General features: G+C 69.3%; 42 protein-coding genes and 6 pseudogenes (2 of these 48 only partly in view). 11 read left to right on the top strand and 37 right to left on the bottom strand.

The features are described 5' to 3' along the window. On the bottom strand, positions 1 to 1,825 hold the 5' portion of the coding sequence (locus tag ACZ4Z2_RS25370) for an nSTAND1 domain-containing NTPase (protein WP_468078944.1). It extends 1,892 nt beyond the left edge of the window; only the first 1,825 of its 3,717 coding nucleotides appear in the window; it begins with the start codon at positions 1,823 to 1,825; its stop codon lies beyond the left edge, outside the window. Positions 1,826 to 2,355: 530 nt separating this feature from the next. Here ACZ4Z2_RS25370 and ACZ4Z2_RS25365 point away from each other — a divergent pair. The 4 genes and pseudogenes from ACZ4Z2_RS25365 to ACZ4Z2_RS25350 all read left to right on the top strand — a co-directional run bounded on the left by ACZ4Z2_RS25365 (position 2,356) and on the right by ACZ4Z2_RS25350 (position 4,753). Continuing rightward, positions 2,356 to 2,973, top strand: coding sequence for a hypothetical protein (locus ACZ4Z2_RS25365; RefSeq protein WP_468078943.1), 618 nt, complete (start codon positions 2,356 to 2,358; stop codon positions 2,971 to 2,973). Between the two features lie 317 nt (positions 2,974 to 3,290). Beyond that, positions 3,291 to 3,616: pseudogene (locus ACZ4Z2_RS25360) on the top strand (transposase); the annotation flags it as partial. Positions 3,617 to 3,697: 81 nt separating this feature from the next. Further along, complete coding sequence (locus ACZ4Z2_RS25355) at positions 3,698 to 4,099, top strand: peptidoglycan-binding domain-containing protein (RefSeq protein ID WP_468078942.1); 402 nt, start codon at positions 3,698 to 3,700, stop codon at positions 4,097 to 4,099. Positions 4,100 to 4,330: 231 nt separating this feature from the next. Continuing rightward, entirely contained in the window at positions 4,331 to 4,753 is a 423-nt protein-coding gene (locus ACZ4Z2_RS25350; RefSeq protein ID WP_468078941.1) for a peptidoglycan-binding domain-containing protein, read from the top strand. A 353-nt stretch (positions 4,754 to 5,106) separates the two neighbouring features. Here ACZ4Z2_RS25350 and ACZ4Z2_RS25345 read toward each other — a convergent pair whose 3' ends face one another. From ACZ4Z2_RS25345 to ACZ4Z2_RS25285, 13 genes and pseudogenes are all read right to left on the bottom strand, one after another. After that, positions 5,107 to 6,456 carry a class I SAM-dependent methyltransferase gene (locus ACZ4Z2_RS25345; RefSeq protein ID WP_468078940.1) on the bottom strand — a complete coding sequence of 450 codons (1,350 nt, stop codon included), beginning with the start codon at positions 6,454 to 6,456 and terminating at the stop codon, positions 5,107 to 5,109. Between the two features lie 10 nt (positions 6,457 to 6,466). Then, entirely contained in the window at positions 6,467 to 6,673 is a 207-nt protein-coding gene (locus ACZ4Z2_RS25340; RefSeq protein ID WP_468078939.1) for a hypothetical protein, read from the bottom strand. A gap of 14 nt (positions 6,674 to 6,687) precedes the next feature. Next, complete coding sequence (locus ACZ4Z2_RS25335) at positions 6,688 to 7,815, bottom strand: SGNH/GDSL hydrolase family protein (protein WP_468078938.1); 1,128 nt, start codon at positions 7,813 to 7,815, stop codon at positions 6,688 to 6,690. A gap of 895 nt (positions 7,816 to 8,710) precedes the next feature. Continuing rightward, a complete protein-coding gene (locus tag ACZ4Z2_RS25330) occupies positions 8,711 to 9,598 on the bottom strand; it encodes a nuclear transport factor 2 family protein (protein WP_468078937.1) in 888 nt (295 codons plus the stop codon). Between the two features lie 574 nt (positions 9,599 to 10,172). Further along, positions 10,173 to 11,075 (bottom strand): TIGR03619 family F420-dependent LLM class oxidoreductase, encoded by a 903-nt coding sequence (locus ACZ4Z2_RS25325; RefSeq protein ID WP_468078936.1) that lies wholly within the window; start codon positions 11,073 to 11,075, stop codon positions 10,173 to 10,175. 960 nt (positions 11,076 to 12,035) lie between these two features. Continuing rightward, positions 12,036 to 12,297, bottom strand: a pseudogene (locus tag ACZ4Z2_RS25320) (MobF family relaxase); the annotation flags it as partial. Between the two features lie 176 nt (positions 12,298 to 12,473). Then, positions 12,474 to 14,336: an RICIN domain-containing protein gene (locus ACZ4Z2_RS25315; protein ID WP_468078935.1), complete on the bottom strand. Its 1,863-nt coding sequence runs from the start codon at positions 14,334 to 14,336 to the stop codon at positions 12,474 to 12,476. 184 nt (positions 14,337 to 14,520) lie between these two features. Next, positions 14,521 to 16,401: an RICIN domain-containing protein gene (locus ACZ4Z2_RS25310; RefSeq protein ID WP_468078934.1), complete on the bottom strand. Its 1,881-nt coding sequence runs from the start codon at positions 16,399 to 16,401 to the stop codon at positions 14,521 to 14,523. Positions 16,402 to 16,456: 55 nt separating this feature from the next. After that, a complete protein-coding gene (locus ACZ4Z2_RS25305; RefSeq protein WP_468078933.1) occupies positions 16,457 to 18,220 on the bottom strand; it encodes an amylo-alpha-1,6-glucosidase in 1,764 nt (587 codons plus the stop codon). A 63-nt stretch (positions 18,221 to 18,283) separates the two neighbouring features. Next, a complete protein-coding gene (locus tag ACZ4Z2_RS25300; RefSeq protein WP_468078932.1) occupies positions 18,284 to 19,126 on the bottom strand; it encodes a carbohydrate ABC transporter permease in 843 nt (280 codons plus the stop codon). Next, positions 19,123 to 20,109, bottom strand: coding sequence for a carbohydrate ABC transporter permease (locus ACZ4Z2_RS25295; RefSeq protein ID WP_468078931.1), 987 nt, complete (start codon positions 20,107 to 20,109; stop codon positions 19,123 to 19,125). The genes ACZ4Z2_RS25300 and ACZ4Z2_RS25295 overlap by 4 nt, the downstream gene beginning before the upstream one ends. Before the next feature lie 21 nt (positions 20,110 to 20,130). Next, complete coding sequence (locus ACZ4Z2_RS25290) at positions 20,131 to 21,375, bottom strand: sugar ABC transporter substrate-binding protein (RefSeq protein ID WP_468078930.1); 1,245 nt, start codon at positions 21,373 to 21,375, stop codon at positions 20,131 to 20,133. Between the two features lie 226 nt (positions 21,376 to 21,601). After that, the gene (locus tag ACZ4Z2_RS25285; RefSeq protein WP_468078929.1) at positions 21,602 to 22,651 is read right to left on the bottom strand and encodes a LacI family DNA-binding transcriptional regulator; all 1,050 of its coding nucleotides are present in this window, start codon (positions 22,649 to 22,651) and stop codon (positions 21,602 to 21,604) included. Positions 22,652 to 23,309: 658 nt separating this feature from the next. Here ACZ4Z2_RS25285 and ACZ4Z2_RS25280 point away from each other — a divergent pair. Together ACZ4Z2_RS25280 and ACZ4Z2_RS25275 are read left to right on the top strand one after the other, a co-directional pair. Next, the gene (locus tag ACZ4Z2_RS25280) at positions 23,310 to 24,731 is read left to right on the top strand and encodes a non-reducing end alpha-L-arabinofuranosidase family hydrolase (protein WP_468078928.1); all 1,422 of its coding nucleotides are present in this window, start codon (positions 23,310 to 23,312) and stop codon (positions 24,729 to 24,731) included. A gap of 235 nt (positions 24,732 to 24,966) precedes the next feature. Continuing rightward, positions 24,967 to 25,378: pseudogene (locus ACZ4Z2_RS25275) on the top strand (transposase); the annotation flags it as partial. A gap of 8 nt (positions 25,379 to 25,386) precedes the next feature. On the opposite strand, the pseudogene ACZ4Z2_RS25270 reads toward ACZ4Z2_RS25275, so the two are convergent. The 16 genes and pseudogenes from ACZ4Z2_RS25270 to ACZ4Z2_RS25195 form a co-directional block, all read right to left on the bottom strand. After that, positions 25,387 to 25,915, bottom strand: a pseudogene (locus ACZ4Z2_RS25270) (S66 peptidase family protein); the annotation flags it as partial. Between the two features lie 32 nt (positions 25,916 to 25,947). Further along, positions 25,948 to 26,832, bottom strand: a complete 885-nt coding sequence (locus ACZ4Z2_RS25265) for an amidohydrolase family protein (protein WP_468078927.1) — start codon at positions 26,830 to 26,832, stop codon at positions 25,948 to 25,950. 100 nt (positions 26,833 to 26,932) lie between these two features. Beyond that, positions 26,933 to 28,135, bottom strand: coding sequence for a cytochrome P450 (locus ACZ4Z2_RS25260; protein WP_468078926.1), 1,203 nt, complete (start codon positions 28,133 to 28,135; stop codon positions 26,933 to 26,935). A gap of 37 nt (positions 28,136 to 28,172) precedes the next feature. Beyond that, entirely contained in the window at positions 28,173 to 29,114 is a 942-nt protein-coding gene (locus ACZ4Z2_RS25255; RefSeq protein ID WP_468078925.1) for a PDR/VanB family oxidoreductase, read from the bottom strand. Positions 29,115 to 29,210: 96 nt separating this feature from the next. Next, positions 29,211 to 29,930: an IclR family transcriptional regulator gene (locus tag ACZ4Z2_RS25250; RefSeq protein WP_468078924.1), complete on the bottom strand. Its 720-nt coding sequence runs from the start codon at positions 29,928 to 29,930 to the stop codon at positions 29,211 to 29,213. Between the two features lie 541 nt (positions 29,931 to 30,471). Further along, a complete protein-coding gene (locus tag ACZ4Z2_RS25245) occupies positions 30,472 to 30,804 on the bottom strand; it encodes a cupin domain-containing protein (RefSeq protein WP_468078923.1) in 333 nt (110 codons plus the stop codon). A 136-nt stretch (positions 30,805 to 30,940) separates the two neighbouring features. Beyond that, positions 30,941 to 31,063: pseudogene (locus tag ACZ4Z2_RS25240) on the bottom strand (2Fe-2S iron-sulfur cluster-binding protein); the annotation flags it as partial. A 699-nt stretch (positions 31,064 to 31,762) separates the two neighbouring features. Further along, positions 31,763 to 33,442, bottom strand: a complete 1,680-nt coding sequence (locus ACZ4Z2_RS25235) for a CocE/NonD family hydrolase (protein WP_468078922.1) — start codon at positions 33,440 to 33,442, stop codon at positions 31,763 to 31,765. Positions 33,443 to 33,457: 15 nt separating this feature from the next. Continuing rightward, positions 33,458 to 34,288 carry an ABC transporter ATP-binding protein gene (locus ACZ4Z2_RS25230; protein WP_468078921.1) on the bottom strand — a complete coding sequence of 277 codons (831 nt, stop codon included), beginning with the start codon at positions 34,286 to 34,288 and terminating at the stop codon, positions 33,458 to 33,460. Beyond that, positions 34,285 to 35,319, bottom strand: a complete 1,035-nt coding sequence (locus tag ACZ4Z2_RS25225) for an ABC transporter ATP-binding protein (RefSeq protein ID WP_468078920.1) — start codon at positions 35,317 to 35,319, stop codon at positions 34,285 to 34,287. Before ACZ4Z2_RS25225 ends, ACZ4Z2_RS25230 begins: the two co-directional genes overlap by 4 nt. Next, the gene (locus tag ACZ4Z2_RS25220; RefSeq protein ID WP_468078919.1) at positions 35,316 to 36,182 is read right to left on the bottom strand and encodes an ABC transporter permease; all 867 of its coding nucleotides are present in this window, start codon (positions 36,180 to 36,182) and stop codon (positions 35,316 to 35,318) included. Before ACZ4Z2_RS25220 ends, ACZ4Z2_RS25225 begins: the two co-directional genes overlap by 4 nt. Beyond that, positions 36,179 to 37,177, bottom strand: coding sequence for an ABC transporter permease (locus tag ACZ4Z2_RS25215; RefSeq protein WP_468078918.1), 999 nt, complete (start codon positions 37,175 to 37,177; stop codon positions 36,179 to 36,181). Before ACZ4Z2_RS25215 ends, ACZ4Z2_RS25220 begins: the two co-directional genes overlap by 4 nt. 94 nt (positions 37,178 to 37,271) lie before the next feature. Further along, positions 37,272 to 38,966, bottom strand: coding sequence for an ABC transporter substrate-binding protein (locus tag ACZ4Z2_RS25210; RefSeq protein ID WP_468078917.1), 1,695 nt, complete (start codon positions 38,964 to 38,966; stop codon positions 37,272 to 37,274). Positions 38,967 to 38,976: 10 nt separating this feature from the next. Further along, complete coding sequence (locus tag ACZ4Z2_RS25205) at positions 38,977 to 40,461, bottom strand: amidase (RefSeq protein ID WP_468078916.1); 1,485 nt, start codon at positions 40,459 to 40,461, stop codon at positions 38,977 to 38,979. Beyond that, positions 40,454 to 40,990, bottom strand: coding sequence for a hotdog family protein (locus ACZ4Z2_RS25200; RefSeq protein ID WP_468078915.1), 537 nt, complete (start codon positions 40,988 to 40,990; stop codon positions 40,454 to 40,456). Before ACZ4Z2_RS25200 ends, ACZ4Z2_RS25205 begins: the two co-directional genes overlap by 8 nt. After that, positions 40,983 to 43,130 (bottom strand): acetate--CoA ligase family protein, encoded by a 2,148-nt coding sequence (locus ACZ4Z2_RS25195; protein ID WP_468078914.1) that lies wholly within the window; start codon positions 43,128 to 43,130, stop codon positions 40,983 to 40,985. Before ACZ4Z2_RS25195 ends, ACZ4Z2_RS25200 begins: the two co-directional genes overlap by 8 nt. A gap of 393 nt (positions 43,131 to 43,523) precedes the next feature. Between ACZ4Z2_RS25195 and ACZ4Z2_RS25190 the strand changes: the two genes are divergently transcribed. Further along, positions 43,524 to 44,099, top strand: coding sequence for a TetR/AcrR family transcriptional regulator (locus ACZ4Z2_RS25190; protein WP_468078913.1), 576 nt, complete (start codon positions 43,524 to 43,526; stop codon positions 44,097 to 44,099). Between the two features lie 147 nt (positions 44,100 to 44,246). On the opposite strand, the gene ACZ4Z2_RS25185 is transcribed toward ACZ4Z2_RS25190, so the two are convergent. After that, positions 44,247 to 44,480, bottom strand: a complete 234-nt coding sequence (locus ACZ4Z2_RS25185) for a hypothetical protein (protein ID WP_468078912.1) — start codon at positions 44,478 to 44,480, stop codon at positions 44,247 to 44,249. A gap of 85 nt (positions 44,481 to 44,565) precedes the next feature. Between ACZ4Z2_RS25185 and ACZ4Z2_RS25180 the strand changes: the two genes are divergently transcribed. From ACZ4Z2_RS25180 to ACZ4Z2_RS25170, 3 genes are all read left to right on the top strand, one after another. After that, a complete protein-coding gene (locus tag ACZ4Z2_RS25180; protein WP_468078911.1) occupies positions 44,566 to 44,811 on the top strand; it encodes a hypothetical protein in 246 nt (81 codons plus the stop codon). Positions 44,812 to 44,946: 135 nt separating this feature from the next. Beyond that, positions 44,947 to 45,348 carry a hypothetical protein gene (locus tag ACZ4Z2_RS25175; protein WP_468078910.1) on the top strand — a complete coding sequence of 134 codons (402 nt, stop codon included), beginning with the start codon at positions 44,947 to 44,949 and terminating at the stop codon, positions 45,346 to 45,348. Then, entirely contained in the window at positions 45,345 to 47,978 is a 2,634-nt protein-coding gene (locus ACZ4Z2_RS25170) for a family 78 glycoside hydrolase catalytic domain (protein WP_468078909.1), read from the top strand. The genes ACZ4Z2_RS25175 and ACZ4Z2_RS25170 overlap by 4 nt, the downstream gene beginning before the upstream one ends. Before the next feature lie 29 nt (positions 47,979 to 48,007). Here ACZ4Z2_RS25170 and ACZ4Z2_RS25165 read toward each other — a convergent pair. From ACZ4Z2_RS25165 to ACZ4Z2_RS25155, 3 genes and pseudogenes are all read right to left on the bottom strand, one after another. Next, positions 48,008 to 48,386 (bottom strand): annotated as a pseudogene (locus ACZ4Z2_RS25165) (helix-turn-helix domain-containing protein); the annotation flags it as partial. 1,055 nt (positions 48,387 to 49,441) lie between these two features. Then, entirely contained in the window at positions 49,442 to 50,758 is a 1,317-nt protein-coding gene (gene nhaA, locus ACZ4Z2_RS25160; protein ID WP_468078908.1) for a Na+/H+ antiporter NhaA, read from the bottom strand. Between the two features lie 195 nt (positions 50,759 to 50,953). Then, the gene (locus ACZ4Z2_RS25155; protein WP_468078907.1) at positions 50,954 to 52,039 is read right to left on the bottom strand and encodes a PucR family transcriptional regulator; all 1,086 of its coding nucleotides are present in this window, start codon (positions 52,037 to 52,039) and stop codon (positions 50,954 to 50,956) included. Between the two features lie 916 nt (positions 52,040 to 52,955). Between ACZ4Z2_RS25155 and ACZ4Z2_RS25150 the strand changes: the two genes are divergently transcribed. Next, complete coding sequence (locus ACZ4Z2_RS25150) at positions 52,956 to 54,896, top strand: NAD-binding protein (protein WP_468078906.1); 1,941 nt, start codon at positions 52,956 to 52,958, stop codon at positions 54,894 to 54,896. A gap of 752 nt (positions 54,897 to 55,648) precedes the next feature. Here ACZ4Z2_RS25150 and ACZ4Z2_RS25145 read toward each other — a convergent pair. The 3 genes from ACZ4Z2_RS25145 to ACZ4Z2_RS25135 form a co-directional block, all read right to left on the bottom strand. Next, a complete protein-coding gene (locus ACZ4Z2_RS25145) occupies positions 55,649 to 55,960 on the bottom strand; it encodes a hypothetical protein (RefSeq protein ID WP_468078905.1) in 312 nt (103 codons plus the stop codon). Between the two features lie 14 nt (positions 55,961 to 55,974). Further along, positions 55,975 to 56,154: a hypothetical protein gene (locus ACZ4Z2_RS25140; protein WP_468078904.1), complete on the bottom strand. Its 180-nt coding sequence runs from the start codon at positions 56,152 to 56,154 to the stop codon at positions 55,975 to 55,977. Between the two features lie 69 nt (positions 56,155 to 56,223). Further along, positions 56,224 to 57,671, bottom strand: the end of a protein-coding gene (locus ACZ4Z2_RS25135; protein ID WP_468078903.1) for a DNA repair ATPase. The gene runs 3,481 nt beyond the window's last position; the window shows 1,448 of its 4,929 coding nt (coding positions 3,482-4,929); its start codon lies off the right edge, out of view — the gene reads right to left on this strand; it ends in the stop codon at positions 56,224 to 56,226.

Genomic DNA, 57,671 nt, shown 5'->3' with positions numbered 1-57,671 from the left:
CCGATTCCACCTGGTTCTGGTGGCCGGTGAACCGGCGTTTGAGGGGGCTGGCTGCTGTGGCGTAGAGGCTGGTGGTGGCTTCCTTGGTGGGACTGGTGCGATAGGCCCTGACAGCCAGAAGCGAGGCGAGGTCGGGATCGGTGTGGATGAGGGCGGTGGACTGGGCGGCGAGCTGCCGAGACAGCGCCTGACGTTCGGCTGTCAGGGCGGCCTGGCGCTGCCCGTATGCGAGGCCGGTGGCGACGAGGGTAAGGACTAGGAGCGCCGACAGGGAACCCACGAGAGCGCGCAGGCGCCGGGTGGCGCGGGCGGCTGTTCTGCGTTCGTTGTCGCGGGCGCCGATGCTGGCGGTCAGGAAGTCGTCTTCTAGCGGGGTGAGGTGGTCTTGGTGTTCGAGGGCGAAGGTTTCTTCTGCGCTGGCGAGACGGATGCCGCGGTAGAGGGCTCCGGGGTCGCGGTCGAGTTCGTCCCAAACTTTGGCGGCTTCGGATAAGCGGCGGCGGTTGCGGAGGAGTTCGCGGCTGGTGTCGATCCAGTCGCGTAGGCGTGGCCAGGCGGTGAGGAGGGCTTCGTGGGCGAGGTCGACGGTGTCGTTGTCGAGAGTGATCAGGCGGGCTCGGGCCAGCTGCTCGAGGACGAGATCGGTGTCTTCGGCGCCGGTGGGGTTGAGTTCGGAGTGGGGTGCGGGGCGACGGGTGTCATGCGCTCCCTCGCCGGGGGTGATCAGTCGCAGCAGCAGGCGGCGGGCTTGCGCGGCCTGCTCGGGGCCAAGGCGGGTGTAGACCTGCTCGGCGGTGTGGGCGATGGCGCCGTGGATGCCGCCGGCGGCTTCGTAGCCTTTGAGAGTGAGGGTTTTACCGCGGCGGCGGCGCCAGGTCTCCAGCAGGGCGTGGGACATCAGCGGCAGGCCGCCGGGCTCGTCCGCCACCTCGTCGATGATCCTGGAGGTGAGAGTACGCTCGAGCACCAGGCCTTGGGTGGCGGCTGGTTTGACGATCGCCTCACGCAGCTCTTCCCGGTTCATTGGTGTGATGAGCAGGTTGGCCTCCTGCAGGGCATGGGCGAGTTCGCGGTGTTCGCCGCAGAGGCCGTAGAAGTCCGCCCGCACCGCGATCACCACCCGCAGGCGGCTGCTCGCGTCCAGTGCGGTGAGCAGCTGGTCGATGAACCTGGTGCGCTCACCGGCGTCGTGGCAGAGGGTGAAGACTTCTTCGAACTGGTCGACCAGCACCCAGGTGTCCCCGTCCCCCTCCGCGGGAGTGAGGGCGGGCGCGTGGGTGATTGCGGGCCGCTCACCGGGGGTGAGGATCCGGATGGCCGCTGGACGCGCTGTTGGTGACGCCTCCTGCTGCAGCGCGGGGATGAGCCCTGCCCGCAACAGGGAGGACTTCCCACTGCCAGAGCTACCGACCACTCCTACGAACCGGTGTGCCCCGGCCATCTGGACCAGGTCGGCTGCCAGGCGGCCCCGGCCGAAGAACCGGTCGCGGTCACCGGGCTCGAAGCGCGCCAGACCCAGATACGGAGCCCGCGACCCGTCATCAACGAGTGGGTGCTCCTGCTCTTCCTGCGCCGCTTCGTGCCAGCGCCGCTCCCACTCCTCGCCGTCCCCGCCGCACACGGCCACGTACGCCAGGACCACGGGCAGTGAGGGCAACCGTTCACCGGCGGCAGCCTCGGACAAGGTGGGCGCCGTGTACCCGGCCCTCTTGGCCATGGCCCGGTAGGTCGGCTTGCCCGCCTCCTCGCGCAGCAAACGCAACTGGTGGGCGAAACGCTGGACGGGCCCACGCTCGGGATCCAGCGGACTCTCAGGACGGCCCACTTCTCTCTCCTCTCCTCATGCGGAAGATGACATTGCTTCGATCACGGACGACAGCACCGGGACCGGCCAAGCATGTGTCCGCAGATGGGTCCTGCGTTCTTTCGCGGTGCCTTCCTGGCCCGGCGATCTGTGGCCGTTTGGCCGCTGCCACCCACCGGGCCACTCTTGCGGCCAGGGCGGCTTCCTGCGCCCCCGATTCCATCGAGTCCAGAGTTGATTGGCAGCCCTCTTCCAATGCGCCCATCAACAGCGAACTCGCAGGCGGGAAGGACGATGCTGCTCTGGACACATTCTGGCGGGCCGGATCGACGGCCAGCGAGAAAGGGAGAAGGCCGATCCTCCCACGTCACCGGCGCATCGATTGATGTTCGTGCGGAAAGTGGGCTGTCAATCAACCGCGCACACCTTGGAATTGTTGGCAGGCACCGAACAGCCGTGGCTTGAGGCCGCACCGAGGCGTCGGATGACCTGCACGCGTTCCCCCGGCCATGGCTACGCCAGGGCCGGGGCTGACCCACGAGGAGCAACCCATGCCGAATCTGAGGAAGAAGATCGCTGTCAGCACCGCGGTGGCAGTGTCCACCGCCGCTCTGGCCACCCTGGCTCCGGCCATGCCGGCCAATGCGTCGCCCGCCGAGGCACCAGCCGTGGGGTACTCCACACGGCTGGTGTTTGACAAGAACCCTGCCGACCCGACCGACTCGCGTCTGAACTGGCGGGTCTACCGCGTCGAGGACAACGGACAGCAGAGGAAGATCGTCGATGTGTTATGGCGGGCAGGGTCAGGCACCGGTGTGAAGAACGACTGCACCCGCAACAGGGGGTGGCTGCCCGACGGCGACTACGACATCACCCTCCATCCCAGCTACAACGGCAACGTGATCAAGGGTGTCGCTTTCCGCCTCAGCGACAAGAAGTGCTCCGCCGGCACGACGACCCGCACCGACCTGTTCATCCACAGCGAGATGACCCGCAGCGGCGGTCAGGACCCGGATGTCGAGTCCCAGCGCTGGGACGGCAACGGCGACTACAAGTCCAACGGTTGTATCAAGCTCAAGCCCGCCGACATCAAGTCGCTGGCCAGCTACTACGAGCAGTACCACCCGGCTGGCAGCACGGTCAGCTACAAGCTGGCCGTCGTGTCCTGAGCATCCGCGATCCTGCACGACTCCTACCTCACATAGAGAGGGAGGTCGTGATCAACCGGATCATCGGAGCAGTACTGTGCGCCGTAGCGCTGACGGCCGGAACCGTGGTCGTTGGGCCGGCCGACATGGCACAGGCGACGGTGCGATGTGGGTCCGAAATGGTGTGATTCTCCCCGCACAAGAGCACGGCAGAGTGCCCTACGTGAGGCGTGCTTCCGACGGCTCAGTGAGTCTGGCCCATATGTTGATCAACGACCAGAAATACTCCGTGGTGAACGACTCCAACCGTACGGTGCGCGCATCTGCGGGCAAAGGCTATGGGCGACCAGTTGATCGACGAGCTGGTGGGCCGGGCTCGGGCCGAGGGTCTGCAGCTGACCAGTGCCGGTGAGGGTGGGCTGCTGCAGCAGTCGACGAAGCGGCTGCTGGATCCGCCCTGGAGGGCGAGATCACCGACCACCTCGGCTATGACAAGCACGACCCGGCTGACAAGAACGGTGGCAACTCTCGCAACGGCAAACGCTCCAAGACCGTCCTGACCCCGGTCGGACCGGTCGAGATAACCGTGCTGCTCGACCGCGAAGGCTCCTTCGAACCAAAGATTGTGAAGAAGCGGCAGAAGCGCCTGACCGGCGTCGACGAAGGCTGAAGCACGTGCCAGGAGGAGCAGTCGGACTGCGGTGATCATCACCGATCACGGCACAATAGAAACGAGACGACGACTTTGCGCAGAAACATCGCGATTGCCTTGACGGCCGCGACGCTGATCACCGGCACCCTTGCCGCCCCTGCGGCATCTGCCGGCCCCGCCGTCGCTCAGGCGTACACCTGTCACTACACCGAATCGTCGAGCGGCAAGTGGTATGCCGGCTATTACAGCGGCGACACAGTCATTCCGAGCTCCACCGGAGTGTCGAGTTCGGGCATCGAGGCTCAGTGCCTGCTCAAGAGTGGAGGGTTCGACCCCGGCACGATCGACGGTGTCTTCGGGACGAAGTCCAAGGCCGCCGCGAGGGACTTCCAGGAATACATAAATGACTGGGCCAACCGCCCCATGCTGGTGGTCGACGGCATCGTCGGCCCCGAAACATGGTACTTCCTGCGTTGTTGCGCACCTGGAATGTGATGCGCAACCCCATGGGCCCCCGAGCAGCAGTCGCCGTGCCACCTCGGGAACTCGCTGATCGAACGGTTGCCCCGATGGATGGCCGCCGGGTGGTCGTGCATGACAGGAAAGCCTCCCGGCAGCTCGCTGGTGTCCCATCAACAGCTGCTTGTGAGGCACTCCTCTCCGACATCACAAGGCCGAAGCGCGCATCACCAGCGGCAGTCGACTGATGGTGATCACCACCAGACCGTGCACGAGAGAAACGAGACGACTTTGCGCAGAAACATCGCGATTGCCTTGACGGCCGCGACGCTGATCACTGGCGCCATTGTCCCTGCGGCATTTGCCGGTCCCGCCGCCGCTCAGGCATACACCTGTCGCTACTCGGAGTCGGAAGTGTATACGTATGCCGGCTACTACAGCGGCATGACGGCCATTCCGAGCTCCACCGGAGTGTCGAGTTCGGGCATCGAGGCTCAGTGCCTGCTCAAGAAAGCAGGGTTCGACCCCGGCACGATCGACGGTGTCTTCGGGTCCAAATCCAAAGGCGCTGCCAGGGAATTTCAGGCCCACCTGAACGACAGGGTCGGCTACCACGTACTTGACGTGGATGGCATTGTTGGCAGCGAAACATGGCCTGAACTGCGGTACTACGTAGGCGCCCACTGGTAGATCCAGCCCGTCCGCTCCACGTACCACGACTCGAACAATCCCCTGCGTATTTCACGGGACGCCTCCAGCTGGGCCTCGGGACCGGCCTCCTCGGCGACCGGTGTCTCTTCATTGGCACTGCCGGCGTGCTGGGCGAGGCGGACGAGTCGGGAGCCACGGTGCCCGGCTCCCCCGGCGCCGCCTCCGGCAGGTCGACCGTCGCCTCCGCGGCACTCGGCCACTTGGGAGCCGGCAAAGGCTTGCCAACCTCCTCGGCCTGCTGCTGCGGCACCGAACCCGAACCGTGGTAACGGGCAGCACGTCGGGCGGGCTGCGGCGTGTCCCACCCACGGACGGCACCGGACCGAACCGCGTCAGGCGAGCTGCGAGGCCGAGGTCCCCAGGAAATCCCTGCGCAACGACATGCCGGACCGGCCGTCACCGCCGGTCCTGACCGCCAGCACCTGGTTGACGCCCATCGTGTTGTTCTCGAACCCGACCGCCGAGGCAGCCATGTACAGGCGCCACACCCTCGCCCGCCCGGGCGAGGTCAGCTTGACCGCCTCGTCCCAGCGCGCTTCAAGGTTGGCAACCCACTCACGTAGTGTGAGGGCGTAGTGCTCGCGCAGGGACTCGACGTCACGCACCTCGAAACCCGCTTCCTCGAGCAGCGACACGGTGGAGCCGACCGGAGCCAGCTCGCCGTCGGGGAAGACGTACCTGTCGATGAAGGGGTCCATTCGATACTTCCCTTCGTCCCGCACAGGGCGCCGCGATATCTGGTGGTTGAGCAACCGCCCGCCGGGCTTCAGCAGTCGGTGCAGGATGTCCGCGTACGCGCGGTACCGCTTCCCGCCCACGTGCTCGGCCATACCGATCGAGGAGATCGCGTCGAAGGGGGAGTCGTCGATCTGGCGGTAGTCCTGCACCCTGATCTCCACCAGGTCCTCAAGCCCCGCCGCGGCGACACGCTCGCGAGCCAACGCCGCCTGCTCGACCGAGATGGTGACTCCTACGACGTGTACGCCGTAGCGTTCGGCCGCGTGCATGGCCAGCGAGCCCCAGCCGCAGCCCACGTCCAGCAGCCGCTGCCCCTCGCGCAGGGCGAGCTTGCGGCAGACCAGGTCCAGTTTGGCCTCCTGCGCCTGCTCCAGGGTGTCGTCGGATCCGGTGGACGGGTCACCATGCCAGTAGGCGCAGGAGTAGACGAGCGAGGGGCCCAGCACCAGGGCGTAGAAGTCGTTGCCCACGTCGTAGTGGTGACTGATGGCCGCCTTGTCACGGCGCAGGCTGTGCGCGGGACCGCGACGGCGCACCACCTCTTCGGCGGGCGGTGCCGGCGGGAGCCCGATCCCCGCGAGGCCGAGCGTTCGACTCACCGTACGCAGGCTGGCGGGTGTGGTCAGCACACTCAGCGCTTGGCGGAGCGCCGCGGTGCGGCTGCCGTGCTCGTCCCGTTCCCACAGCAGGATCGAGATTCGCCTCAGCAGCTCGTACAGGTCGCCGTCGACTTCGAGGTCTCCGGCCACCCACGCGCGCGCGAGCCCCAGCTCGCCGGGCCGCCACAGCAGACGGCGCAGGGCCTCACGGCCGCGCAGGACAAAAGCCGGCCCGTCTTTGGGACCGGCCGTGCTGCCGTCCCAGAGGCGGATTCCCACGGGCAGGGGGGAACCCAGCACCTGTTCACTGAAGCGGGCCAGAACCGCTGCGGCTGCTTCGGTCATGTGAAACCTCTCAGTTCAAAACGCGGGCCTTCTCCACCGGCCCCTCATCGGTCAGCAGTTGGTCGGCGTAGGAGCGGGGATAGGGAACACTTGTGTGACCGTGCCCATAGCGCTGTGCCTTGCGCAGCAGGGCGAGCCCGCCCTCCGGGCTGCCCGGTCGTCCGAAGCCGGGCAATAGGCCGCCCGCGACATCGCAGGCGCTGCTGTCGTGCGGCATCTATTGACTGACCGTCAGCTCTCGTTGTTCGTACGGCGCCTGCGCGCGAAGTAGACCGCGGCGCTGCCGGCCGCCACGACGGCGAGACCTGCACCCGCGAGGACGGGGGTGCTGCTGGACGCACCGGTTTCGGCGAGGTCTCCGTTCGTGGACGGCTCGTTCGCCCCCGTGTCGCTGCCGGTGCCGTTGTCGCCGCCCGTGCTGGTGCCGGGCTCGGGCGTGGCCGAGTCGTCAGGGGTGGGGGTCGGGGACGGACTCGCATCGGGCACGTCGGTGTCGGCGAGCTGCGCCGCGAAGGCGCCGGCGATCAGCTTGTGGCCGTCGGCGTTGGGGTGGGGGTCCTTCTTCGTGCACGCCCAGGTCAGCTGGCAGATCTTGGCCACGTTGGCCGGCACCTCACCCGCGCCGGGCACGTTGACCTGGGTGGTGAAGTCGTCCGAGGAGAAGGTCCTGGCCAGGTCCGTCACCTTGAAGCCGGTGGGCTTGTACACCTGGGTGATGCCCGTGTTGGCGGCCTCGACCAGGGGTGCCGACTCCTTGGCGGCCTGCTGACCGGAGGCGCCGAGCAGCCAGGTCGCCAGGAACGGGTTGTAGTACGTCGAGCCCATGAACCGGGTGTTCTTCGTGCCCGCCTTGCGGAGCGTGCCCGCGATCTGGGCGATGTTCTTCGCCATGCTCTGGCTGGTGCTGTTCAGGCAGGCCCCGTCGAGAGTGCCGGCCGGGCTGACGCATCCCTGGAGGATGTCGTTGGCGCCCACGCTGAGAGTCACGTAAGCGACCTTGCCGTGGTGCTGGGCCATGGCCTGCAGGGCGGCGTCCAGTTGGGACTTGGCGTGCGGGTAGTCGCACTTTCCGCCCTTGATCAGGGACTCGGTGGTGTCACCGGTGCAGCCCAGGCGTATGTGCTTCAACCCGGGGGTGCGCTGCTTGAGCTGCGCGTAGAGCTGGTCGGTGTAGGCGAGGTCGGTGTCCTTGTCGACCTCCGGCTGGTAGCCGGTGGCCAGGGAGTCGCCGAGCGAGATGTAGTACGTGGCGTCCTTGGCGCCGGTGTCCTCGGCGGCGGTGGCAAGTCCGGGCGTGCCCAGCACGATCGTCGTGGCTGCGATGGCAAGCCGGGGGCCGACACTTTGAAGGGGTCTCATTGCTTGTGTGTGCGCTTTCCAGTTTTTGGGGGTGCATGCCCGAAGGCGTGGCGTGAAGCGAGGCTGGGTGCGGCGGAACTCAGCCGATACGGTTTCCGGGCACCAGAAGAGGGCCTTGGTGAAGGCGCGGGGGGATTCATGCCTCCGTGAGCTGCGGGATCTGCCCGACTTTACATCGGAGGCATGGGCGTCAATTTAGCAAGGTGGTTACCGACTTGGCTATGGCAGGCCGACAAAGTGATGGTCGCTACGACGCGTGTAACCATCAGAAATGTCCGACCGAGCTGAAACCAGTCACCCGACTCGCCGGTAGCCACTCGTTGAGTGATCGACTAGGTGTCGAATGCTTCTCGCGGCGGCCCCGTCCACCCGCAGGACTGCCGGGGCGGGGTTGGTGCTAAGCGCAACATTCGGCCTGATTGTTCGACGGGTCGAATGCCGTCGATTACGGAATGAAGATGCCGGGATCGAGTTTGTCAGTCGGCCGACCTGGCCGCGGAGAATGCCGAGGCCAGGTCGAAATCCAGCGTGTCGTCAACTGCCCTTCGGCCGGGTGCAGGGCTTCGGCATTGTCGTGTGAGCCCGGTTCATGGCCGTCTGTCAGCTCGGTGGCACCCGGAACGAGGCAGGCACGGGTTTCCAAGATCATAGTTCTCTACGCCCGGTGATCCGAGTGGAAGACCATGCCTGTGGACGCATCATCGCTGATCCCGCGTGCCTTGACCAGCTCTGCAAGCATCCTGAGGTCGTATCCGACGAGGTCCCGCGCCTGCTGCGGCGGCTGGCCGAGGTGCCCGACCCACGAGACCCGCGCGGTGTACGGCACGCCCTGGTTGCCGTCGCGCTGACCGCGTGCGCGGTCCTTGCGGGGGCGAGGGCGAGGCTTGGTAAAGGGCTACTGCCCGTCGGCTACGACGTCCCAGTGTTCGATGATCTTTCCGTCGACCACGCGGAAGAGGTCCACGACGACGTAGTCGGAGCTGAAGACCCACACCAGGTCCCCGTCGGCGAGTGTCTTGCCGAAGCGGGTTCCGCCTCCGGTGCCGCTGGGCGAGGGGGCGTCCTGCGTGTTCTGCTGGAAGAACCGCTTCAGCGGGGCCGTTCCGTTCGGGGCGATCGGGTTGTGCTGGTAGTACCGAGAATCCCAGCTCGTGTCGATCACGGACGCGTCACCGTCGGAGAGCTTGCGGTACGCGTCAACGGCGAACTTCCGGTTCTTCTCCTCCTGCTTCTCGGACAGGTCCGGTTTCCCCTTCGGGTACCGGTACACGTCGCTGAACAGCGAGTTCCCGCTGGCCGTCTTCTTCGGCACGGTCTGCGTGATGCTCCAGTGCTCGACCAGCTTGCCGTTGTCGACCCGGAACAGGTCGGCCTTGGCCTGGCCGGTCGCCTCGTTCGTCGGAGTGGCCGACGCGTGCCAGTGCACGGCCACCAGGTCACCGTCGGCGGCCACGTGCTTGACGGTCGCCACCGCACCGGGGATCTTCGCCTTGACGTCCTTGAACTGCTTGATCTGCCCGTCGGCTCCGCCGGGCACCGCCTTGTCGTGCTGCACGTAGTCGGTCGCGACGAGTTTTTTCACGACGTCGGTCTTGTCCTTGTTGAACGCCTCCGAGTACAGGCGCAGAACGAGCTCCTTGTTCCGCTCCTCGGAGGCCGATGCCGAGCGGGCCGCGGCGGACGTCGTCGACGGGGCGGCCGGGTCGGTGCCGGACGTGCTGCTGCAGGCGGTCGCGAAGCAGGCCACCGCAGCGAGCCAGGGCAGAGTCTTCCGGTATCTCACTTGAATCTCCTATGTACGGTCAGTTCGGTTCTAGTGGGGGGCCACCGGGGTGCCGGCGGCGCGGATCGTGTGGGTGTCGCAGCGCACCTCGCCGCCCGAAGACGTGGTGGGTAGGCCAGTCGACGCCGTAGCGCACCCGCCTGCCGGCCTTGGCGTACGCCCAGGTCACCGCCTCGGTGAGGATGTCTTTGTCGCTGATGACGCTGCGCGCGGTTCGGCGGTCGCGGTCAGTGCGCACAGGATGTCCAACGCTGCGTCGGGGCGGATGCCCGAGGTGCCGGACACCCGCTGCCACTCGCGTTATGCGACTTACTGCGTGACCTTCTCGATGGTCACGTGGCCCACACCCAAGGTCATGCCGCATCCGTTACGCGCGGACTGCGATCCCGGACGAGATCACGGCTGCGCAGCGGCCGCTCCGGCCCCTCGATCGTTCCCAGCGGTCGGCCCCTACGGTGGGTAACCAGAGCCTGCCGGCCCCACTGTGGCGACTTGTGTTCCTGCGACACGCGGTGTGCGAATGACGGAGCACACGGTCGGCGGGGCGCTCTCGCCCGGTCGGAATGGCCGGCGGTCAGCCCTTGCCTGCCAGGTCGATCAGCTCGGCGGCGAAGGCGATGGCTCCGTCGACGCTGTGGACGGCGTACATGGAGTCGATCATGAAGTGATCGATGCTGGTGCGCTCATGGACCGCCTTGAGAGCATCCGCGACCTGCTGCGAGGAGGTGTCCGGGTCGATGTTGACCCGCAGGACCGCATCGATCGCGGACGGATCCCGGCCAGCCTCTTGGGCCAGCCGGTCGATGACCGCCCGTTGGGCCACCAGACCGTCGATGTCCAGGTAACTCGGCACGACGCACAACGGCAGCCAGCCGTCCCCGCGTTCGGCGACCCGCCGCAGTGCCCGCTCTGACAGTGCGCCCAGGTAGAACGGCGGTCGTGGGCGCCGTGCCGGCTTGAGCGGAGAGTGGTGCAAGGGAACCGAGATCGACTCACCCTGGTATGCGGCCGGGTCGGTGGTCCAGATGGCTTCCAGGGCGTCAAGCAGTTCGTTCATCCTGGCTCCACGGCGGGTGAAGTCCCCGCCCGCGGCTTCGTACTCCTCGGGCGACCAGCCGATGCCGAATCCAGGCAGCAGACGACCACCGCTTATTAGGTCGATGCTGGTCAGCGACCTGGCCAGTTGCACTGGCGGATACAGGGGGGCGATGAGTACGTGAGCTCCGAGGAGCACGCGCTCGGTGGCACTCGCGGCGATACCCAGGAGCACGAAGGGGTCGGCGGCCGGGTTCAGTTCGGCCGGGATGGTGTTGCCTTGCCCGCCATAACCGACCTTCGGGTTGACAGCGGCGAGGTTGCGGTCGCCAACCCACAGACTGGCAGCCCCTGCATTCTCGACCTTCCGGGCGAACTCGGCGGTCCGGGCGATGCCCAGGGCCTGCTTGTGGAACTGCGGGAGTGCGAAACCGATCTTCATGGTTGTTCTTTCTCAAGTGGAGGGAGGCGACTTCGCAAGAGCAAGGATGTGCGCCATCCGGAACGTGTCGGTCTGTGCGGGTCAGTGCCCTTGGCAGCAGGACTTACCCGATGTCCGGCCGGCGCCCTGCGCGCCGATGCGCTGCGCCGCCTCGACTCGGGCCCGTCCCGTATCGGATTGGGCGTCGTGGACCACCCGTCCGCAAACCAGGGTGTACTGGACCATGTGGCGCGGATCTCCTTCACGGGCACCTTGGTGATGTCCCGGTCGAGGACGATCAGATCCGCCCGCTTGCCCGGACAGACGGTTCCCGGGTTCCCGTCGTGCAACTGGTGCGCCGCGCCCGCGGTGTGCAGTGCCACCCGCACCTCGACGACGAGCTGGACACGACCGGTTCGTTGGCTACGAGAACACCGCTCGTAGCCAACGAACCGGGTCGGCTCTGCGTATCAGCCGATCGGAAAGCAGTGGACACGCAAGCAGGGATCCGACGCCGCCACGTTGACCGTCTCGGCTGGGGCAGTCAAAAGAACGGCACCGGCCGTGGCGGCGACCAGGAATGCACCGACGAAGCCGCGGAGAGCCCTCTTCTTCATTGCTCACCTTTCCTTCACAGATTGACCGGATTTCCGGGCTTGGTGGACATGCTCACTTTCCGCGGCACTGTTCAATGCGTCAGGCAGGTGCCCTCTCCCGACCCAGCGGCGGCACCCCGAATGCTGAGTGGTTAACCTCTTAACCACAAGCTCGTACGGGACTGTTGAGGTGCTGATCGGCGCCGCCCGCAGAGTCGGTGTCAGCAGGTCTGGCGGATATAGCCGTCCGCACCCTCGGAAACGGCATGGTGGTCGCGTCAGGCGATGTTCAGCGGCCCGCCCCGGCAGAACGCCTTCGACAAACACTTCGCGGTTGAGCGGGAGACCGACCGCCGACCTGTCCCACTCACGTCGGTCCGCCTGCAGCGGCAACATTCTCATCGGCGTGCGCGATGTCGACCACCGGCCGCACCCGCGCCCACACCGCCGCGGCCGCCGCCCGCGCCCGCGCTCCGCCAGTCGGTCGATGACGTCGGCGCCGTAGGCCCGGGTTGCTGGGGTCCGCCATCGCCCGAGGGAGCGGGCAGCCGACGGCCGGGCGTCACCTCGCGCGGCTCCCACGCCCACCCGAGCCGGGCGGACACCTCCTCCATGAAGTAGAGGAGGTAGAGGGTGTCGGCCGCGATTGAACTGGGTGGGCCAAGGAGGTAGCTGCTGGCGGTTGAGGGCGTCGAAGTTTTCCGCGAGCCGTGGGTTGCGCACAGGGCCCGGAAGCGGGCGCTGATCTCGTCGGCGAGGCGGTGGTGGCCTGTGAGGGCTCCCTGCTGTGGCCGGGAGCCCTCATCGGGGGAAGGGACGCGGGTCAGCGCATGCCCTGCAGGCGCCAGATCTGGTTCTTCTTGGTGCTCAGCGCGCTCGCCGGGTCACAGGGCCACTGGTGGATCTTCGCTCCGGCCGCGGTCGAGATCTCGCTGACGTCGACGCACTTGCCGCTGTGGACGGCGGCCAGCTGGTAGTCCTTGCTGTTGCCGAGCGCGGTGACGGGCTTGAGGGTGAACATCTGGTTCGTGGAGCCGTTGCAGGTGTACTGGCTGACGGCGGCACCGTCAGCCGTGGACGCGTTTGCCACGTCCAGGCACTTGCCGCTGTGCTCATTGACGATGGTGTAGGTGTCCGCCCGCCCGGCGACCGGCTTGAAGTCGAGCATCTGCTGGTAGCCGCCCTCGCAGTAGTACTGCTGGTACTGCGTGCCGTTGGCCGTGGACAGGTTCGTGTCGTCCAGGCACTGACCACTGTGCTGGGCGACGGCGACGGTGGAGACGGTGGTGTTCGACGGCGGCAACAGGGTCACGGTGTAGCCGTCGGAGGCGTTCGTCCACGGCACGCTCACCGAAGCCGAGTTGCCGCTGACGGTCAGGGTCTGGTCGGAGACCGTCTCAGGACCCGTCACCGCGCCGCCACCGTTGTTCGGTATGCGCTGGACGATCGCGCGGACCCGGCTGTTCTCCACCACGCTCGTGGTGTCGAGGCGGTTGAGTCTGACCGTGACGTTGCCCGTGTTGCCGTTGCTGCCCAGCAGGATCTTCGCGTTGCGAGCCGTGTTGTCCTTCGTCGCCAGGGCGTCGGTGTTCGTGCCGGCCGTGACCTTCACGACGTTCCCCGTCTGCGAGCCGTAGTACCGGTAGAGGAACCACTCCCCCAGCGGCAGGTACTGGCCGGCGCTGTTCTTGGTGAGCAGCTTCGCCTGGAAGTCGTGCAGGTTGTTCGCGGACGCCCAGTTGGCGCGCAGGCCGTCGGCCCCTGCCCGCTCCAGACGGGAGATGTACCAGCCGCCCCGGCCCGGGTTCTGCTCGGTGGGGCTCTCGTACTCGTTGACCTGGAACGCGCGACTTGTGGTCATCGACCGGGCCGCCAGCTTCGACCGGACGGCGGCCGAGTCGACGACCGGGTCGCCGGGCAGGTCGTGCCAGCTGTAGATGTCCGGCTCGACGTTGTTGGCCTTGACGTAGTCCAGGTACGTGTCCCACCAGGACGAGCCGGTTGACGCGGGCTTGCCGGCGGTGCTGGGGCCCACGACGACCGCGTTCGGGAAGACCGCGTGGATCCGCTGGTAGGCGCGCTTCCACATCTCCAGGTACTGGGCCTGGGGCCGGTCCCAGAAGGGATGCCAGTCGGGTTCGTTCCAGATGTCCCACTGGACGTCGGTCATGCCGGCCGCCTGCGCGTCGGCGAGCAGACGGTCGTAGAAGGCGTCGAAGCGGGACCAGTCGCCGTTGTCACCGGGGAACGTGGGGCTGCTGGTGCCGGTCCCGTCCGAGCCCCACAGGTCGTGCGGCAGGATGACGAAGGTGCCGCCCAGCGCCTTGGTGCGCTGGTACTGGGCGCGGGTGGAGTTCCACCGGCGGTCGTACTTGCCGACGACCCAGCCGCCGGGGTTGTCGAGCTGCGCGCCCCCGGCCCGCATGAACTTCCACTTGATGTCCTTGTAGAAGTGCTCCTGCGGCAGCGAACCGTTCTCGGACATGCCGTAGATCGTGCCCGAGGCACGGTAGGTGGGGGCGCCCCCGGCGGTGGCGAAGTCGACGGCGACAGTGGTGTCCGCGGCTTGTGACGAAGCGGCGGGCACCAGGGTCGCGGCCAGGGTGGCGAGGAGGACGGCCGCGGCCGCGGCCGATCGGCTTCTGGTGCGGGTGATCGGTCCTGAGGGTGTGGTGAGCGACTTCATTGTGCGGCTCCTGGGGAAGGGAGAGGAGGGGAGGGGAGGGGAGGGAAAGAACCGGGGCGCCATCGGTCCCAGGGCTTGAGGGAGGCTGCCGGTCAGCGGCGGTTGTGCCGGCGTGCGTGGGCTTCGGCGAGGAGGAGGTAGCTGCTGGCGGTCCAGGTGTAGGCGCGCGGGGAAGGGACGCGGGTCAGCGCATGCCCTGCAGGCGCCAGATCTGGTTCTTCTTGGTGCTCAGCGCGCTCGCCGGGTCACAGGGCCACTGGTGGATCTTCGCTCCGGCCGCGGTCGAGATCTCGCTGACGTCGACGCACTTGCCGCTGTGGACGGCGGCCAGCTGGTAGTCCTTGCTGTTGCCGAGCGCGGTGACGGGCTTGAGGGTGAACATCTGGTTCGTGGAGCCGTTGCAGGTGTACTGGCTGACGGCGGCACCGTCAGCCGTGGACGCGTTTGCCACGTCCAGGCACTTGCCGCTGTGCTCATTGACGATGGTGTAGGTGTCCGCCCGCCCGGCGACCGGCTTGAAGTCGAGCATCTGCTGGTAGCCGCCCTCGCAGTAGTACTGCTGGTACTGCGTGCCATTGGCCGTGGACAGGTTCGTGTCGTCCAGGCACTGACCACTGTGCTGGGCCACCGCGACGGTGGAGACGGTGGTGTTCGACGGCGGCAGCAGGGTCACGGTGTAGCCGTCGGAGGCGTTCGTCCACGGGACCGTGACCGAGGCGGAGTCGTTGCTCACGGTCAGGGTCTGGTCGGAGACCGTCACCGGGCCGCTCACGGCGCCGCCGTTGTTGTTGGGGATACGCTGCACGACGGCGCGAACCCGGCTGTTCTCCACCACGCTCGTGGTGTCGAGGCGGTTGAGTCTGACCGTGACGTTGCCCGTGTTGCCGTTGCTGCCCAGCAGGATCTTGGCGTTCCTGGCGGTGTTGTCCTTCGTCGCCAGCCCGTCGGTGTTGGTGCCGGGGACGAAGTTGACGATGTTGCCGGTCTGGGAGCCGTAGTACCGGTAGAGGAACCACTCCCCCAGCGGCAGGTACTGGCCGGCGCTGTTCTTGGTGAGCAGCTTCGCCTGGAGGTCATGCAGGCCGGCCCCCATGGTCCAGTTCGCCCGCAGCCCGTCCGCGCCAGCTCGCTCCAGACGGGAGATGTACCAGCCGCCACGGCCCGGGGTCTGCTCGTCGGGGTTGGCGTACTCATTGATTTGGAACGGGCGGCTGGTGGTCATGGAACGAGCGGCCAGCTTGGCCCGGACGGCGTTCGCCTCGGTGACGGGGTCGCCGGGCAGGGAGTGCCAGCTGTAGATGTCCGGCTCGACGTTGTTGGCCTTGACGTAGTCCAAGAACGCGTCCCACCAGCCGGATGCGGCTCCGGCCGGGCTGCGGTAGTTGCTGGGGCCGACGATCACCGCGTTCGGGATGGCGGCGCGGATCTTCTGGTATGACCGCTTCCACATCGCGAGGTACTGGGCCTGGGGGCGTCCCCAGAACGGGCTGTTGTCCGGCTCGTTCCAGATGTCCCACTGGACGATCATGTTGTTGGCCTTGACGTCCGCGATGAGCCGGTCGAGGAAGCTGTCGAACAGCGTCCAGTCGCCGTTGTCACCCGGCCAGCCCTGACTGGTCGTGCTGTCGGCGCCCCACAGGTCGTGCGGCAGGAGGACGAAGGTCCCGCCCAGCGACTTGGTTCGGTTGTACTGGGCCAGCGTGGAGTTCCACCGGGTCTGGTAGTGCGCCAGGCTCGTGCCGTAGCCCCCGCTGTTGAGCTGGGCGCCGCCGGCCCGCATGAACTTCCACTTGATGTCCTTGTAGAAGTGGTCCTGCGGCAGCGAACCGTCCGGGGTCATTCCGTAGATCGTCCCCGATGCACCGTACGCGGGGGCGCCCCCTGCGGTGGCGAAGTCGACGGCGACGGTTGTGTCGGCGGCCTGGGCCGGCGTTCCGGGCAGGACGACGGCGGCGACCGACGCCAGCAGGGCTGCGAGCGCGGTGAGGGTGCGCGGGTGGGCTCCCGTCCGGGCGGGGCTGCTTGTGCCTCCGGATCGGGGAAGGGGGCGGGGTACGTGGCGCATGGCGGGTCTCCCGGGGAGGGGTGGTGTTGCCTGGGCGGGGCGCCCAGGGGGTCGGTCAGCCGCTGGTGTGCGCGGCGGGTGCGGGTGCGGTGGGGCGCAGTTCGTGGGCTTCGGCGAGGAGGAGGTAGGCGGCGGCGGTCCAGGTGTAGGCGCGGTCGCGTAGACCGGTGCCGGTGAGGGCGTCGAAGTTCTCGGCGAAGCCGTGGGTCTCGCAGAGGGCGCGGAAGCGGGTGCTGATCTCGTCCGCGAGGCGGTGGTGGCCGGCGCGGCGCAGCCCGTCCTCGATGAGGATGGTGGCGGGGGCCCAGATCGGGCCGCGCCAGTAGCCGTCGGGGAGGTAGTGCGGCGAGTCGGGCTGTTCGGTGGCCAGGCCGTGGGGGGTGAGGTGGTTTTCGATCCGTTCGGCCAGGGTCTTGCCGATGTGTTCGGGCAGGTGTTCGCCCAGGGCCATCGGCATCAGGTCCAGCAGGCTGGAGCTGTCCCAGGTCTGAGAGGTGTCGACGCCGCGGGCCACGAACCGGTCGCCCTTCCACAGTTCGTCGAGCATCGCGGTCTGGGTCGTCTCGGCGGTACGCATCCAGCGCCGGGCTTCGTCGGGCCGGTCCAGTTCGTCGGCCAGTGAGGCGAGTTCGTGGAGCTGGAGGGTGAGGAAGGCGGCCAGGTCGGCGGTGACGACGACGCGTTCGGGGTCGAAGGTGGTGGCGTTGTCCCAGCCGCTGTCGTTGCCGTGCTGGTAGTGGGGCAGGGCGGCGCCGGGTGCGCGGCGGGCGGTGAGCCAGAAGTCGGTCCAGCGGGCCAGCCGGTCGTACGCCTCGGTGAGTTGCTGACGGGTGAGCGGTTCGGGGAGGCGTCGGCGCAGCAGGCCGAGGGTCCAGCCGTGGATGGGGGGTTTGACGAAGTTGTGCAGGACTTCGGAGTGGGTGACGGAGTCGGGCAGGGCGCCGGTCTCGTCCTGGTGGTCGAAGGGGAGGGAGAACTGGTCCCAGGCCAGGTCGGGGGCGCCGGGGGCGAGGGCGAGGGCGTTGAAGCAGTGGTCCCAGCTCCAGACCTTGTCCATCCAGTGCTTGGACATCAGTACCGCGGGCCTGGTGACCAGGCCCGCCGGGCGGACCGTCGTGGACCACAACACGTAGGCGGCGAGTTCGGCTGCCGGGGTGGCGGACGAGCGCCATGGGGCCACTGCTTCGATGAAGGCGGCGAAGGCGCGCTCCGCGGCCGTCACAACAGCATCGAACGTCTTTGAGGAGGTGTAAGGGACGCGTGCGCTGTCGAGTTCTTCGACCGCTGCTTCCCAGACTCCGCCGGGAGCGGGGGTGAGCGTGAGACCTCGTTCGCCGGTCCCGAGGGTCTGGCTGCCGGAGGGTTGGGCGACGGTGCCCGACAGTACGGTGACCCGGTAACGGCGGCCGGTCTCATAGGAGGTGAACACGTACGCACCGTCCACAGGATCGCGGTAGAAGTAGGTGCCCGCGAAGGGGGTCAGGGCCTGCGCGGCCGCGTCGATGCGCAGGGCGAGTCCTTCACCGCGCAGGCGGACGGTGTCCGGGGAGGGGTAGGCGAGGGCGACGCGCCCCTGCTCACCAGTCCAGCTGAGCAGGCTTGGAGTGGCCTCGACGCGGGTCCCCGCGCGCTCGCCCGTCGTCGCGTCGAGGGGTGTGAAGCGCAGGATCGCGTGCATGCCGTTCTGGTGCGAGACGAGGTGGAGGTCCTCGGCCCGTGTCTTCTCCGCGAGCACGGGCGAGATGCCGAACCAGGACCCGTATGTGCTGAAGGGGATGTCATAGATGGAGAAGGGCGGGCCGGATCGGGCGGCGGTCATGTGGCGTGACTCGTTTCTCGGGCAGGGGTGACCGGCGGTGGTCGTGCGGTGATGCTGCGGTGGTCAGTCCTTGACCGCGCCTGCGGTCACGCCGGCGGCGACGTAGCGCTGGGCGAGGACGAGGATGACCGCGGCGGGCAGGGAGGCCACGACGGCGGTGGCCATGATGGCGTTCCACTCCTGGTTGTTGTTGCCGATGTAGTGGTAGATGCCGAGGGTGATCGGCTGGTGGGTGCCGCCGCTCGCGAGGGTGCTGGCGAAGATGAAGTCGGACCAGGACCACAGGAACGCGAACAGCGAGACCGTGACGACCGAGTTGCGGCTCATCGGCAGTACCACGGACCGGAAGGTGCGCAGCGGCCCGGCTCCGTCCATCTGCGCGGCCTGGAGCAGTTCGCCGGGGATGCCGGACATGAACGCCGTGAAGATCAGTACGGCGAAGGGGACGGCGAGGGTGGAGTCGGCGACGATCAGGCCGGGCACGGACTGGAGCAGGCCGAGCTGGAGGTAGATGGCGTAGAAGCCCATCGCCATGATGATCCCGGGGATCATCTGGGCCACCAGGAACAGGAAGCTGAGGACTCCTCCGCCGCGGGGGCGGAGTTTGGCCAGCGCGTACCCGGCGGGCGCGGCCAGCGCCACGGTCAGCACCACCGTGCCCAGGCCGATGACGAGGCTGGTGGCGAGGTAGGGAAGCTGCTGGTCGAACACGGCGCGGTAGCCGGCCAGGGTGCCGTTCGCGGGGAACAGCTCTGGCGGGGACTTACGCATGTCCTGCTCGGGGGTGAGGGACACATTCAGCATCCAGTAGACCGGGAAGAGCATCACCGCTGTCAGCAGCAGGCCGATGGCTGTCTTTCCCGAGCTGCTGCGGCGCCGGTTCGGGGATGTCTGCGCGATCGTCATGACAGTGCCTGCTTTCGCTGGACCTTCAGGTAGATCAGGCCGAACACCAGGGCCGCGACGACGAGCAGGTTGCCGACGGCCGCGCCGGGCCCGAAGGCGGGCAGGAGGTTGCCGAAGCCGAGCTGGTAGGACCAGGTCGCGAAGGTCGTCGAGGAGTCGGCGGGGCCGCCCTTGGTCATGATCCAGATGATGTCGAAGACCTTGAGCGTGTAGACGAGGCCGAGCAGGAGGGTGATGGCGGACACCGGGCGCAGCAGGGGGAAGGTGATCCGCCAGAACCGCTGCCAGGCGTTCGCGCCGTCGAGGGCGGCGGCCTCGTACAGGCTCCCGGGGATGGACTGCAGGCCGCTGTGGAGGACGACCAAGTTGAACGGGACGCCGATCCAGATGTTCGCGATGATCACCGAGGTCAGCGACCAGTCGGGCGAGGTCAGCCAGTTCACCGGGCCGACGCCGACGGCGTGCAGGGCCGCGTTGACGATGCCGGAGTCGCTGTTGAGCATCCACGACCAGGTCGAGGCCGACACGATCAGCGGCAGCAGCCACGGCACCAGGAACAGCGCCCGCAGGGTGGCGGAGAGCCGGAAGTGCTGGTGGAAGAAGACCGCGAGGGCCAGGCCGATCGCGTACTGGAAGGCCAGGCACACGGTGGTGAAGACGACGGTGTGCAGCAGGGCGGGCGTGAAGGTCGGGTCGTCGAAGATCTTCGTGTAGTTCGCCAGGCCGGTGAACGGGGCGTCGCCCTGGACGAAGGAGCGGACGGTGTAGTTGCGCAGGCTGAGGTCGAGGTTGCGGTAGAGCGGATAGGCGTAGAAGAGGGCGAGGTAGCAGGTGACCGGGGCGAGGAACGCCCATGCGGCCCACTGGGGGGAGGTCGGGCGGCGCCGTGCTCGCGCGTCGGCCCGCCGGGGGGCGGCGGTGGCCGCCGCCCCCTTACGGACCTGTGCGGGCCGACGGTCCGGCATCTGTGTCAGGTGGTTCATCTGCGGACCGGCCGTTCCCGGCTACTGGATGGCGGACTGCGCCTTGGCAAGCGCGTCCTTCGGCGACTGGGCGCCGCTGAGGGCGGACTGGACGGCCTTCCACAACTGCTCGGAGATCTTCGGGTAGTGGGTGCCCAGGTCGTCGCTGGTGCGGCCCTTGGCCGCCCTGACGGCGTGGACCCAGGGCTCCAGCTCGGGATTCCCAGCGATCTGCTTGTCCTGGACTTCGGCGGTGGGCGCCACGTAGGACAGGGTGGTGTCCGTCGCGAGCAGGTTCTGCGCGTTGGTCAGGCAGGTGGCCAGCTTCCGCGCGGTGGCATAGCGGCCGGTGTCGCTCTGCACCGGGACGGTGACGAACTCGCCGCCGGTCGGGGCCGCGGCGTTGCCGCCGTTGACGCCGGGTATCGGCAGGACGCCGTAGTCGAAGCCCGCCTTCTCGGCGTTGGCGAGCTGCCAGGTGCCGTTCTCCGCGAACGCGTAGTCGCCGCTCGCGAACTCCTGCCAGCTGGTCGTCTGCGTGTTGTTGATGACCGAGTTCGGGGCGTACCCCTTCTCCAGCCAGTTCTTCCACAGCGACAGCGCCGATACAGCCTCGGTCGAGTCGAGGTCGACCAGGTCCGCGCGGGAGCCCCAGAACCACGGCAGGAACTGGAAGCTGCCCTCCTCCGTCCCGATCGCGGAGAACGTGATGCCCTTCTTGCCGGCCTTCTTCACCTTCGCCAGCGCCGCCGTCAGCGACTTCCAGTCCTTCACCGAGGCGATGTCCACGCCGGCCTTCTTCAGCACCTCCTTGTTGTAGTAGAGGGCGAGGGTGTTGGCGCCGATCGGCATGCCGTAGGTCTTGCCCTCCGACTGGCCGGCCGCGAGCAGGTTGGAGTCCACCTGGGAGGTGTCCAGCTTGTTCTCGTCGGTCGTGGTGAGGACGCCCGCCTCGGCCAGCGTGGAGACCACCGGGTTGTCGACGATGAGCACGTCGGCGGAGTTGTCCTGCTGGGCCGCCAGCAGCGCCTTGTTCGACAGGTCGCTGGTGTCGAACGCGGTCCGCTTGACCTTGACGCCGGCCTTGGTGCCGCAGTCGTCGAGCAGCTTCGCCCAGGCCGAGGTCTTGTCGAACTGCGGGTAGGGGTCCCAGATGGTGTACGTGCCCCCGTCCGCGTCCTTGGCGGCGCCGGTGCTGCCCGATCCGGAGGAACAGGCGGTGCCGACGACGGCGACGACAGTCGTCAGGGCCGCGGCGATGAGACGGCGGCTGGTGGTTCTACGCATGGCGGGTTCCTTGGTTCCAGGCACAGCGGTGCCGTGAGAGAGGCGAAGAGGGCATACGGCACACCGAACGGCCGTGTCAGGGGCTCGGGTCCGGGTGGCCGGTGCAGAGAGGGGGGAACGGGAAGGCCCGTGGTCTGCGGTCAGGAAGTGCGGTGACGGAGGTTGCGGTGCCGGGAGTCCCGGCTCGAGGCATCCCGGCGGGAGTTGCGGCTACGCGGGGTGCGGTTCAGCCCGGGTTGATCGTTGTCGGGGCCTCGGCGAAGGAGGTGCCGCCTGCGGGGCCGGTACTGGCCCGCAGGGAGATCGGCGGGGCGAGGAGGTGGTGGCGGGGAGCGGCGCCGGGGTGGTCCAGGCGCTCGATGAGCAGGTCGACGGCGCGCCGGCCCATCTCCTCCGCCGGTACGTCCGCCGCGGTGAGCTGCGGGGTCACCGTCTGAGCCCACCGGGACGCCACCACTCCGGTCACCGAGAAGTCGCGCGGTACGTGGCGGCCCGCGTGGGCGAGCCCCCGGTAGAGACCGCCGAGGGCGGCCTCGTTCAGGGTGACCAGGGCCGTGGTGGCCGGGTCGTCGTGCAGGATCTGCTCCAGGCAGGCCTGCCCCGAGGCGGCATCGTCACCACAGCAGTACGTGCGCACGGTCAGCCCGCGTTCGGCTGCGGCCTTGGTGAAGCCGTCCAGCCCCCGGTGGGCGGACTCGTAGCCCGCCCGCAGCAACTGCTCGGGCCGGTTGACGAAGGCGATACGGCGGTGGCCGAGGTCCGCCAGATGGTGGACGCAGGCCGCCGTGAGTGCGGTGTGGTCCAGGCCCACCCACCAGCCGCCTTCCGGATGGGCGGTGCGGCCGATGGCGATGGAGGGGAAGTCCAGGGCGGCCAGGTGATCGACCCGGTCGTCCTGCAGCCTGATCTCCATCAGGATCGCTCCGTCGACCCGCCGCTCCCCCAGCAGCCGCTGGAACGAACGGTCGCTGTCCACACCACTCGGCGACAGCAGCACGTCGTAGTCATGCGCCGCCGCGGCCTCCACCACACTGCCGATGAAGTCGAGCTGCATCCCGGTGTAGTGGTTGCCGGCCGGTGGGAAGACCAGACCGATCGTGCTGGTCCGGCCGTTGGCCAAGGCCCGCGCACTGGCGTTCGGACGGTAGTCCAGCTCATCGATGACGCGCTGGATCTTCTCGCGCGTCTCGTCCGACACCGGACGCTTCCCGCTCAACGCGTACGACACGGTGGAACGCGAGACACCGGCCCGCTTGGCAATCTCACCGATGTTCACGGCGACTCCTTACTCGAACCGCTTCCCTCCGGTCACCGGAGGGGGCCACGCGGCGGTCTGACCGCCCTCACCGGTCATCGAACCGGTTCGGTGAAGCGAAGATAAGAACACCTCACAGCACTGTCAACGCCTGTGATGAAACTTCTCGAAACAGTGCTGTAACTCCAGATGATCAGCAAACACCGCGTACTTCGGGGATATTGCCATGAGCTTTCCCCGATGCTAGGTTCCTGCGAACCGGTTCGATGAAGCGATCCCTCCGGTTGCAACGACCCGCCCACCAGGTCCTCCACGCCGCAGTGGGCGACGATGCAAGCACGAACTCATCACGGCCCTCCGAACCTCTCCCGGGCAGCGCGGACTGAGCGACCAGGATCGAGCACATGAACGATGCCCTCGCAGATCCAGCCGCTCCGCTTCGCTCGCCGTGTGATGGTTCAGCGGGCGACGATGGCCCTCGCCCAGCCGGCGAGACGGGCTGACACGAACCCCGGCCGTCCGGGGGCACGCCGGAACAGCTGATCCGGCATGACGGACGCCGCAGACCACTTCAGGGCCCGATCGCACAGTGCGGAGAGTCACACCCCCAAAGCGACAGTCCGCTCAGCCTCCGACGGGGCCGACCAGAACCCGCTCACTCAAGGACGACGAGGTCCCCATGCTCAGACGTACTTCTCGCCGCAGACCCCTGTCTGCGGTCCTCGCCGCCGCCACCGCAACCATGGTCACCATGGCTGCGATGCTCGTCGCCACCCCGGCTCAGGCAGCCACCACCGGCATCTTGAAGGGCGTCGGTTCCGGCCGGTGTCTCGATGTGCCGGGCGCCAGCCAGACTGACGGAACGTTCCTGCAGATCTGGGACTGCAACGGTGGGGCCAACCAGCAGTGGACGTTGACGGACAGCAACACGCTGACCGTCTACGGCAACAAGTGCCTGGACGTCCCGGGCCACGCCACCACGGCCGGCACCAAGGTCGAGATCTGGTCCTGCAACGGCGGTGCGAACCAGCAGTGGCGGGTGAACGCAGACGGCACGGTCGTCGGCGTGGAGTCCGGGCTGTGCCTGGACGTGAAGGACTTCGGTACGGCCAACGGCACGGCGGTGCAGCTCTGGAACTGCACCGGCGCCAGCAACCAGAAGTGGACCGGCCTGTCCGGGACGACCAACTCGTGCGCTCTTCCGTCGACGTACCGGTGGACCTCGACCGGTCCGCTGGCGCAGCCGGCCAACGGGTGGGCATCCCTGAAGGACTTCACCACCACGACGGTCAACGGCAAGCACGTGGTCTACGCGACGTACTCCAACGGCACGATCTGGCACTCGATGGGCTTCAGCCCCTTCACGAACTGGTCGGACATGGCGACGGCCAACCAGATCGCCATGCCCTCGGACGCGGTGGCGCCCCAGCTGTTCTACCTCTCGACGAAGAACATCTGGGTGCTGACCTCAATGGGATGGGGTACCCAATACCAGCCCTTCGTCTACCGCACGTCGAGCGACCCCACCAACCCCAACGGCTGGTCCGCGCCGCAGCCGCTGTTCACCGGCAGCGTCTCCCCCGGCGGCCCGATCGACCAGACCCTGATCGCCGACGACCAGAACATGTACCTGTTCTTCGCCAATGACGCGGGCACCATCTTCAAGTCGACCATGCCGCTCGCGAACTTCCCGAGCAGCTTCGGCACCGCCTCCCAGGTGGTCATGACCGACACGGAGGACAAGCTGTTCGAGGCGCCGCAGGTCTACAAGGTCCAGGGCCAGAACCAGTACCTCATGATCGTCGAGGCGAAGGGCGCGAACGGGCGCTACTTCCGGTCCTTCACCGCCTCCAGCCTGAACGGTCCGTGGACCGTGCAGGCCGGCAGCGAGAGCGCCCCCTTCGCGGGCAAGGCCAACAGCGGCGCCACCTGGACCAACGACATCAGCCACGGTGACCTGGTCCGCAACAACCCCGACCAGACCATGACCATCGACCCCTGCAACCTGCAGTTCCTCTACCAGGGCAGGGACCCCTCATCGGATGGCATGGGCTACCTGAAGCTGCCGTACCGGCCGGGTGTGCTCACCCTGCAGCGCTGACCCGCCCGATCCACGGTGATCGCGACGTGGTGCGGTAGGCCGACGCCCAGGCGCGCGGTGCACGGGGTGGGCGACCCCACCTGCTGACAGACACGCACCACATCGAGGAACCCCAGCCCCTGTCGGCTGGGGTTCCTCTCTTTCGTGTTCTCTCCCTCGCCAACTGTGGCGCGGGCTCCGGCGGAGCGGGCGCGCAGCCGACTGCTCGACCCGCCCCTCCCGGCGGGTCACGCCATCGAAAATCCACCTGATCACGGACCGCAACGGACTGCCTCTGTCGCTGGGCATCTCGGGCCCCAACATGCACGACCGCCTTGGTCTTCAGCCGCTCGTCCGCGGCATCCCGCCCATCCGCTCCCGGCGCGGCCCACGCCGCTGACGCCCGGCCAGTCCATGCCGACAAGGGGTATGACTACGACCACCTGCGCAGGTGGCTGCGCCGACGCGGCATCCGCCATCGCATTGCCCGTAAGGGCATCGAGTCCTCCACGCGACCGGGCCGCCACGGGCGGGTGGTCGAGAGGACCGTGTCCTGGCTGGCTGGGTGCCGGAGCCTGCACCGTCGACATGAGCGCAAGGCCGAACACTTCCTCGCCTTCGTCGGCATAGCCGCGGTCCTTATCGGCTACCGCCGACTCACCAGATGAGACGAGTGTCAGTAGGTCACGGTGACCTTCCGTGCCAGGCCGTCCACGCGCACCACGCCACCGTACGGAATGACCAGCTGTGGGTCCGTGTGTCCGAAGTCGATGTCGAAGACGGCCATGGTGTCCGGGGCATATGTCGCAAGCGCACGCAGCACTGCATCGCGCTGCTCATCTGCGTAACGCTGTCTGGCTTCGACGCTGTTCGGGCCGGAAGGACCATGCCTTGGCGCGGCCCCTCATCAGCGCGGAAAAGCGGGGATGCGGCCGGGTCGCGCTCTGTCTCGCGGTCGGCCATCAGCAGCCAGGAGAGGGCCCAGGTCGCCGCCCCAGGAACGACCCCGACGACCCGACCGGGTCGGTGCCAGATCCATCCTCCGGCTGGTTGCGACTCCGGCTCGGCGTCGAAGGTGCTCGTACGTGCCTGAGGTGAAAAGAGCCGCGCGCACCGAGTCGGCGGTCATCGGGTGGACTGCGTTACGGGCGGCCGATTTCGTTCATCACGCAGGCACCGTGGTAGCCGACGATGCCCAGATTACGGTCGACCAGCACCACATCCAGCCGTAGCCCGTTCAGTGCAGGGTGAGGCCGAACAGCCGAGCCGCGTTCTCCTTGAGGATCTTCGGCCGTACCTCGTCCTTGATGGGCAGCTCGGCGAAGTCCTTCAGCCAGCGGTCGGGAGTGATCAGGGGGAAGTCGGAGCCGAAGAGCACCTTGTCGCGCAGCAGCGTGTTGGCGTACTGGACGAGCTGCGGCGGAAAGTACTTCGGCGACCAGCCGGACAGGTCGATCCACACGTTCGGCTTGTGCGTGGCGACGGCGAGCGCCTCGTCCTGCCATGGAAAGGACGGGTGCGCGATGATGATCTTGAGGTTCGGGAAGTCCGCGGCAACGTCGTCGAGGTACAGCGGGTTGGAGTACTTCAGGCGTATGCCGCCGCCCCCGGGCAGGCCCGCGCCGATGCCGCTTTGGCCGCTGTGGAAGAGCGCGGGGACGCCCAATTCCTCGAGCGCCTCGTACAGCGGGTATGCCTTCTGGTCGTTCGGGAAGAACGCCTGCATGTTGGGGTGGAGCTTGAAGCCCCGGACCTGATGCTCCTCGACCAGGCGCCGGGCGGCCCGCACTCCCCTCCGCCCCTTCGCCGGGTCGATGCTGGCGAAGGGGATCAGTACGTCCGGGTGTGCCGCCGCCGCTTCGGCGACCTCTTCGTTGGCGATGGCCGGATAGCCGGTGGTGGACTCGGCGTCCACAGTGAACACGACACATGCCATGTGCCGTTCCCGGTAGTACGCGGCGACCTGGTCCAGCTGTGGGAGTCGTTGGCCTCCCGGACCGAAGTGCTGCTCGGAAGCGGCGAGGAGGTCCGGAGGCAGGGAGGGACGCCCCTCCTTGGAGACCTCGCAGTGGACGTGGACGTCGATGGCTGTGAGGGAGGTGATGTCGAGTGCGGAGGTCATCTGGACTTCTCCTGGTGTGCGTGCGGTGAACAGTTCGGGAAAAGCGACGCCGTAGGTCGCCGGGACGTTCGTCGGGGCCCCCTCCTACGGCGTCGGCCACTCAGCGGGCTCGGTGGACGCGCACGGGCAGGGAGGCCCAGGAGCGGAGGGTGTTGTTGAGGTGTCGGCGCGGGGTCGCCGTGAGTTCGATGTGCTCGACGCGGGCGGCGAGTGCGGTCAGCAGGGTTTCGGCCTCCAGTCGGGCGACGTGCTGTCCGACGCACTGGTGGATGCCCATGCCGAAGCCGACGTGCCCCGAGGGATCCCTCGCGAGGTCGAACCGGTCCGGATCGTCCCACCGGTCCGGGTCGCGGTTGGCGGCGCCGAGGAACATGAGGATCTTCGTGCCCTCGGGGACGACCGCGCCGGCGAGGGTCACGTCGGTGGTGGCGGTCCGGAAGAAGGTCTGTACCGGCGACTGCCAGCGCACCGCTTCGTCGAAGGCGACACGCGCCAGTTCCGGTCGCTCGCGCAGCCGCTGCCACTGCTCGGGGTGGGTGGCGAAGGCGTAGAGACAGGCCGCCAGGCCGTGCACGGTGGTGTCGACTCCGGCGGTGAGCAGGGAGCGCACCACGAGGGGTGCCTGTGCCCGGGTGAGGTCCCCGCGGTCGGCGGCGGCCCAGATCCTCGCCCCGAATCCGTCATCGGTGAGCGCCTCGCGGGCGCAGCGGGCGTTCACCCACGCCGACAGCTCGGCGACCCGGTGGGCGTCGGCTCTGACCAGGTCGTTGACGGGGCCGAAGGAGTTGAAGGCCATGTTGCCGTACGGCAAGAGGTTCTCCCGGCCGTCCGGGCCGAGACCCACGGCGTCGGGAAACACCCTGAGCGGAAACGCGCACGCCAGCTCGGTGAAGGCGTCGAACGTCCCTTCGCCGGCGAGAACCTGCTCGACGAGTTCCTCGGCCGCCCGCTGCCAGGCCGCGCGCAGCACGCTCAGCGCGGATGGGGCCAGGATGTCCCGCAGCACCCGGCGGGGGGCGTCGTGCCGGGGTGGGTCGGCCTCCAGCAGCACGCTGGGCGGACGCCACGACTCCTCGTGGCGGAAGTTGGCCAGGCCCACCCCCGACCCCGACTCGAAGTGCTGCCAGTCCGCGAGTGCGGCGTGCACCTCCTCATGGCGGGCCAGGGCGCGTACGTCGTATCGGGAGAGATACACGACGGGGCCGGCGGTCCTCAGGACGCGGTGCAACTCCTCGGGATCTTCGAGGACGGCGGGTGAGAAGACGTCGATGTCACAGACGGGCAGCGCGGCGGTCCCGGGCATGGCGGCTCCTAGCTACGGGGAAGACGGAGGGAAGGGGTCACAGGTCGAGGACCAGGCGGTCGTCGCGGGACCGGGACACGCACGGGAACATGCAGGTGTTCGCCGCGCGTTCGTGATCGGCGAGGATCGAGTCGCGGTGGTCGGGGCTGCCTTCCAGTACGGGGGTGAGGCAGGTGCCGCAGGTGCCCTGCTCGCAGGAGGACAGCACGTCCACTCCGACGCGGCGCACCGCGTCCAGCACCGAGACGTCCGGAGTGACGGTGACGATGCGCCCCGTCCGTCTCAGCTCGACCTCGAAGGGCAGGTCCCGTACCGGCGCGGTCTGTTCGGCGGCGGTGAACCGCTCGGTACGCAGCGTGTACGCGGGCCAGTGTGCGCAGGCGGCCTCCACCGCGGCGAGCAGCGGAGCGGGTCCGCAGCAGTAGACCTTGGTGTCCGGGCGTGGGGCGCCGAGCCAGGACCCGAGATCGAGCAGTCCGACCTCGTCCTGGGGAGCGATGTGAACCCGCTCTCCGTAGGCCGCGGTCAACTCCTCCAGGAAGGCCATGGAGGCCCGCGTCCGTCCGCCGTACAGCAGCTGCCACTCCGCGCCCAGTAGTTCGGCCTGCTGGATCATCGGCAGGAGGGGGGTGATGCCGATGCCACCGGCGATGAACAGGTACGTCTCCGAGGGGACCAGGGGGAAGTGGTTGCGTGGTCCGCCGACGCCCACCCGGTCGCCCGGACGCAGCGTGTCGTGGACAAGCGCCGATCCGCCGCGGCCGTACGGCTCACGCAGGACCGCGACTCGGTAGGTGTAGGCGTCCCACCGGCTTCCGCACAGCGAGTAGTGCCGCACCGTCCCGTCCGGAAGAACGACCTCGATATGGGAGCCGGGGGTCCAGTCAGGCAGTCGCGCCCCGGCCGGATGCACAAGGGTCAGCGCGACCACGCCTTCGGCCACGGCTTCCTTGGCGGAGATTTCCAGAGTCACGACCACGTCGTCGCCTCCCGTCTTCGGATTGCGGGAAGCATGCGCGCGGGTGAGCGAAGGGCGCGACGGGACTCTCACTGAATGAGAGACGAATCGAATTTCTCAGCCGGGCAGGCCGTGAGCCGCCAGGGCCCGGGAAACGCCGCGCGCCGCGGTGCGCACCACGGGCACGACAGAGGCTGCTTCGGCATCGTTCGGGACGATCACCGACAATGCGGCCACCACTTCCCCCTGTCGGCCGCGTACCGGGGCGGCGATACCGAGAGCCTCCTCGTGCAGGTATCCGGGGCAGTACGCGTATCCCTCGCGTCGGATGGCGGCCAGTGTGGAACGCAGCGCGGTGGGGTTGGTGATGGTGTGCGACGTGTACGCCTTGAGGGGTCCGGCGAGGATGCGCTCCTGGAGTGCGGCGGGACCGTGGGCAAGCAGTACCAGGCCACTGGACGACCCATGCATCGGCAGCCGGCCCGCGATACGGGTGTAGTTGATGACCGCTCCCGGCGCCGAGAGACGTTCGAGGAACAGCACCTCGTCGCCGTCGAGTACCCCTAGCTGGACATGGTGTCCCACCACATCGTGCACGCCCTCCAGGAACGGCATTGCCGCGTTCCGGAGGGACAGGGTGGGCGACGCCCGCGTCCCCAGCTCCCACAGACGCATGCCGACCCGCACCCGACGGTCGGCGTCACGTGCCAGGAAGCCGTGCTCGATCAACTCTGCCACCAACCGCGACGCGGTCGCCAGGTGCAGTCCCGTACGCCGGGAGATCTCGGAGACGGTAAGAGCCGGGTCCTCAGGTGTGAACACCTCGAGGATCCGCACGGCTCGTGACAGAACCGACTCACCCGTCCGTGTTGTCCTCACACAGACATGATCGGCCCATGGTCTCAGGAGGTCCAGGTCCACACGGACACGGATGATATTCGCCGCGGTGTTTTCCCAGGTCGGACGAGGTTCGACGGCGCAACCTTTCTCGGCCCTTGTCAGTCCTTTCCGATCCTTGTGTCCAACCTGCGTTTAGAACGCGTCCGGGACGGACGAGTCCAACCAGCTTCCGACGCTATCGCCCCAGCTCGGGAGCGGGCCTCGAACTCGCCCGCAGCGGATTTCCCTCCCGGGCTCGGAAGCGCGATTTGCGTGCTCAATTGCAGGCATTGAACTCCGCGATCGGCCACCAGTTGTAGGAAGAAGGTGCCTAAGCCACCTCCGAGCGGGCAGTACGAGCGTCACGCTGGTGTCGGTCAGACCCAGGTAGGTGGTGAGCAGGAAGCCGCGGCGGAGGCCCGCTGCGCAAGAACCGATTGAAGCCGTCACTACAGGGCAACTAGCACATAACGGTCCAGATCCGCGCCGCGACGGCGCCTCAGTCGGCGGCGACGTAGACCTTCCGCAGGGTGGAGCGGACCTCCCACACTGTCCGCTCCCCTGCGTGCAGGCACACGACGACGCCTGGGACCAGTTCGATGCTCTCCCCGCTCTGGAATCGCACGGTCGCGTCTCCGTCGAGTACTACGAAGACCTCGTCGACCTCGACGTCGCGCACCACACCGACCGTCATTGTCCACACCCCGACTTCCGTGCCCCTGAAGGCACCCAGAGCCTTCGCGGCCGCCGCCGGACGTCCCGCGAGGATGTCGGGCGCTTCCAGTCGCAGCGAATCGAGCTCGACCTTGTATGCGTTGACGCATCGGTCCATCACAACACCGTCCTTGAGTACAAGATCCCTCAGCTCTCGACAGCAAGGTCCGCGATGGGAACCGAGCAACAGAGGAGGACCTGCCCCTCCTGGGCTCCACGAGCGGGTCCACAAGGTAGGCGGTTCGACCACGGACCGTCGCCGCGCACGTCTCGCACGCTCCGCCACGGCAAGTGGCGGGGAGTACGAGGCCCAGGGACTCCCAGACTTCCAGGAGTTGAGGCTGCCCGGTGTCCTGGCCCGGGCGTAGACCCCGCAGTTGAGGTGTCCGAAGTGGAGGACGAGGATTCCCGGAACGTTGACCTCAGTGGTGCCGGTGGCAGGGTCGACGGCCGTCGCCCGGCACCGCTCCATGGAGCGCAGCACCTCCAGTTCGACCTCGCCGATACGCAGTCGCCGGCCCAGGAGGCCGAACTCCGCCCATGGGGCAGGCCGTCGATGTACAGGATGGCTCGGAAGCGTCGTGGATCGAGCGAGATCTCCGCGACCCGGGCGAGGTCTCGGACAGGGGCGAGGTTGAGGATCGATATCGGTGCATCGGCGAGGCCCCACAGGTGGCTGCCCGATGAGACCAGGCGAGCGGCCCGGATCTTCGAGCCGAACCAGTGCTGGATCCGTGAGGCGATGACCTCGGCGTCGAGGTGGCCGCCCTCCCCGAGCCGGACCCGCAGTCTGTCGTCGTCCCGAGCCGTGAGCGCGACTTCGGCACCCGCCGCCTCGGTGTCCGTGAGGACAGGGGCCGAGTAGCCGCCGAGGTCGGGTCTGGCGTCCAAGGCGTGGAAGGCTTCGTAGGTCGTCCAACTGCCGAGGTTCTCCGGTGGAATCGTGTCGTTGGCCAGGCCGAGCAGTCGGTCGAAGCGGGGGCCGTCCCGCCCCGGGAAGGCCTCGCTGAGGGACTCCCCTCCCAGTCCCTTGACCGGGTAGCGCCCTGTCTCGGCCGGCCGAGCCTGCGTGGTGGTCATTTCTCCGTTCTCAGTACGGTCAGGCGCACATTGCCCCGAAGACCACCGCCGACGGAGAGTGTCTGGGTGCTCGGGCGTCCCTTGGCGGCCAGCCACGGGTTCTCCTCGGTACCGGGGTGCCAGAGGTAGTGCGGGAAGTCGCTGCACGTCAGCTGCAGTCGCAGGCGGTGACCGGGCCGGAGCCGGTAGCCCGTGTGGCCGAGGTCGATCTCGACGGCTTCGCCGCGCTGGCGCGGGAGCACGGACTGTCCTCGCACGAGCATGTGGGCCGTGCCGTCGGGAAAGACGTCGAAGAGCTTGGCGAACAGATGCATGGCGGGGGCGGTGGAGTCGACGGTGAGTTCCGCACGCACCGGGCCCGCCAGGTCCAGCGGCGCCGATGCCGGAGCCGCGGTGAAGGTCAGCACGTCGGCGCGGGACTGGAGTCCGCTCTCGTCGACCCATTCGCGCAGTGCCGAGAAGGGGTCGCCGGTGATGCTGGGCACCAGGTCGTGCGGGTCGTGCGTCCAGTCCACCGTGTGCGGCGGATCGACGGTGATCGGCGGGTTCTCGTGCAGCCGACCGCCGTCCGCGTCCCGTACGGCCAGCTCGGGTTCGGCGAGGTGCAGCACCACCTCGCGGGTTTCCGGCGGCGGCCAGCTCGCGGACGTACGGAAGCCCACGTGCCCCAGGTGCCAGCGCACCCGGGACAGCGACTCGGCGGGCCGTTCGCCCTTGAGGAACACGTCGAAGAACTCCAGCACCGGCGCGACGTAGTGAGCGATCGTCCGCCGCAGCGCCAGGTCGTCGAGGGTGTGGTCGTTCTCCGGCTGTACGGGTGAGTGGTCGAGGCGGTAGTTCTCATGGTCGATGGAGTCCGCGTGCAGATAGGTGAGCGGACCCCAGGCCGGATGTGCCGCCATGGCCGTGTAGTCGCCCATGGACTCGCCCAGCAGGTTGTCGAACCAGCCGACCCCGTGCAACGTCGGCAGCGGCCTCGCCTCGAAAGGGTGCCCCAGAGGGAACGGGTCGACCGGCCGCGGATGCGGTACGCAGCCGTCGAAGGCCACCGACCGGCTTCCCGACGCGGTGAACGCCTCTTCGAACGTCTCCAGGAGCGGACGGCGATCGTAGTCGCGGGGAACATGAACGAGGTCGCGGGACGCCCAGAAGTCGGCAAGGTACTCCGCGCCGTAGACAGTGACGATCCGCTCGGGATCCCAGCGGGGCATGACAGTTGGCAGTTGTATCGAGGTGACCCGGGGCACGATCGCCTTCAGGGCGGGATGGCCGGAGGTGACGGCGGCCCACTGGGTGAAGCCGAAGTAGGAGTCGCCGCACATGCCGACGACGGCGTCCGACCACGGCTGCCGGGTGATCCATTCGATGGTGTCGTAGCCGTCCTCGGCCTCGTGGACGAAGGGCACGGTCTCGCCCTGCGAGCGGAACTTGCCGCGCACGTCCTGGACGACCGTGGCGTAGCCGTGGGCGGTGAGTTCCGCGGCGATCTGCTCCATGTAGACGTAGCGGCTGTTCTTGTCGTACGGCAGACGGAACAGGACCGCCGGGTGACGGCCCGGGGAGGCGGGGAGGTAGACGTCGGTGGCGAGTTCGACAGCGTCCCGCATGGGCACCATGTGCTGCGTGGCTGTGGCGCTCAGGGGCGCGGGACCGACGCGCTCGGAGGCGATGGGCATGGTGGAAGTTCCTTGTCAGGCTGAGGTGTTGGCGGTGGCGCGGCGGCGCGGGACCCAGCCCGGCCGGGGGACGGCGGAGAGCAGGCGCCGGGTGTAGGCGTCCTGCGGGTCGTCGAGGACGGCGGTGGTGCGGCCCGCTTCCACGACGCGCCCCCGGTGCATGACGACGCAGTCGTCGCTGATCTGCCGTACGACGCCCAGGTCGTGGGAGATGAAGAGGTACGCCACGCCGGTCTCGGCGCGCAGTTCGGCCAGCAGGTTGATGATCTGCGCCTGGACGCTGACGTCGAGGGCGGCGACCGCCTCGTCGAGGATGAGCAGCCGTGGTTCGAGAGCCAGGGCCCGGGCGATGGCGGCGCGTTGACGCTGGCCGCCGGACAGCGCGCGGGGCCGGGCATCGCCCTGACGCTTGTCCAGGCCCACCTGGTCGAGGAGTTGGGCGACTCGTGCGCGTCGGCGGTCGGCGTCCCAGTCGAAGTGGGCGCGCAGGAGTTCCTCGATGGCCGCCTCGATGGTCTGCTTGGAGTCGAGGGATGTGTAGGGGTCCTGGAAGACCATCTGTACCTGGCGGGCACGGGCCTTGCGGGCTCCGCGTCCGGCGCGGCCCGCCCCGCGGGGCTCGCCGTCGAGGGTGATGCGGCCGGATGTGGGGGTCTCCAGGCCGGCGACCATGCGGGCGACCGTGGTCTTGCCCGACCCCGACTCCCCCACCACGGCCAGCGATCCTCCCGGCGGCAGGGCGAAGCTGACGTCGTCCACGGCGACGAGTTCACCGGCGGGCTCTCCGGCGGAGGCACGGACGGGGAAGACCTTGCGCAGGCTGTCCAGGCGCAGCAGCTCGCTCATACCGGCTCCGTCTGCTCGTCGTGCTGGTGGTCGGCGTGACTGTCCGACTCGTAGGTGATGCGGCCGCGGAGTTCCTCGGCCCGGTGGCAGGCCACCTGGTGGTCGTCGACCGTGCGCAGCTCCGGCCGCTCCTCGCGGCACCGGTCCTGCGCGAAGGGACAGCGGTCGGCGAAGACGCAGCCGGGGCCGGCCTCGAAGGCGGAGACGGGGCGGCCGGGGATGGCCCAGAGCCGTTTGACGTCGACGGTGCTGGGGCGGGAGGCCAGCAGACCGACCGTGTACGGGTGCAGGGCGGTCTCGTGCAGGTTCGCGGAAGCCGCCGTCTCCAGGACGGTCCCCGCGTACATGACGGCGATCCGGTCCGTGACCGCCGCCGCGAGGTCGAGGTCGTGGGTGATGAAGACCAGCGCCAGGCCGCGTTCGCGGCGCTGCTCGTCGAGGATCGCCATCACCTCCTCCTGGGTGGTGACGTCCAGGGCGGTGGTGGGTTCGTCCGCGATGAGCAGACGTGGCTGCGTCAGCATCGCGGAGGCGATCATGACGCGTTGCAGGAGGCCGCCGGAGAGCTGATGCGGGTACTGCCGCAACCTGCGGGGCGCGTCGGCGATACCGACCTCGCGCAGCAGGGCGACGGCGCGTTCCTCGGCCTCCTTGCGGGGCACCTTGGCCTCGCGCAGGGCTTCGGTGAGGAAGTCGCCCACGGACCGCACGGGATTGATCGCCGCACGGGGGTCCTGGTAGATCATGGCCACTTCGGAGGAGCGGTAACGCCTCAGGGCCCGGCGGTCCATCCCGTGGACGGAGGTTCCGTCGAACAGGACGTCCCCTTCCGTGGCCGCCCCGTGCGGGAGCAGACGCATCAGGACGCGGGTCGTCATCGACTTGCCCGAGCCCGACTCGCCGACCAGGCCGAGCGCCTCTCCGGCGGCCACTTCGAAGCTCACGTCGTGCAGCACCCGGCGGGGTTCACCGCGCACCGGGATGTCCAGGCGCAGGTAACTGACCCGCACGAGGGGATCAACTGCGGTCATGCCCTGACCTCCGCGCGTTCGGCCAGTCGCTCGCCCAGCATGTTGAACGAGACGACGGTGATAATGATCATGAAGCCGGCGGCCAGCGATTCCTGTGGGCTGCCGTTCAGCAGGGCCGTGCGGCCGTCCGAGACCATCAGGCCCCATTCGGCGCTGGGCGGCTGGATGCCGAGGCCGATGAACGAGATGGCGCCGAGGTCGACGAGGCTGGTCCCGAGCGAGGTAACCGCCTGGGCCCGGACCAGCGGCAGCACGTTGGGCAGGATGTGGCGCGCGCAGATCCTCGGCCCGGACAGCCCGGCGAGGGTGCACGACTCGATGTAGGGCAGGTGCCTCTCCCGCAACGCGGCGGAGCGCACCACACGGGCGATGTACGGCGTGTACGCGACCGCCAGCGCCACCACGGGCGCGGTGAGGCCGGGCCCGAACAGCACCACACTGAGCACGGCGAGGAGCAGCGGGGGGAAGGCGAAGGCGATGTCGAAGACGCGGGTGAGGACCCTGTCGAACCAGCCGCCGAACCACACGGCCGCGATGGCCAGGGCGGTGCCCACCGTGGTGGCGATGATGACCACGAGCGTCGGACCAAGCAGGCTCAGTCGGGCTCCGTACAGCACGCGGGAGAAGATGTCCCGTCCCACCGAGTCCGTACCGAACCAATGTTGGGACGAAGGGCCTTGGGTGGCTGCCAGGATGTCCGTCTGGCCCGGATCGTACGGCGCCAGCAGCGGAGCGGCCACGGCGACCATGACAGTCAGCGCACACCACACCGCTGACAGGGCCAGGACCGGGTCGGCCTTCCTCCACCGGGGAAGGCGGGCCGGCGGCGAGGCCGTCACCGGTGTACTCGTCACGGCGGTCATGGGCGTCCGCCCTTCGCGCGCAGTCGGGGATCCAGGACGGTGTGCAGGGCGTCGACCAGCTGGGTGGTGACGACGAAGGCGACGATGATCACGGAGGCGACGGCGAGGACCACGTTGTAGTCCTTCGCGCTGACGCTGCGCAGCATCAGTGTGCCCATGCCGTCGATGCCGAAGGCCTGCTCCACGACGGCGGCGCCGGCGAGCAGTCCTGCGACGGTGAGGCCGTAGACGGTGGAGATCGGGATGGCGGCGTTGCGCAGCACGTGCCGGCGGAAGACGGTGGCCGGGGGCAGACCCCGCCCGGTGGCCGTCTCCACGTGCTCGCTCGCGCTCTCCGTCCTGAGGGAGGTGCGGGTCATCTGGGCCAGCCAGGCACACCAGCCGACGGAGAGGGCGACCGCGGGCAGGGTCAGGTGCCGCAGCTGGTCGGTGAAGCCGCTGCCCGCTCCGACGGCCGGGAACCAGCCGAGCCCGAGGGCGAAGGCGCTGACCAGGATCGGTGCGGCGACGAAGGCGGGGATCGCCAGGGCGACGGAGGTGAGCGCGGCCACGGGACCGTTCAGCCGGCGGAAGGCCCCGCCGAGCACGCCCAGGAGGAGGCCCAGCAGGAGGATGAGCAGGGCGGCGTAGATGACGAGGAAGGCGGTGGTGCCGAACCTGGGCCCGAGCAGGTCGGCGACGTTGCTGTTGCGGTAGACGATGGACTGGCCGAGGTCTCCCCGGGGCAGGCCCCACAGCCAGTCGAAGTACCGCACTACGAGCGGTCGGTCGAGTCCCAGCTCGTGGTGGACCTGGGCGATGCGCTGCGGTGTCGGGTGCCGGCCGGCGGCAGCGAGGGCGGGGTCTCCCGGCGCCGCGGCCAGGGCCGCGTAGACGGCGAACGTGGCCACCAGGACGGTGAACAGCGCGCTCGCAAGGCGCCGGGCGACGGCCCGTATCCGCCACAGGGTTCGTCCGGAGAACCGGGAGACGGCGGGGTGCAGGGTGAGGGTCATGATCGCTGCGATACGTCGGGCCAGGGCCGCGTATCTCCTCCTTTCCAGCGACGGGGCGGGATCCGGAACCGGCATGCTCCGGATCCCGGCGGGACTAGCGCGGCGAACCCAGCAGGGCCAGTGACGGGGTGAACATGTAGGCCATCGACGTGGTGGCGCCGGTCAGTTTGTCGCTGAAGTAGGAGATCTCGTACGGCGCGACAAGCGAGGTGACGAGGTGGCTGCTCTCGAAGCGCTTCTGCAGGGTCAGGACGTACGGGGCTCGCTTACGGGGGTCCTCGATACCCCGGGCCGTCATGTACGCCTTGGTGGCCACCGGGTCGTCGAACCCGGCGTTGTAGGGCGAACCCGGCACGGCGAAGAAGCCGAGCAGTTCCAGCGGGTCGGTCGTCTGGTTGAACCCGACGACGATGATCAGGTCGATGCCCTTCCTGGCCGACGGGTTGACGAAGGTCTCGCCGTACTGCAGCGGCTGCAGGGCTTCGATGGACACGGTCAGGCCGATCTGCTTGGCCTCCTGCTGGATCAGCTGGGCGACCTGGGACTGGGTCTCGTCGCCCGCCATCGTGACCAGCTTCAGCGGCTTGCGCGCCGCCTTGCTCGACGCGACGAGCTTCTTGGCGGCGTCGATGTCGTAGGCGTTGGCCTTCTGGTACCCGCGGGCGGCTGCCGCGTAGAGGTCCTCGGCGCCCTTGTCACGCGAACTCGGGGGAAGAACTGTGTAGTTGGGGATGGCGGCGCCCTTGTAGACGACGTCAGCGATACCCTTGCGGTCGATGGCCTTGAACAGCGCCTTGCGCACGTTGTTGTCCGCCAGCGGTCCGCTGGTGCTGTTGAAGACGGCGAGCTCCAGGTACTGGAAGGCCGGACCGTAGTGCAGGGAGCCGCTCTTGGAGGACTTCAGGCTGGAGACCACCGCCGGCGGAACCTCCCAGGCACCGTCGGCCTCGCCGGATTCCAGGGCCTGGGTGAGGGCGTTGGAGTCGGTCAGGAACTTCAGCGTGACGCGCTTGGTGTGCGCCCTGTAGGCCGGGTTCCAGTAGGCGTCGTTGCGCTCCAGCTCGATGGCGGAGCCCGACTGCCACGAGGCGAACTTGAACGGGCCGCTGCACATCAGACCGCCCTTGGCGGTGCCGATGTTCTTGCCGGCCTTCTCCGCCCACGCCTTCTCGATCACGGAGTTGCCGGGCGCGGCCAGCTGCTTCACGAACTGCTCGTCGTAGGTGGAGAACTTGACGGTCACCTGGTACGGACCGGACACCGAGGCGGACTTGGCGGTCTGGAGCGGGCTGCCGGCGTGGGCCGAGGGGCGGATGCTGCGCTCCAGGCTGTAGGCGACGTCCTCGGCGGTGAGGTCCTTGCCGTCCCAGAACTTGATGCCCTTCCTGATCGTCAGGACGAGCGTCTTCTTGTCCTTCCACTTCCAGGACGTGGCCACGTTGGGCTTGAGGTCGAAGTCCGGGGTCAGCCGCAGGATCGGGTCACACAGGTTGGCGATGACCAGGTCCGGGCTGTAGTCGATGGCCTGCAACGGGTCGATGGAGGCGGGCTCGCCCTTGGGCAGGGCGATGGTGATGTGGTCCACGTCCTTGGCGGCCGCGGCCGGGAGCTGGCTGACCAGTTTGGGCTTCGCAGGGTCCGACGATGCCTTGCCGTTGTCACCGCCGCCCGCGCAGGCCGTGGCGAGCAGGGCACTGGTACAGGCGACGGCGACGAGCGCGGCTGTGCGGCGCCCCCGGCGTCGGGCGCCGGGTGGTATCGCGACCGCGGCGGGAGAGGTGGTGTCCATGGCGTGCTCCTTACAGGGCGCCGTCGGAGGGCGACGGAGAGGCGGAGAGGACCGGGAGCGGGGGGCGGCGGGTGTGCCAGGCGGTCGCCTGTTCGAAGGCGGCGGCTGCCTGGAGTACGGCGGCATCGGCGTGGTGGGGGCCGATGATCTGTAGGCCGACGGGGAGGCCGTCGGCGTCGAACCCACAGGGCACGGAGATGGCGGGCAGGCCGGCGTGGCTGGCGGGTTCGGTCAGGCGGTGGAAGTCGATGCCGGGGGACTCGACCGGATGCCCTTCGTTCTCGGCCGGCCCTCCGGCCTCCCCCGGGTGGGGGAAGACGGTGGTCGGCATGGTGGGCGTGATCAGCAGGTCGTACTCGGCGAAGACGGCGGCGAACCCCTCGGCGATGCGGCCCCGGGTCTGGACCGAGGTCTGCCAGTAGTCGGCCGCCGTCCGCGAGGACGCGAGGTCCCCGATCCGCGAGATCATCGAGTGCGAGGCGCCGGCGTCGAAGCCGTTGGCCTCGACGACGTCCCGCTGGACCACCGCGAACACCGGTGCCCAGAAGTCCTGGAAGTACTGGACCGGGTCGGGCAGGTCGACCTCCACCGACCGCACCGACGCCCCCAGTACGTCGGTGAAGACGGCCCCCGCCTCCTCGATCCGCCGCAGCACCTGCGAGGCCACGTGTCCGTGGCCGAGGTCGGGGCTGTAGGCGATGCGCAGGCCGCTCAGCGACAGGTCGCGCAGGGCGTCCGTGAAGGGCGTGGGCGAGGCAGGCAGCGAGAGCGGGTCGCGCAGGTCGGGGCCCGCCGTGGCCTGGAGCATCAGCGCGCAGTCCGCGACCGTGCGGGTCAGCGGGCCGGCGGTGTTGACGGAACCGTAGACGTCGCCCTCGCCGTAGACCGGGATGCGGCCCATCGACGCCTTCAGACCGACGACACCGCAGCAGGAGGCGGGGATGCGGATCGACCCGCCGCCGTCGCTGCCCCAGGCCAGCGGGGCGCATCCCGCGGCCACCGCGGCCGCGGCACCCCCGCTGGAGCCACCGGCGGTCATGTCCGGGTTCCAGGGGTTGCCGGTGACTCCGGTCAGCGGGCTCTCGGTGACGCCGAGCATTCCGAACTCGGGGGTACAGGTCTTGCCGACCAGCACCGCCCCGGCGGCCTTCAGTCGCGCCCAGCCGACCGCGTCCCTGTCCGGCACGTGGTCCTTGAAGTGCACGGAGCCGTAGGTCGTGCGCACGCCGGCGGTGTCGGTGAGATCCTTCACGGAGACCGGGATGCCGAGCAGCGCGGGAAGGTCCTCGGCCCGCTCGCTCACGAACCTTTGCTCCGCGGCACGTGCGGCGGCCAGAGCCTGTTCGGGAACGGTGGTCACGAAGGCGTTGACCACCGGCTGAACGGCCTCGATGCGCTCCAGCACCGCCTCGACCGCCTCCACCGGGGACACCTCTCGGCTCCGGTACGCGGCCGCGAGGTCGGTCGCGGACATCTCCCACAGTCGGTCAGTCATGCGTGGCCTCGCTCTTCTCGGTTTCGGGCGCCTCGGCGGGCTGCCACAGGACACGCCAGTCGGCGGTGAAGCCGGGACGTTCCCGCCCCTCGACCTCCACCACGCACTTCAGCAGCACCACATAGCCCTCACCCTTCGGCTCGGTCCCGGCGAGGGTGGCGTGCAGCCGCATGCGCTCTCCGGCCAGGACCGGGGAGACGAACCGCACCCGGTCCAGGCCGTAGTTCCAGCCCTCGACGGTGCCGGGCTCGGGCCCGAAGGTGTCGCTCATCAGGCGGTCGAGGAGGCCGAGGAGGTGGAAGCCCTCTATCAGGCCCTCGGGGTAGAAGTCCTCGGCGAAGGTGGCCTCGTCCTGGTCCTGGTCGAGGTAGGTGGCGTGCTCGAACGCGGGCAGCCGGTCCGGGTCGACGGCGAACCAGTCGCCGACGAAGGTACGGCCCGTGAGCGCGGGCACCTCGGCGAGCGGCACCCGTACGACACCTGGAGCCCGCGGGGCGTCTTGGGAGAGCGTGGGAGCGAGGTCAGTCATGGCGGGCCACCAGGAGGGAGTCGGCGATCAGGACGCGTCCGGTGCCGTGCTGCACGAACGCGGGATTGAGGTCGGCCTCCGTCAGCAGGCCCGCGAAGTCGGTGCCGAGGAGCGAGAGGCGGTGGACGGTGTCAGCCAGCGGGCCGGTGTCCGTCTTGGGCAGAAGGTTACGGTATCCGCCGAGAAGGGTGCCGAGTCGCGTGCGGGCGATCAGGGCGGCGGCCTCGTCCGGGCCGACCGGTGAGAGCGCGGAGGCGGTGTCGGCGTAGAGCTCCACGAGGGTGCCGCCGGTCCCGACGGTGGTGACCGCGCCGAACACCGGGTCGGCGACGAATCCGAGCAGCGCCTCGGTGCTGTCCGCGCCCACATGTTGCTGGACTTCGAAGCCCTCGATGACGGCCTCGGGGCGGGCGGCGCCCACCCGGGCGGTGATGTCCTCGACGGCCTGTCTGAGCGCCGCGCCGTCGCTCACTCCGAGGACCACTCCCCCGATGTCCGAGCGATGCGGGATGTCCGGCGAGGAGACCTTCACCACAAGCGGATAGCCGTGCTCGTCCGCCCACCCCACGGCCGCGTCGGCGTCCGGGACGACCGCGGACGCCACGAGGGGCAGGCCGTACAGCGCGAGCAGCCGTCGCGTGAGGCCCGCCGGCAGGGCGCCCTGGTGCTCCACGACCTCTTCCTTCAGGGCCGCGAGGGCCTCGGGGTCCGGATGCCACCGCCCTGCGGGCCACACCCCGTCCGACACCGGCCGCCGGTTGCGGGCCAGCGCCTGGAGCGCGACCAGGGCGTTCCCTATCCCCCGCAGCACGGGTACGGCCGGACCGGCCTGTTCCTCGCACCGCGGCTGCACGCTGAGCGAGGAGCTGGACGCCACGACGACCGGCTTGCCCGGCGCGCTCTCGGCGACCGCCCTCGCGGCGCGGAACTCGTCGGCCTCGTAGTCGGTCTCCTCGTCGGTCATCGTCGCCTGCGCGTCGAGGACGACCAGCACCGAGTCCACGGCCTCATCGGCGGCGATCAGCTCGACCGACCGCTGGAAGCCACCGTCCGGGTACTCCACGCTCGCGCCGGCGTCGAAGGGGTTGTGGCCCGGCGCTCCCGGCATCGCGGACTCCAGGCCGCGCGCCGTCTCCGCGCCGAACTGCGGGACCTTCAGGCCCCGGTCCGTCGCGAGGTCGGCGGTCAGCGCGGCCTGACCGCCCGAGATGGTGATCACGCCGATCCTGGTGCCCGCTGCCGGGGGAAGCCCCGGTACGGACAGGCACTGGAGCACTGCCGCCATCTCGTCGTAGTCCGTCACCACCGGCAGATCCAGCTGCTCGAACAGCGCCCGGTAGGCCGCGTCGCTGCCGATCAGCGCGCCGGTGTGGGCCGTCGTCGCGAGGGAGCCGACGCTGCTGCGGCCCACCTTGAGGACCACCACGGGCTTGCCCGCGGCCCGCATCGCGGCGACGCCCTCGACGAAGGAGGGGACGTCCTTGATGGACTCCAGGAGCACACCGGCGGCGGTCGTGGCCGGATCGCGCGCGAGCCAGGAGAGATAGGCCGCAGTGGTCGCGCCGTACTCCCCTCCGGTCGAGATGATCTTCGAGTAGCGGACCGGGCCGGTCGAGTGGGCGATGAAGATGGCGGCGGAGCCCGACTGCGCGATCAGTGCCACGTTGCCCGCGGGCAACCGCGTGATGCCGTTGTCGCTGATCCACAGGGGCACGCGGTCGGTGAGATTGATGACGCCCATGCAGTTCGGGCCGTGGACCGCCATGTCGCTCGCCGCGGCGAACCGTACGACCTCCCCGGCAGTGACGGCGTCGAGTCCCGAGGTCGGCACCAGTGCGGAGCGGCATCCGGCCTTTTCGAGTCCGCGCAGGGCGTCCAGCACGGCCGGGGCCGGCAGTGACACGACAGCGGCGTCGATGCCACCGGGGAGGGAGCCGACGTCCGGGAGGGCCTCCAGCCCCTCGACCGTGCGCGCCACGGGATGGACGACGTGCAGGTCTCCGTCGTAGCCGGCCTGCCGCAGGTTGCGCAGGACGTCGTTGCCGCTGGCCCGCTTCTTGGCCGAGGCGCCCAGGACGACGACGGACCGGGGGCGCAGCAGGGCCGTCAGGCCGCTGGGGCGTGGAGGGGACTCAGGCATCGGGCGACTCCTGGCGACAGGGGGTTCGGCAGCGGTCGACGCCGCTGAACGACGATCGGACCTCGCGTGAAGTGGGTGCTTGATCCCGGACGGCTCGGCGTTGATCGCCGGTGGGGGCCGGGGGTAGGGCTCCGTGCAGGGGCGGGGTGTGCCGCTGGACGGAGAGGGCGCTGACGGGGTCTGAGCCCGTTCGAACGACTGGGACGCGGGGGCTTCCGAGGAGGGAGCCCCCGTTGTGTTTTCAGGAATGTATATCCAGGGATATTCTTCGGCAAGAGGGTCGACGACACCGGCCCCAGGCGTTACCTGTCATTTACGCGCCCAGTATTTTCGAGGCGTCCCACCCGGCGAGAGTCACACGGGCCGCCGACCTGCCGCCGAAAGCGAGAAGCTGTGCCCCGCTACGTAGACCACGACCAACGCCGAGCGGACATCATCGAGGCGGCCAAGCACATCCTCGCCAACGGCGGGCCCGCCGAACTCACCATCCGCTCCGTCGCCAAACGGCTCGGCGGCTCCATCACCCTGGTCACGCACTTCTATCCGACCCGCCCGGAACTGATGCGGGCCGTGGTCGCCGCGATGAGCGAGAGCTACTACGCGGAGCTCGCCGACCTGGAAACGGGCGCCGACGCGCCCAGCCGACTGCGCATCCTCCTGGAGTGGATGCTGCCGCTGACCGATCAGGAGTGGGTGAACGAGAGCGGGAGGGTCCAACTGCTCAGCCAGCGCGGCAAGGACACGACGTTCGAGGAGTTCGCGGACGCCATGGACGCGCGGATGCGGGAGCTGCTGCGACAGCACCTGGAGCCGCTGGTCCCCGAGGGCCGGGTGGAGACCTACGTCGATCTGCTGCGGGTGACCGTCAACGGCATCGTGCTGGCGGCCGTCGAGCACCACGAGGACTGGCCGGCCAAGCGCCAACTCGCCGTGCTCGACGAGGCTCTGACCGCCTTCGGGCTGCGGTAGGCCACCCCGGACGGTGTGCCGTCCGCCGGATTGAATCGCTTCAATCCATTGACGCACGTCAGGAAATATGGCTAGGTTCGCCCCGTCCTCGACGTAAATGTCCTCAGCGTTCAGCCGAGGACGGCTCGTGGGCGCCTTCGCCGCCGGTCATGGTCGCCCTCGCGGCTCCCTCACCACGACGGCCCATGTCGTTTCGCCGTGCCGCTGTTCTCCTCTGACATTCAGACAGGTGCCGCCATGCCCGACGTCTGCGACGTGCCGATCGGCTCCGCCGAACCGGACCGTGTCTCCGTCCTCCTCGACCAACTCGCTCTCGACGAGAAGATCTCCCTGCTGCACGGCGGCGACGCCGAGGGTGAATACCTGGGTGAGGCCGGCCATGTGCCAGGAGTACTGAGACTCGGCGTCCCCGCCCTGCGGCTCGCCGACGGGCCGGTGGGCCCCGGCTCACCGTCCCCGCGACGCCATGCCCGCACCCATCGCGCTCGCCGCGACCTTCGCGCCCGAGTTCGCCGGGGCCTGCGGCGGTGTCATCGGCCATGAGGCCCGGGCGCTGGGCCAGGACGTGCTGCTGTCGCCCATGGTCAACCAGATCCGCACCCCCTGCGGCGGCCGGAACTTCGAGTGGTGCTCCACGTGGGACCACGCCACCTGCCGAGCCGGTCCGCCGACACCCATCGCTGAGTGCTCGGCGGCGGGGAACGGGAGGTGACGGTCGGCTCCTCGTAGCGGGACCCACGACTGCACGGGACCGTGCTCGTCGCGCAGGAGGAGTGACCGTTCCAGAGCCGTGCCCGTACCGCCCCGCCCTTCGCCCCGTCAGCCCAGCCACAGTGAGGACCTTTCGATGGCCACCCAGCAGGAACCCGCTCCGCCCCCCGCTTGGACGCCCCCGAAGTACCTGCCACCGGTCGAACCGCTCCGCCGCCCGGACGGCAGCTCGCACTGCTCCGGAATCAGCTACGCGACGTCCATGGGATACCGGCCCCTCCAGATGGAGTTGCGGACTCCCGCGGACGCCGTCCGGCCGCCGTGCGTCGTGTGGATCCACGGAGGCGCCTGGTTTCCCGGCGACCGGCGCAGCCTGCCGGAAACCGTGGAAGGCGACGGTATCTTCGACGCCCCGCTGAACGCCGGCCTCGCTGTCGCCTCGATCGACTCCCGGCTGTCCGCCGAAGCATCCTTCCCGGCACAACTGCATGACGTCCAAGCTGACGACTCACCTCACGAGCGAGGATTGACGCGATGAACAGGCCTGGCATTGAGGCACCCCCCACGACGGACACCACAACGACAGTCACCAGGCTGCGCACCGCGGACGACTCGGGTCTCGTGGCCACCCCGTTCCCCGAACCCCGTCTGTCGTGGTCGCTGTCGACGGAGCGACCGGACGTCGTCCAGCACGCTCACGAGGTCCAGGTGTCGACAGACCTCTCCTTCAGCAACCCGGAATCAAGTGGTGAGGTCGAGTCAGACCTGGTGACCGATCACCCGTGGCCGGCCGAACCCCTGCGCAGCCGCGAGGTCCGTCACTGGCGCGTCCGGGCCCGCACCAACCTCGGGTGGACGGCGTGGAGCGAACCGGCCCGGGTGGAGGCCGCACTGCTCGAGGAAGGGGACTGGAGGGGCCGCCCCGTCCATCTCCCCAGTGACCGGGGCCGCACCCTCCCCGGCCCGGTGCCGCTTCTCCGCCGGGAGTTCGACCTCCCGGCAGAGCCGGTATCGGCCCGCCTGTACGTCACCTCACTCGGCGTCCACCACACCGCCGTCAACGGCCAGCCCGTCTCCGACGACCTGCTGGAACCAGGCTGGACCAGCTACCCCGACCGGCTGCTCTACGCCACCTACGACGTCACCGCCCTGCTCCACCCGGGAATGAACGCCCTGTCCGCCGCGGTCGGCGACGGCTGGTACCGCGGCCATCTCACCTGGTACAAGACCCGCAACGTTTACGGCGACACCACGGCTCTGCTCGCCCAGCTCGAAGTCACCCTGGCCGACGGCACCACCGTCACCATCGCCACGGACGGCCAGTGGCGCGGCGGTTACGGCGGCCTGCTGGCGACAGACCTGTACGACGGCTGCCGACGAGATCTTCGCAAGGAGCCCCACGGCTGGCGACTGCCCGGATTCGACGACCATGGCTGGGAGCAGGCAGCCCTCCTCCCCCTGCCCGCCAAGCTGGCCCAACGGGCCCACCCTCCCGTCCGGGTCGTACAGCGCATCCAGCCCGGGCAGCGCACCCTGTCCGACGGCACGATCGCCGTCGACGTCGGCGAGAACATCACCGGCTGGCTCCGCCTCCGCGCCAGTGGTCCGCCGGGAGGCACCGTCACCGTCCGGCACGCCGAGGTCCTCGACGGCGAGGGCCGCCTGCTGACCAGCATCCTGCGCGACGCGCGCGCCACCGACCAGTACATCCTGGCCGGCGGAACCGCCGAACTGGAGCCGGAGTTCACCTTCCACGGCTTCCGGTACGCCGAGATCGACGCCTCCCCAGGAGTCACGATCCAGGCCGTCGAAGTCGTCGTCGTCTCCAGCGACCTGCGCCGCATCGGCGAGTTCCACTGCTCCGACGACCGAGTCAACACGCTGTACGCCAACATCGTCCGCTCCCAGCGCGGCAACTTCCTCGCCGTCCCCACCGACTGCCCGCAACGCGACGAACGCCTCGGCTGGACCGGCGACATCATGGCCTTCGCACCCACCGCGTGCGCCACGTTCGACAGCGGCTCCTTCCTCGACAGCTGGCTCACCGACCTCGCCATCGAACAACGCCCCGACGGCGCCGTACCACTCGTGATCCCCGATGTACCGCTCGGCGAAGTACTGGAGAGCGAGCTGCCGTTCGCCGGCACCGCCGCGGGCTGGGGCGACGCCGCCACCGTCGTACCGACCGCCCTGTACGACGCCTACGGCGGGCGCAGCCTGCTCGGCCGTCACTACCCGGCGATGCGCGCCTGGGTCGAGTTCACCGCCGGCCGACTGGACGAGGACGGAACCTGGACCGGCAACGCCCAACTCGGTGACTGGCTCGATCCGGCCGCTCCTCCGGAGGACCCGACCCGCGCCACCACCGACCCTGCCTTCGTCGCCACCGCGTTCGTCGCCCACAGCGCCCGACTGCTCTCCGACGCCGCCCGCGAACTGGGCCACACCGACGACGCCGACCGGTACACGGCCCTGCACCGCCGTACCGCCGACGCCGCCTGGCGCAAGTGGGGCGACCACGCCTGCACCACCCAGACCGGCTGCGCACTCGCCCTTCAGTTCGGTATCGCGCCCCCCGCCGAGCGCGCGGCGGTGGGCGACGCCCTCGCCGCGCTGGTACGCGCCCGGGCGGGACGCATCGCCACGGGCTTCCTCGGCACTCCCTTCGTACTGCCCGCCCTCACCGCCACCGGCCACACCACCGAGGCCTACCAGCTCCTGCTCAACACCGAGTGCCCAGGCTGGCTCTACCAGGTCGAACGCGGTGCCACCACCATGTGGGAACGGTGGGACGCCATCCGCCCCGACGGCACCATCGACGTGGAGAACTGGGGCGTGCTGCTGTCGTTCAACCACTACGCCTACGGCGCCGTGGCCGCCTGGCTCTACCAGTCCGTCGCCGGACTACGACCCACCAGCCCCGGCTACCGGACGATCGAGATCGCACCCCGCCCGGGCGGCACGCTCACCTCCGCCGCGGCCTCGATCACCACCCCGTACGGAACGGCGTCCGTCTCCTGGTCGCTCAGTGACAGCACTCTCGTAGTGAACGCCGTACTACCCCCCGGCACGACCGGACGGTTCCTCCCGCCCGAAAACTGGCACTCCACACAGGCGACCAGCCTGCTCGCATCCGGAAGCCACCACCTGGTCCTCTGCACTGCTTGACCATCGGCAACAGCGTGGCGACGCCGACGGGGCCGGTCGCGTTCGTAGCGGCGGATGATCTGGCCGGTGGGCCGGTCCAGGTAGGCCAGGCGGTTCAGCCGGTGGCGGACCAGGATCCGGTGCACGGTGGAGGCGGGCAGGCCCAGGACGGGTCCGATGCGGGCGGGGCCGAGTTTGCGGTCCTGGCGCAGGCGGCAGACTTGGGCCTCCACGGTCGCCGGAGTGCGGTGCGGTGTGGTCCGGGGCCTGCTGGAGCGGTCGGCAAGGCCCGGCCTCGCCCTCGGATCGCCAGCGTCGGATCCATTTGTGGGCTGTGGGGCGGGAGATGCCCATCTCGGCGGCGACGTGCGCGACGGGGCGGCCCGAGCGGACACGTTCGACGAGCAGTCGCCTGCCGTGAACGGTCAGCCGGGCATTACGGTGGGAATGAAGGCCTCCGTGCGGTGAAGATTCGACACCTCCACCTCACACGGAGGCCTTCGCCATGATCAAGCCGGCCCAGCGTTAACAACGCTCGTGATCAATACACCTAGAGGCGGGCGTCGGTGACGGCCAGGGCCTGCCCTTTGTCTTGTCGCCGGCCACCTGGGGTGCCATGGCCCTGATCGCTGGCCTTCCCCTTGCTGCGGCTGCGGTCGCGTGTCTGTACCGGCCGCGTTCCGGTCCTTCTGCGGCGGGCTTCGGCAGCGTCTTCCCCCTGGCGAGCGTGTGCGCCCGCCAGGCTCCCTGTGAGGCGCTGACCAGGTCAGATCCCAATATCCGACAGTGGCGTCCATGTCGTCGTGTGGAGCAGCCAATGCCCGACACGCGCGCAGAAGTGTGACGGGACGTCAGTGATGCCCCCTTATGGCCCAGCCTTGTAGCCAAGTCCCTTCTACTCTCGTTTTGTGACGACTCGTCACACGACCGGTCCCGGACTATTGAACGCCCGATCGGCCCCCTTCTGGTGTCCCCTCATTGCGGGCCGGAAGGAAGCGGGCGGGGTGGTGAGGCGGGCGGTGGGGCGAGAGCGGGGGCCTGTACGGCCGCGTCGACACGGGCGGCCGCGGCGCGCAGCCCCACTGCCTGGCTCAGTGCCCTGGCCGACTCGGCGACGGGGACCAGCACCCTTCCGCGTACGCCCACACGCCGGGGATGGGTAGGGACTTCGTGCGGAGCCCATCGCACCCCGCGCGGCCGTCACCCTATCCGGCGGCGGCAAGTGAAGGCGGAGCACTCACGAGCCGCTCCGGGGGCTGTCCCTGCGGATTCGGTACAAGCCGTGCAGGCTGAGTACGACCATCCCGCCCGCGATCGTTGGCCACCATCGCGAGGCCCCGTGCCTGGACAGCTCTATGCCCTTCACCAACAAAGCTGCCGAAACCAGGACGGCCAGCCACCCCATCGCGATGTCGACCACACCGCCCCGTCCGAACGGATCCTTCACCTTCGGCTCCTTTTCTCCAGCTCGCATCGCCGAGGTCTCAGCCCGTGCCCTCGGCACCATCGCGACCCAGGGCGGCGCGCTGGTAGATGTCGGGGATGCCGTCGGCGTCCTCGTCCCGGTTCTCGGCCTCCCACAGGCGGCGGTAGACGGCGTTGCGGCGTTTGATCAGCAGGGCCGCGACGACGGCGGCGATCAGGGAGCCGAGCAGCACGGCCGCCTTGACGTGCTCGACGTCGGCCGGATCGGTGAAGGCCAGTTCGCCGATGAGCAGGGCCACGGTGAAGCCGATGCCCGCCAGTACCGCGAGGGCGAACACGTCCGCCCAGGCCAGGTCGGGGTTGAGGCGGGCCCGGGTGAAGCGGGCGGCGAGGTAGGTGCCGGCGAAGATGCCCACCGTCTTCCCCAGCACCAGGCCGAGGACCACCCCCAGTGGCTCCGGTTGCGTGGACACCGCGCCCAGGGCGGTGCCCGACACGCTCACCCCGGCGGCGAACAGCGCGAACAGCGGCACCGCCACCCCGGCCGAGACGGGCCGCAGCAGGTGTTCGGTCCGCTCCCCGGGGGAGGCGTTCTCGTCCTCGTCGCGGACCGTGCGCAGGATCAGGCCCATGGCCACACCGGCCACGGTGGCGTGCACACCGCCGTTGTACATCAGCGCCCAGATCACCAGGCCCAGCGGCACGTACCACCACCAGCCGCGCACCCGGAAGCGCTGGAGCAGATAGAACACGACCAGTCCGGCCACGGCCCCGGCGAGTGCGGCCGGGTTCAGGTCGCTGGTGAAGAAGACCGCGATGACCAGGATCGCGCCGAGGTCGTCGACCACGGCCAGGGTCAGCAGGAAGGCCCGCAGAGCGGACGGCAGGTGGGTGGAGAGGACCGCGAGGACGGCGAGCGCGAAGGCGATGTCGGTGGCCATGGGCACCGCCCAGCCCTGTGCGCTGCCGCCGCCGAGTCCGACGGTGGCCAGGTAGACGCCGGCGGGGACGGCCATGCCGCACAGGGCGGCGACCACCGGGAGGGCGGCCGTGGCCGGGGTCCGTAGCTCGCCGACCACCAGCTCACGCTTCAGCTCGATCCCGGCGACCAGGAAGAACACGGTCAGCAGCCCGTCCGCCGTCCAGTGCCCCACGGACAGGTCCAGGCCGAGCGCCGCTATCCCGAAGTGTGCGTCGCGCAGGTCCTCGTACGACCCGCTCCACGGGGTGTTCGCCCAGACCAGCGCCACCACGGCCGCCGCCAGCAGCACCAGCCCGCCGACCGTCTCCGTACGCAGGGCACGGGCCACCCGCATCTGCTCCGGCCAGGGCAGCAGGCCGAGGAAGACGGAACGCTCACGTCGTGGGGCACGCATCTGGGAAGACCTCCACAGCATCGAGTTCTGGGCATACGTGCCCCTTCGACGCCGACCAGACTTCCCGGCACACCCTGCGCCTTTGACGCGTTCTTTACACACTAACCGCCACGGCGCGGGGCATGCGGCCCGAGCGTGTCCGATGCGGGCGGGTCGCTGCGATCACCGTCACGTTTGGGTGCCTGCCGGAGCGGATCAGAGGGGTTTCGTCGGCCAGTCGAGCAGTCGGGCGCCGATCACCGCGGTCTGGAGGGTGTAGCGGTGGACCGGGTCGGACGGGTCGGCGCCGGTCAGTTTGTGGATGCGTTCGAGGCGGTACGTGAAGGCGCGCACGCTCAGCGACAGTCGCCGGGCGGCCTCGGCGGAGACGCAGCCGGAGTCGAAGTAGGCGGTGAGGGTGTCGAGGAGCGGCTGGGCGCCGCCGCGGGCCTGGCGCAGGGGGCCGAGGGCGTTCTCCACCAGGTCTGCCATGGCCTGCCGGTCGCGGGTGAGGACGGGATAGACGAGGAGATCGGCGGAGCGGAGCACGGGATCGTCGAGTTCGAGGCGTTCGGCAAGATCGAGGGCGTTGAGGGCCTCCTCGTACGACTGGACGACGCCCGCCGGTCCGGTGTGCGGGCGGCCGAGCGCCACCTGTCCGCCGCCGGTCGCGGCGAACGCCTGCTTGGCGAAGTACGCGAGGACGTCGTCCTGGTCGCCCGGGGCTACGCAGACGAGTCGGCCGTCCTTGGTGGTGAGCAGGATGCTGCGGTCGCCGAACCGGCCTCTCAGAGCGCGCTCCACCTCCCGGAGCACCGGGTCGCCCTCCTCGTAGGCGGCCGGGCCGCGGGCCACGGCGACCGCGTGCTCGTACGAGAGCCGCAGCCCGTAGCGTTCCGCGCGCTGGGCCAGTCGGCCCAGGTCGCTTCGGCCGTACAGCAGATCGTCGATGAACTCCCGACGAGCGGCCTCCTCCTGGCGCACGGCGTGGCGCTGGGCCCGTTCGTAGCCCTCGGCGAAGGCGTCAAGAGCCTGCGCGGCGACGGACAGCACGTCGTCCACGATCGGTTCGCCGCCGGTGGGCCAGTGCGCCCGGGTGGCTTTCATGTGGGCGCCGACCAGGGCACGCAGCCCGATCCCGGCCTCGGCCGCCTGTTCACCCAGGGCACGGCGCGAGGCCAGTTCGTCCCGGGAGAGCCTGCGGCCCGTGGCCGAGGCATCGGCGAGGATATCGGCGTAGCCCTCCAGATACGCCTCGTGTCCCGCTGCCCCGCGCCCCTCGGACACGTCCCGTCCCGCCATACAGGTCCCCCAGATCGAATGCGCCCTTGTCGTCTTCTTGACGCACGGTCGCAGGAGCGTACTCCCGCCCGTGCCGGAGCGCTGCCTGCCCCCGGCAAGGAGATACCGGTTCGGGCAGGGGGATGCCGAGGCGGGCAGTCCGTCGAAGGGCGGTCGGCCGACGCGGCGCCTGAGCGGCCCCCAGGTGTGCCGGGGAGTCTGGTCGGCGGTCATGTCGGCCTGCCCCGGAGGCTCTGATGCACCTCTTCCGTTTCCGCCGTCGTCAGTCCGGTCCCGAGCCGCATCGGGGACATGAAGCGGTGCGGCTGCGCGGTCACCTCGACTCCCGCAGTGCCCCTGCCACGGGAAGCGCCTCTGCGGCCTGATCGGCGAGGGCCCGGAGGTCTTGGAGGTGGGCATGACGGAGGTGAGCCACCTCAGCCCTGAAGGGTGCGCGGCGCTCTGCACGGCTCTGCGGGCCGCCCGTAAGCACGGCACACGACTCACCATCACCCACCCCGACGATCAGGCACGGTCGGCCATGCGGAAGATCGGCCTGACACGGGCCCTCACTCGTTCTCTTCCCGACGGAGATCCCACCGCACTCTGACGCTCGTCCCGGGCAGCGCACGATGCCGGAACCCGGCAACGAACGGACGCCCGTGGCTGCGCGCCAAGAACCTGTCAACGCCGAGTAAAGGACCTGTACGGTGCCCCCGGTGTGCCGGGAAGTCTGGTCGGCGGTCTTGGGAGAGCTCTCTTCGCCGATCGGGGGTCCTGTTCATGGTGCTCGTCGTGGTCTTCGGGCTGCTGGAACGACTCGTCGGAGGAGGTTCGTGAAGGGCCGGAAGGCCGGGAAGAGCCGGATGGCCGTCGCCGTGGACCGTCGGGGATGTGTATCGGTACGCATTCGTCCTGACGGGCAGGGAGGGCCCGTATGACGGTGTCGGTGTTCCCGCACTCCGCACGGCGCGCTCCCCTGTCGGGCCACATGATCGTGTGCGGTGACGACGCGCTCGCCGAGCGGCTGGCCGGCGAACTCACCACGGTGTACCGGGAACGGGTCATCCTCGTCGTACCGCCGACGCCCCGGTCCGGCACCGTCGCGCGAGCGCGCGCCTCCGCTCTGTTGGGCCGGGTGCAGTCCGTGATCGGGCGGACGGACACCGGTCCGGACGCGCCGCGCGTGATCGAGGCGCCCGATCCGGACGAGACCGTGCTGGCCGAAGCCGGCGTGCGCGAGGCCGCCGCACTGGCTCTGGTCCATGGGGACGACGAGAGCAACATCCGCGCCGCGCTCGCCGCCCGCCGGCTCAACCCCCGGCTGCGCCTGGTCATCCGTCTCTACAACCGCAAGCTCGGACAGCACCTGGAGGAACTCCTCGACCAGGCAGCCGCCCTGGCCGTGCCCGGCCTCGACCCGGCAGCCCTGGACACCTCCACCACCGTCCTGTCGGACGCGGACACCGCGGCTCCCGCGCTCGCGGCCACCGCCATCGCCGGCACGAGCAAGGTCGTCCAGGCCGACGGGCTGCTGCTGCGTGCGGTGGAACGCACACCACCGGCCGCCGGCGAAGTGGCCGACCCCGGCCTGTGCACGCTCGCCCTGCTGTCGTCGACCAGTGACGACCCGGCCGGTGCGGAGGGTTCGGACGCCAGCGGCCGGGAGGGGCCGGTACTGCTGCCGGACGACGAGACGGTGGCCGCCGCCACCGGACGCGGCACGGTCGTCCTGGAGACCGTCACCCACACCGGCTCCGCTCCCCCACCGGGCCGCCTCGCCGGACGAGGTGTACCGCTCGCCACCCTGTTCCCGGCCCGGCTGCGCTGGTCACTGGCCGGACTGGTGACCTGTGTGCTGGCTCTCGCCGTCGCCACCGCCCTGACCAGCGGCGGTCACCCGCTCCACGCCGCCTACCTCACGCTGCTCGACCTCTTCGCCATCAACGACCCCGCCCTCGACGAGGCCACGAGCCGTCAGGTGCTCCAACTCCTCGCCGGCCTGGCCGGGCTGCTGTTCCTGCCCGTGCTGTTCGCCGCCGCCCTGGAGGCGTTCGGCACCTTCCGCACCGCCTCCGCCCTGCGCCGCCCGCCCCGCTCCCTGTCCGGCCACGTCGTCCTGCTCGGCCTCGGCAAGATCGGCACCCGCGTCCTGTCCCGGCTGCACGAACTCGGCATCCCCGTGGTGTGCGTCGAGGAGGACCCCGAGGCACGCGGCATCCCGCTCGCCCGCCGTCTGCGCGTACCCACCGTCCTCGGCGACGTCACCCAGGAAGGCGTCCTGGAAGCTGCCAGGGTCGACCGGGCCCACGCCCTGCTCGCCCTCACCAGCAACGACACCACCAACCTCGAAGCCGCCCTGTACGCCCGCTCCCTCGCGGCCCATCTGCGCGTGGCCCTGCGCCTGTACGACGACGACTTCGCCACCGCCGTCCACCGCACCCTGCGCGCCGCCCACCCCCACGCCCTCACCCGCAGCCGCAGCGTCTCCACCCTCGCCGCACCCGCCTTCGCGGGAGCCATGATGGGCCGCCAGATCCTTGGCGCCATCCCCGTGGAACGCCGTGTCCTGCTCTTCGCGGCCCTGGACGTCGCCGGGCACCCTCAGCTGGCGGGCCGCACCGTCGCCGAGTCCTTCCGCCCCGGCGCCTGGCGCGTCCTCGCCCTGGACACCGCCGCCCCCGACGACCGCCTCCCCGACCTCGCCAGCACCCCGGCCCACGACGACACCGAACGACCCACCGGCCTTGTGTGGGAGCCGCACCCCGGGTACGTCCTGCGCGCCCAGGACCGGGTAGTCCTCGCCACCACCCGCCAGGGCCTCGCCGAACTCCTCGGGCGGCAACCGCAGGTCCGATCACGTGCCCCCGGCCCGTGACGTGGACATCGACCAGCACCCCGGCGACCGCCTGTCTCGGAGGCACCCCCGTGAACATCCCCGGCCTCACTGCGTACACCCGGACGCGGCGCGCCGCGCGCAGAGACAGCAGACGGCAGCGTCAAGAGACCCGTGAACAACGGCTCGCCTGCTGGCCCAGGAACCGGCACCACCGGCCGCGCCGCCGAACTGGCGGGCCGGCTGGGGAGGGCGGGTCCCGCCGTCCTGTGGTGTTCACAGTTCCTGTGGTTCGTGCTGCGCCCCGACGTTGCGGGAAGGGCCGGCAACACTCCGGGGGACTGGGTCTTCCTGTGCTGGGCGACCGTTTTCGCCACGTGTGGCGTGCCGCCTGGGGATGTGGCGAGTCTCCACGGGCCACAGTGATGTGTGGATACGACGGTTCTGGGTCGTCAGGTTCCTTCCGTGGCAGCAGATCAGCCGGGTGGACATGCGGCGCGGCGGCCTGCTGGAGCTCTTCGACGGCCGCAGTCAACCCGTGGCCGGGCTGTATGGCCCTGCCCGGCTCTCGGCCGTCCCGACACCGGACAGGAGGCGGCCGACATCCGGACGGTCATGGCCCGCCACCCCCGTCTGCGGCCGGTCACGGATCCGGGCCGACGGCTCAGAGGGACACCGTTCGTCGTGTGGTCACCCTTGGCCCTGGGTGTCGTCGCCTTGGCGGGTCTGCTCCCCTGACGTCGGCCGGGGCCCCGGCCGGCAGGGTTCCGGGCCTTCGGCAGGGTTCCTGGGCGTCAGCGCGAAGCCCGGTTGTCCTTGACGGCGGACACGACGAACAGAACGGCCGCGAGGCCGTAGAACCCGATCCCTGCAAGCATGGCGGCCATGACCACGTCGTACGAGGCGTTCGCTATGCGGGGCACCCCGTTGGCCACCATGCCGCCGTACAAGCACAGAAGCGCGTAGGCACGGGGCCGCAGGCCGCCGGTGTGCCGACGTCGCATCCACGGCGGGACCCAGCCACGCAGGACCGCGATCGCCGGGGGCAGCATCAGGGCACTGGCGACGGCCAGAGCGATCCAGTGGTAGAGCGGACTGCCGTGCATGTCGGCCCCTCCTTTCACCGGAGCCGGTCGATCAGCCGAACCGCTCCGGCGACCGCGAGACAGGTGGTGCCGGCCAGCAGTACGGGAAGACCGGGCCCGGGCAGCACCCACATCACCGCGCCGCACAGTGCGAGCACCGCACCGGCGGCCGCGAGCGAACGCGTGACCGTGCGCCTAGTGAGAGGGCGGGCCATCAGGTGACTCCAGGGAAGAGGAAGGGGACGCTTACCGCGCCGGAAACTATCGCATATGCCAAGGGAATATCAGTTGCCCTCCGTGTCGCCCACGGGGTGGGCGGCGTGCCGGGCGTTCGGGTTGGCGAGCAGGTTCCGGGGGTCCGCGGCCCGAGCGATGGCGGACTCGACGGCGGCGATCCGGTCGGCGAGCAGGCCGAGTGCGGCGACCGCGCGCGTGAGCTGATCGTCGTCCGGGCCGCCGAGGGCTTGGGTACGGACGTACGCCGTCTTCACCTCCGTCCAGCGGGCGACCTGTTCCGGGGTGAGCGTGCCCCGCAGTTCGGCCAGCTTGAGGAGGTTCGACTCGGCTCCGGTGGTGAGGGTCTGGGCCTCGGCCGCGTAGTGGTCGTCGATCAGGGCGGCCAGTTCGGTGTCGTTCATGACCGGCTGGACGCGCTGGGCGATCTTGTTCATGTTGCGGTAGGAGCCCTGGAGCCGGAAGGGCGGCTCGGTGCGGGTGGTGTCCGACTGGGCAGCGGAGGCGATGTACGCGGCGTTCACCGCCAGGACCGTCTCCCGGATCGTGAGCAGGTGGCTCAGGACCGCGAGGATCCGCTCCAGCTCGGCGGGGGCGTACGGGTGGGTGAGCCGGTCGGCGCGGGCCGTGGGGTCGTGCCCGGCGAGCCGGATCAGCAGGTCGAGGTCGGCGCGGTCGCGGCCCGCGAGCGGGGCGAGTACGGGGTGGGAGGTGAGGGCGTTCTCGATGAAGCTGAGCGCGAAGGCGTCCTCCTTGCCGGTGAGGACGTCACCGAGGTTCCACACGTCGGCCCGGTTGGCGAGCATGTCGGGGACGCGGAAGCGGCTGCCGGACTCGGTGTAGGGGTTGCCCGCCATGCAGACGGCGAATCGCTTGCCGCGCAGGTCGTACGTGCGCGGCTCGCCGTCCCGTACGCCCTCGACGCGGCGGGTGGCGTCGCACAGCGGGATGAACCTCTGCAGCAGTTCGGGCGAGGTGTGCTGGATGTCGTCCAGGTACAGGAGGGTGTTGTTGCCCGCCTCCAGCGCGAAGTTGATCTTCTCGATCTCCCGGCGTGCGGTGGCATTGGGGGCCTCGGCGGGATCGAGCGAGGTCACCGTGTGGCCGAGGGCGGGGCCGCTGATCTTCACCAGCATCAAGCCGAGCCGGTCGGCGACGTACTCCATGAGGGTCGTCTTGCCGTAGCCGGGCGGGGAGACGAGCAGCAGCAGGCCGCCGGTGCCGGTGCGCCTGGACTCGCCCGTGGTGCCGAGCTGCTTGGCGAGGCTGTCCCCGATGAGCGGGAGGTACACCTCGTCGACGAGCCGGTTGCGGACGAATCCGGACATGATCCTCGGGCGGTGCTCATCGAGGCGCAGCCGGGCGCGTTCGGTGGTCGTCAGGGTGGTGCGGCGACGTTGGTAGGCGCGGTGGGCGGGAACCTCGTGGGTCCGGAACGCGTGGGTGCGGGCGAGAAGTTCGTCGACGCGGACCGTGAGGGTGCCGCCGGTGACGCGGG

The sequence above is a fragment of the Streptomyces sp. NPDC030183 genome (genome assembly GCF_055573455.1).
The sequence above is the reverse complement of the archived record's forward strand: the minus strand, read 5'-3'. Positions and strand labels throughout refer to the sequence as shown.

Coding starts and splice junctions, on each gene's coding strand:
- ACZ4Z2_RS25365 (WP_468078943.1), top strand. CDS start 2,356: ATGCCGAATCTGAGGAAGAAGATCGCTGTCAGCACCGCGGTGGCAGTG.
- ACZ4Z2_RS25345 (WP_468078940.1), bottom strand. CDS start 6,456: ATGACCGAAGCAGCCGCAGCGGTTCTGGCCCGCTTCAGTGAACAGGTG.
- ACZ4Z2_RS25340 (WP_468078939.1), bottom strand. CDS start 6,673: ATGCCGCACGACAGCAGCGCCTGCGATGTCGCGGGCGGCCTATTGCCC.
- ACZ4Z2_RS25335 (WP_468078938.1), bottom strand. CDS start 7,815: ATGAGACCCCTTCAAAGTGTCGGCCCCCGGCTTGCCATCGCAGCCACG.
- ACZ4Z2_RS25325 (WP_468078936.1), bottom strand. CDS start 11,075: ATGAAGATCGGTTTCGCACTCCCGCAGTTCCACAAGCAGGCCCTGGGC.
- ACZ4Z2_RS25315 (WP_468078935.1), bottom strand. CDS start 14,336: ATGAAGTCGCTCACCACACCCTCAGGACCGATCACCCGCACCAGAAGC.
- ACZ4Z2_RS25310 (WP_468078934.1), bottom strand. CDS start 16,401: ATGCGCCACGTACCCCGCCCCCTTCCCCGATCCGGAGGCACAAGCAGC.
- ACZ4Z2_RS25305 (WP_468078933.1), bottom strand. CDS start 18,220: ATGACCGCCGCCCGATCCGGCCCGCCCTTCTCCATCTATGACATCCCC.
- ACZ4Z2_RS25300 (WP_468078932.1), bottom strand. CDS start 19,126: ATGACGATCGCGCAGACATCCCCGAACCGGCGCCGCAGCAGCTCGGGA.
- ACZ4Z2_RS25295 (WP_468078931.1), bottom strand. CDS start 20,109: ATGAACCACCTGACACAGATGCCGGACCGTCGGCCCGCACAGGTCCGT.
- ACZ4Z2_RS25290 (WP_468078930.1), bottom strand. CDS start 21,375: ATGCGTAGAACCACCAGCCGCCGTCTCATCGCCGCGGCCCTGACGACT.
- ACZ4Z2_RS25280 (WP_468078928.1), top strand. CDS start 23,310: ATGCTCAGACGTACTTCTCGCCGCAGACCCCTGTCTGCGGTCCTCGCC.
- ACZ4Z2_RS25265 (WP_468078927.1), bottom strand. CDS start 26,832: ATGACCTCCGCACTCGACATCACCTCCCTCACAGCCATCGACGTCCAC.
- ACZ4Z2_RS25260 (WP_468078926.1), bottom strand. CDS start 28,135: ATGCCCGGGACCGCCGCGCTGCCCGTCTGTGACATCGACGTCTTCTCA.
- ACZ4Z2_RS25245 (WP_468078923.1), bottom strand. CDS start 30,804: ATGGACCGATGCGTCAACGCATACAAGGTCGAGCTCGATTCGCTGCGA.
- ACZ4Z2_RS25235 (WP_468078922.1), bottom strand. CDS start 33,442: ATGCCCATCGCCTCCGAGCGCGTCGGTCCCGCGCCCCTGAGCGCCACA.
- ACZ4Z2_RS25230 (WP_468078921.1), bottom strand. CDS start 34,288: ATGAGCGAGCTGCTGCGCCTGGACAGCCTGCGCAAGGTCTTCCCCGTC.
- ACZ4Z2_RS25225 (WP_468078920.1), bottom strand. CDS start 35,319: ATGACCGCAGTTGATCCCCTCGTGCGGGTCAGTTACCTGCGCCTGGAC.
- ACZ4Z2_RS25220 (WP_468078919.1), bottom strand. CDS start 36,182: ATGACCGCCGTGACGAGTACACCGGTGACGGCCTCGCCGCCGGCCCGC.
- ACZ4Z2_RS25215 (WP_468078918.1), bottom strand. CDS start 37,177: ATGACCCTCACCCTGCACCCCGCCGTCTCCCGGTTCTCCGGACGAACC.
- ACZ4Z2_RS25210 (WP_468078917.1), bottom strand. CDS start 38,966: ATGGACACCACCTCTCCCGCCGCGGTCGCGATACCACCCGGCGCCCGA.
- ACZ4Z2_RS25205 (WP_468078916.1), bottom strand. CDS start 40,461: ATGACTGACCGACTGTGGGAGATGTCCGCGACCGACCTCGCGGCCGCG.
- ACZ4Z2_RS25200 (WP_468078915.1), bottom strand. CDS start 40,990: ATGACTGACCTCGCTCCCACGCTCTCCCAAGACGCCCCGCGGGCTCCA.
- ACZ4Z2_RS25195 (WP_468078914.1), bottom strand. CDS start 43,130: ATGCCTGAGTCCCCTCCACGCCCCAGCGGCCTGACGGCCCTGCTGCGC.
- ACZ4Z2_RS25185 (WP_468078912.1), bottom strand. CDS start 44,480: ATGGCCGGCCTCACCCAGGTATTCACCCTCGGCGTCGCCGCCGTGCAG.
- ACZ4Z2_RS25180 (WP_468078911.1), top strand. CDS start 44,566: ATGCCCGCACCCATCGCGCTCGCCGCGACCTTCGCGCCCGAGTTCGCC.
- ACZ4Z2_RS25175 (WP_468078910.1), top strand. CDS start 44,947: ATGGCCACCCAGCAGGAACCCGCTCCGCCCCCCGCTTGGACGCCCCCG.
- ACZ4Z2_RS25170 (WP_468078909.1), top strand. CDS start 45,345: ATGAACAGGCCTGGCATTGAGGCACCCCCCACGACGGACACCACAACG.
- nhaA (WP_468078908.1), bottom strand. CDS start 50,758: ATGCGTGCCCCACGACGTGAGCGTTCCGTCTTCCTCGGCCTGCTGCCC.
- ACZ4Z2_RS25155 (WP_468078907.1), bottom strand. CDS start 52,039: ATGGCGGGACGGGACGTGTCCGAGGGGCGCGGGGCAGCGGGACACGAG.
- ACZ4Z2_RS25150 (WP_468078906.1), top strand. CDS start 52,956: ATGACGGTGTCGGTGTTCCCGCACTCCGCACGGCGCGCTCCCCTGTCG.
- ACZ4Z2_RS25145 (WP_468078905.1), bottom strand. CDS start 55,960: ATGCACGGCAGTCCGCTCTACCACTGGATCGCTCTGGCCGTCGCCAGT.
- ACZ4Z2_RS25140 (WP_468078904.1), bottom strand. CDS start 56,154: ATGGCCCGCCCTCTCACTAGGCGCACGGTCACGCGTTCGCTCGCGGCC.